This window comes from Pseudomonas sp. 22490, assembly GCF_052044465.1.
GTDB classification, from domain to species: Bacteria; Pseudomonadota; Gammaproteobacteria; order Pseudomonadales; family Pseudomonadaceae; genus Pseudomonas; species Pseudomonas aeruginosa.
Genome location: NZ_JBQENS010000050.1, coordinates 1 through 41,785, shown reverse-complemented (window position 1 = coordinate 41,785; position 41,785 = coordinate 1). Strand labels below are relative to the sequence as shown.

The window sequence follows — 41,785 nt, the reverse complement described above, 5'->3', positions numbered from 1 at the left end:
GGCGCCATCATCGGCGTCAAGTCGCCCGGCCAGGGCACGTACTCCGTCGCCGATCCCCGCGGCCAGAGTTTCGGCAAGTACCCGGTCACCGACTGGGACGGTCCGTCCGGCACCGTGATCGCGGCCAGTACTACCGGCCAGGACGCATTCGCCGTGGCCGACCCGCGCCCAGGCGGCGTCCGGCACAACAACGTGTTTCGCGTCGTCAGCATGGGGAGCCACGCCGGAACCGTCACCGGCGGGCACTCACCCAGCTCCGGCGGCCAGGCTGTTGCCGATCCCAGGTACCACAACTGGCACCCAGGGGCGAGCAGCCGCAAATTGCACGTCGGCGAGTGGGGAAGCGCTACCGGCACGGTCACCGGCTCCCAGCAGGTGGCCAGCGGCGCGCTGTCGATCGCTGATCCGCGCGTGCTCGATCGCACCAAGGGCGACGCCTACCTGACCGGCGGGCACTACGGTGTCGTAGGGTTCGACCAGTCCGCGGGCGCGGTATCGGCCAGTGCTCGGCACGACAATGGCAGGTGGAGCGTCGCCGACCCGCGCATGCCGGCGGCGAACGACCGGCTCACCTGCATCATCCAGTCGCTGGACGGCACCTGGCACCGGCCCTTCACCACCCTGGAGCTGGCCGCGCTGCAGAGCCTGGTGGACCCGGAAGAACAGTTGATCCTCGACGGCCTGAGCGACAGCGACTGGCGCGAGCGCATCGGCAACGCCGTACCGCCGGCCGCAGCCGAGGCCATCGCCGGCGTGATGGGTACCACCCTGCTGCTTGCCAGCATGGGCGAGACATTCATGCTCAGCAGCATGCCGATCTGGGTGCAGCCGGTGGCTATCGCTTTAAGTGTTCAACAGGCAAATTGAAGTAGAGGTCCATTTCAAATTACATATTGCTGAAAAACCTTTACCAACACATAGCAAACAAAACCACTAAAGAAGAAAACATTCCGGGCGCGATAGTAGATATATGTCTTCCGCTGACATTTATCCATTTTCAATCGTGCAATTTTGGATCGCGCCTGGTCTCGCTTTTCCATTGCGTCCAGCATCAAGTGGTTCGCTGAATGCACCTGAACGGTCCACTCGGAGCGCTTGAACGCGAATACACCGGCCGCGCCGAAGACAAGGAGGACATAGAGGAACATCGTTTCAACATTCAGCCCAATCTTTCCGAATGGGATTGTCTGAACCAAATAAGCACAAACGGCGATAATTGCCGCGAAGATCAAGTGGTCAAACTTCTCACTGCTTTCCCTGAAAGACGCATGCGCAATAAGACTTCGTTCTTCCATATCGTCCTTCTCCCTATTTTTTGGCCACCCCTCGAAACGGCTGACCCTAACTCAACCGTCTCCACTTTGCCAGCACACGGCGAGGACACCCCATGCAACCCCCTATCTACGTCGCCGGCCCATACCGGGCGCCGGATCCGGTAGCTATTGCCCGCCACAACGAACACGCCAGGAGACCACCGTACAAGCCAGCACCATTCTGCAGACATCCAGTGGCATTTACGAAGAGCTTCGTGCAGTAGGAGGTGCAACCGTGAACACCGAACAGTTCATCCGGGAGTCCGCCGCGCGCGGGCTTTCCCGCTGCGCCACACGGCTGGCCCTGGGCATCGGGCCCTGGGTATTCCGCGAAATGCTCAGCCTGATGCCGGACATCGAGTGGCCGGCGAAGGGCCAGTCACTGGACCACAAGCGGGCCAACTCGCAGAAACGTGGCTGCTGCACGCCGGCACTCGCCCGCGCACTGGACCAGGCCCGCCAGGCACGCAAGGAAAAGCACACCCACACCGTGCGCGGCCAAACCGGAACCCTCGAAGAGTTGGTCGAGCTGCTGCCGAGCCCTGTCTCGGCCAGCACCGTCCGCAGGCGACTCGCCGGGGGCATGCCCCTCGAGGACGCGCTGCTCATCCCACACCTACCGCCGAAACCAGGCCATCGCCCACTTCAGCAGGTGCAGCCATGAAAGAACGTCCGATCCTGTTCACTGGACCGATGGTCCGCGCCATCCTGGAAGGTAGGAAGACGGTCACCCGCCGAGTGGTGACGCCGCAGCCCGACTTCCACGGTTCAATGGTCGATCCCAATACGCCATTCAAGACGCTTGATGCCGGCCTGCACGCACGCATCACCTGCCCCTACGGCCAGCCCGGCGACCGGTTATGGGTGCGCGAGACGTGGACTGACGTGAACATGTGCGGCGCGCCGGCGCTGGCATATCGGGCGGACGAGGATATTCGCGATCTTATGGAAGAGCCGGGCTTTCTGGATGATCGCGGAGCCTTCAACTACGACGACCCGCGCGTCAAGCCATATCCATTCGCCTGCTGGTACGCCGAACTTGATCAGGCGCGCTGGCGGCCGAGCATCCATATGCCGCGTTGGGCCTCCCGCATCCTGCTGGAGCTCACCGCCGTTCGCGTAGAACGACTGCAGGACATCAGCGAGGAGCAGGCACGGGCCGAGGGATATCCCGCCGAGCGCGAATGCGAAACGGGCGGTAGTGGCTTGGATGCTTGGCTCTGGTTCCGCTCCCTTTGGGGAGAGATCAACGGCCCAGAGGCTTTCACCGCCAATCCCTGGGTCTGGGTCATCGAATTCAAGCGGGTGACACCATGAGCGACCTCTTCTATCTCCAGGACAGCCGCAGCAACGCCGGGAGCCGAGCAACGTTCTGGCGCGCCGGCGGCGGCTACACCACCAACCTCGACGAAGCCGAGACGTTCACCAGCGCCCATGCCGTTCGGCAGTACAAGTGCCGGGAAACCGATCTGCCCTGGCCGGTCGACTACGTGCGCGCCCGGGTCGAGTACGGCGTCGATCACCAGGACCTGGAACTGTCCCGGACGCAGGCACTCGCCACCGCCCCAGCGGACGACCGCATCTACGTCGCCTACGACAGGGACTGGGACGGCAACTGCCTGGTCTGGGTACCCGATGCCGCCGGCCGGACATCCAACCTGGCCGCCGCACGGACCTGGCCGCTCGACCACGCCGGCATACTCACCGCGCGCGGGCTAGCGCCCTGGCCGAAGTCCTACATCGACCAGCATGCCAGGCCTGTTGCGGTGGCGGCCTCCCTCAACCACAAGCAGGCCCTCCGGCTCTTCGGCCTGAAGCTACCCAAGCCGGAGCACCAGGGCCAGCGCCGCCTGAGCTACAGCACCAGGCTGAATTGCAGCGGCTGCGGACGCTTCATCACAGAGCATCAGCGCTTCGACGACTGCCCCAACTGCGGGGCAAGGAATGCACCATGACCAGATCCAATGCGCCGCTGGTGCAGAGCGAGGCCGAAAAAAACCCTCCGAGATGGCGGGGTTTTATCTAATGAGCCTCTCTATTATGCTGTTCAAACCTATGAATTATCTTATTTGCTAATTCTGAAGCATCCTCTTCGAGGAAAATTTCTTTCTCTACCGGAATCTTATTAAGGATACTAACTGCTTTCTCGAAGGCAAAGCTTAAAGAATTTTCTTGCGGCTTACTAATTATCAAATAAACCTTAAAAGATTCCTTCGTGCTTTTAATACTAGTCATTTGACCGAGCCACTTGTGAGCCTTGTCCTTCAAGTAGTCCCCATCAGAAAGATCAAATGACACTGGTTCAATACAATGCCATATCCCATTCTTCCACGCATGCTTAAACTCTAATTCATCATCTAGGACGGAAATCTTTTTTGAGACAAACTCTTCAGACGGAATAAATGGAGCAAGATGGCGTTCAAAATCTCGCCATATATCTAGCTCTGTACGACGTTCCTTACTCGCAGGTGCATCATACTTTGAGATTAAACGACTATATAAGTGCTCTAGTTCATCTGGCAAGCTGCCAATCGCCAAGCCATGACCTAGCTCGCTCCACTGCAGGGAGCTGTCATCATCTGGCAAAACTTTCTTCAATAAAGTCCTAAGAGACTCATCACCAGAAAATTTTAGTTCGCACTGTAGCTTACTATTTAACTCATCAAATCGATCAACTATATGCCGCATCATCTTCCTAAATCCTTCCCTATGAAAGTCAGGAAAAACAGAAGATATTCTAGAAATTGTACTCCTGCACTTTGCTGAAATAAACTCCTCTTCAGCAGAGTACATAGCTACTCCTACGTTTACAAACTCCCCAGTTGTTCTATCGTGAACATACCTAAGAACAGAGTAATCGTAGTTTGTCAGTTTCATGCTAAAACCCTCTGAAGCTCAGAGAACGCATCATCCGCGTTTTGCCGTAAGTCCTTAATATATTGGACCGTGTTCTGCGCTGCTTGGTTCCCAAGTTTCCAGTCATCAGGTAATGCAGCCACATACTCATCCAGACGAGCATCCGTTATGGCCTTTAGGCATTCCCCGAGTCGTGTGAAATCCAATTTTTGTGCTCGAATCTGGTGCCAAAAAATGTGCTTTTCTGGGTCAGCCAAGCTTTCGCCGCCCCCCAACACCCAGGGACTCTTCCAAAACAAGATAGCGTCCATAAGAAAAGCCAAGTCATGATCGATCACGGCAAGATCCTCTCCGCGGACAAGGCAATTAGGGTTTCGGGGGTGCCTGTCACCATTTGCTACGAAGGTGTCGAAGGCGAAAATGTCCGCAGCTCTCTGCAGCATCGGTCCCTTCACAGGCAATGCTGGAGCAACGATCATATAGCCAGCCGGCAAGGCCGCCGAGCCGAACGCGTAACGACTGCTCGTGGCCATCATATGGTCAACCTCAGGAAAGGAAGCCCCTGCGCTGAACCTAGGGGGGACTTCGACCAAAATCGGTTCAGGCACATGCAGGCCAAGATCAGCCGCAAAAAAAGCTGCTAGCGCTTCGCGAATCAGACCCGTAGGGCCACTCTCACAAGCAGTGAACTTAGCGATCACATCAATGCGCACCCCTGCGAGATCCGCGCACTCCAGTAAACACGCCTTGTTCCTGCCGTTCCTAGCTGGCCGATCGAAGCGTACCGCGTAGGCCGTCCTAAACATGCGCCTTCCCTGATGCCATTTTGACTTGAAAAACTCGCGCGATTCTACACGCATCTCAAGCCTTCAGCATCAATATGGCATCAATGCTTAGGCTTTGCCATGCCCACCACTGCGTCAGCAGCGCGGCCGCCCTAGGTAACTGGCACGCCAGCCTTCTCGGCGCCGACACCAACATGCGGCCGGGGCTACCCACGGAATCGCTGCCGATCAGCGCAGGAGGCTCCGACCATGCGTAGAGCGCTGACCGCCCTCGGCATCATCGCCGCCCTCGGCCTGGCCGTGGTGGGGCTGGTGGAGATATTCCCGATCCTCCGCACGCTGGCGGCCTGGCAGACGGGGTGCTTCGGATGAAGCAGAAACCAGGCATCGCACTTCCCCAGCGGAGGCCCACCGGATCAGGGGCACATGCCCGCCAAGGCTGGTCCCGTCACCGGTGAACCGGTGCATCCTACCTGAAATCATCCATGCCCGCGGCCCAACGGAAAGGGTCGCGGAACAGCCCGGCCGGAGAGCTGGGATAGGTAACGCCCAATGAACACCCTGTTTCTGTTGATGGCTCAGTACGATGGCGCCGCCATCATTCCCCTCGAACGCGTCTGCGCCGACTACTTCAGCCACCTGACCCCCGAGAAAATGAAGATGAAGGTAGCGGCCGGCGAAATCGACTTGCCGCTGGTACGCATGGAGAACAGCCAGAAGTCTGCGCGTGGCGTACACCTGACGGACCTGGCGAACTACCTTGACGAACGGCACAGAACGGCGAAGGAGGAGCACGAAAAGCTCATGGGGCGCAGAACCCTGCGCCGTGCATCCTAACCCTCCCGCCTACCGGGCCTCGATCGTGGGGCCCTCTATTATCTGCTCCAACCACGGCCAGTCTTCGTACTTGTCGCCGTTCCCTCTCAGATGCGTGTATCGCCGCATCGAATTCCAGTCCCGGTGGCCCGAGACGCTGGCCACGCGCGGAATATCCCATCCGATCTCGAAAAGCCGACTGATGCCGTCATGTTCTACTAGCATCAAGGTGTTGCTGACAAATATCCTTAAGAATCAGCACACTACCATCATGGTGTTGCTAGAAGGGAAAGGCCTATGCGGGTGTTCTACACGGATGAGAGTTTCGAGCTGAATGGCGTGCCCTTGCCAGGGATTCCGTTCCTGGCCAATGCCGGTGCAGAGCTGATCGAGTCGGCCAATCGTTACCTTTTCCACATCGCGGTCGTGCGAGGGCGCACTCGCTCTCCCGCCACCTGGCGAACCTACGCAGACCACCTCTACGAGTTTTTCTCCTTCCTCGAAGAGAACGCTTTGTTCTGGACTCGGGTGAACCAGGAGCACATTGCGGTCTGGCGCAACTCGATGCTGGATCGTGGCCTGTCCCGCTCCACGATCAACAAGCGCCTTTCGACCACCAGTGCGTTTTACACTTGGTGCGCTCGCCAGGGCTTGGCCGAACAGCTGCCATTCGAAACTCAGGATGTGCTTGTGTCAAAACCCAAGGGGTTCTTGGCCCACGTCGATGCTTCAGGGAATCGCCTGCAGGCCAATGAGTTGACCTTGCGTACTCAGCAGCAACTCCCCAAGTTTCTGAGCATCCCGGAGGCCGTCCAGTTTATCGGGGCGCTGTCGCCTCGCAGGACGCAACTGGTGGCCTACCTGATGTTGCTATGTGGTCTGCGTCGTGAGGAGGCCTGCGCGCTCGATGTTCGGGTTCTGCCGACGCCGGCCGGACATTCCCCAAGTAAGGCCATCAAGATGACGCTCGATCCGAGTCTTACGCCGACTAAGGGCTCCAAGGAGCGCTGGGTGATGGTGCCATACGACTTGGCGGGCCATCTGTTCGACTACATGATGCGGGATCGACCGAAACTAGCCGGCATGTACCACAAGCGCCATGGCGCGGAGACAACCAGGCTCTTCCTGACCCGTGATGGCGCTGAGTTGTCGCTGGATGGCTTGGATGTGACCTTTCAACGAGCCTCGGCCAAGTCTGGGGTGAAGTGCACGCCTCATCGTCTCCGACACACCTTCGGCACCTACGAATTTTTGCGCATGTCCGAGCGGCGCGGCACGGATGGCGCGTTGCACTGGGTACGGGATCGTCTGGGCCATTCGAGCATCACCACCACCGAGGTTTACGTGCATGCGGCGGACCTGCTGAAACATGATGAGGTGGACGGTTACGTTGAAGAGGTCCTGCAGCGCGTAGGGAGTCGTTCATGATTGGCAGGAAGCGGGTCGTTCGGAAAGTCGAGTCCATCACACTGGATGGCACTGTTGTCGATTTGCCGCCGTCATGGTGCTTCACCATCAGCTGTCAGCACCATGGTGAAATCCGCTTCGATTTCGATCCATGGTGCCGGCGTGATCGCGATGACCTGGTGATGCATGTACGGGATGCCGTGTGGTCGCTGCGGCATGAGCTGGTGGGAATCACCCTGCAGGGGATATTTCAGCAACTCGCCACTTACTTCTTGCCATTCTTGGATGACCTTGAGAAGAGTGGCTGCGTTGTCAGCCGCTTGAGCCAGATTGACGAGAAGGTGGTCAGAGATTTCCTGGCGTGGCTCGAGCGACGCATCGCCGGCGGGGGGCGGCGGACCGGTCAACCGCTGTCACTCTCGGCGAAGAAAAACGCCTATTCTGCGCTGAAGACAGTGCTGACCAACCGAATGAAAAAGACGCCGGAGTCGGTCAGCACTCAGTTGAGGTTCCCCAAGTCGCCGTTCCCCAATATCAATCGGTTGGTGCCGAAGCGCGCGTCCTACAGCAAGGGCGAGCAGAACAGGATCATTGCGGCGTGCAACCAAGACTTGAAGCGGATTCACAATGAAAGGGGCGAAGACTCATTGTCTCCGGCCCAGGTTTTGGCGGTGCACCTGATCGTTTTGGCATTGGCCACCGGCCGGAACTTTCAAGGCCTGCTTGAGCTGCGACGAGATAGCCTAAAACCCCATCCGCTCAAGGATCGGGAAGTTCTCATCACTGAAAAACGCCGCGGCGGTTCCACGCAGGCCGCATCATACCGGGCGCAGGCTGCCGACCAGGGGGCTGAGCAAGAGCAGATACTCACGATTCCCACCACCGTGGGCAACCACTTCCGGTGGCTGGCTGAATTCACCCGCTCACTGAGCGACGAAGCGCGCGCCGAGGATCGCGACGTCGTATTCCTGTGGCAGGTGCCCCATACCGGGCGCCACCCAAGATCCACCCGTCAGGGGCGGGTTAACCGCTTCACCCAAGTGGATGCCCGAAACGCCATCGCGGATTTCGTGGCACGACATGAACTGGTGGATGACCGTGGGGAGCGCCTTCTCTTCAGCGTCGCTCGTTGTCGCCCGACCTTCGGCACCAACCTGTATGCCCGAACACGAGATATTCGCAAAGTCCAACTCGCACTGGGCCATGCATCCGCCGAGACCACCGCACGCCACTATGTGTCGTTACCGGCAGTTGCTGAGCGGGATCATGTCTTTGTGGGTCAAGCGATGGTGGGCTGGATCACTTCCGCGGATGAGACAAAAGCCACGGCACTGGCCGCCGATGGCAGGATTCCGCTGCAGAACGTGCACGAACTCCTGAGCGGCGGATACAACACCGTCGTTGCTCGCTGCAAGAATCCCTTTCGCGAGGGAGGAGAGGTTTGCGGCAAGTACATGGTCTGCTTCAGATGCCCGCAGATGGTGGTTTTCGAGGACGATCTCTGGAAGATGTTCAGCTTCTACAACAAGCTGCTTGCCGAAAGAAACAAGATCGCCCCGCATCACTGGGTCAAGACATACGGCTGGGTCATCAAGACCATCGACAACGACATAGCAACGCAATTTCCGGCTGACCTGGTCGAGGCAGCAAAGAGCAAGGCCAGGCTGACACCTCATCCCGCCTGGGCGGTCTCTGGAGCCGCATTATGATCCCGCTGCCGCTTGACGTTACTCGCCTGGCAGATCTGACTTTCCTGCAAAAAGCACGTTTGCCTGTCTCGGCCGCCGTCGATACGGCAGGCTCGCCGGTGGTAATCAGCCGGTACGAAGATGACGTCTGGAATTTCTGGCCGTACATCTCAAGGGAGAATGCCAAGGACGGTGAAAAGCGGATCATCTGGGGTATCGCGCTGCCGGACGGTTCAAGGCTGACCGACGAGGCGCATCGCAGCTTGTTGGCCTCGGCCAAGGATTTCATTTGGTCGCTTCATGTCGATCCCATCGAGGGCGGGAAGCGCCTGGGGCTGAAGACACTGATCTCCCTGATGGGCAACCTAGCGTTTCTGCTGCGTTGGATGGTCAGTCAAGGCATCACCAGGTTTGCCCAGTTGGATGGCAGAACCCTGGAGTACGTAGTGGCAGCCAAGGATGGAAAGTCCGCCAAAAGTACCGTGATGAAGAGGTTGCTCCTGGTCGAGAAGTTGTATGCGCAGGTGGGGAAGATCGATGACTACCTGCCATCTCATCCCTGGCCATTTGAAAGTGCTGCCCTGCTGGCCGGCATGGACCAACGCATGGCCCACCGAGTGCCGAAAACGCCGGTGATTCCCGAGTCGGTGTTCGTACCGCTTGCTCAGAAAGCCATTGAGTACGTTGAGCAGCGTGCGCCGGCGATCTTGGTCGTTCAGGCCGAGGCGGAGCAGGCCATGGCGGCAGCCGAGGCGCGTGGCGTGAAAGGGCATGCCTATCGACAGGTCTTTGGTACGGAAGTGGCCAGGGCACACGGCTATGCAGGGCTCAGAGAACTGCATGCCGAAATGGCGCTACTCAGGACGGCCAGCTACATCTGCATCAACATGTTCTCCGGCCTGCGCAACTCCGAAATGATGTCCTTGGAGTCCGGGTGCATCTCAAGGGAGCCCGGAATCGATGGCAGCTACGAGTGCATCTGGTTGCATGGCACGATCTACAAGACCGGCGAGCGACCACACAAATGGCTAGTGCCGCCGATCGTGGTGCAAGCGGTCGATCTCGCCGAGCGCATGATCGAGCCTTTCCAATCGATGCTCCGGGACGAAGAGCGGAAGCTTCGCAAGCTGGAAACCATCGAGTCGAAGCATGCAAAGCGCTTGGCGGAAATATCCAGGAGCAAGAACAAGCTGTTCTTGGCGACGCACTATAGCCAGCAGGGACCGGTGGCCGTGATGCCGGGCGGCGCCGCCGTCAACAGGTGGCTGAAGGACTTCTGCCGGCATTTCCAGATCCGAGCCGACAACGGCGAAGTGTGGGACCTGGCTTCCCACCAGTTCCGGCGCACGTTCGCCTACAACTATGCTCGTTCGGAGCTGGGGGATCTGCTGTACCTAAAAGAGCACTATGGGCACTGGAGCCTCGACATGACCATGTTGTATGCCGACGGCGGGGCCGACGAGTACCAGATCGATAACGGTCTGCTGGACGACGTGGTGCGCGCTAAACAGGAACGCCAAGCGGAGATACTGGCCGGTTACCTCGACTCCGATACCCCCTTGGCCAAAGGTGAGGATTGGCTGGGCACGTGGCGCCCCATGGTTCGCACCGCCAAGAACAAGGACGAGTTGATTCAGGAGTTGAGCAGCACGATCACCCTCAACGGTACCGGGCATAGTTGGTGCGCCGGTAATGCCAAAGGGGGCAGCTGCGGTGGGCTGTGTCTGTTCGAGGCCGATATGTGCGTCGACTGCAATATGGCGCTGATCGGCCCTGAACACCTTCCTGTTTGGAAAGAAATTGCTGAGCAGCAACTAGTGGTGCTGCAACTACCCGATATGGGCGTACCGGCCAAGAGCCGGGCCAACCGCATTCTGGAGAAAGCGAATCAGGTGATCAGCAAACTCGATGGCAGTAGGTCGGAAGCATGAGCGGCGTGGACGCAGCAGGTAATCCCGAGGCGCTACGGGCGCACAAGGAAGCGTCGCAGCGGCAGACCCGCCAAGAGCTAGAGTTGGCGCTCGCTCGCCTAAGAAATGGCAATCCGCGCCGCGTTAAGCGCGGCGCTGCGATCAGCGCAACGACAGTGGCGAGAGAAGCGGGTATCGATCGCTCCACGCTTTATCGTTTCCACGAGCCCATCCTGACGGCGATCCGCAAGTTCAACGAAACCATGCCGAAGCAGCAACTGGAGGCTAAGCAAGGGGAGCTGGGGGAAGCACAGGCCAAGGCCCGCGAGTATCGGGAGGCACTCGAGGCGGCGCGAGATGAAATTACTGCATGGGCTCGTCAGAACTATTTGCTGACTCACCGCGTACGGGAGCTTGAAGCCACTATCCAGCAGCGCGACAAGCTCATAGCGGACTTGCAGACTAGATTGGCCGTGACTGCGAAGTCGGTTCCGCTGAGGTCGGTCGCCGGGCCCCGCGATCACTCCGAGTGAACCCAGGGCACTGTACTTTAAGACCGCTCTAAGCATTGCTCGCAGCGTTAGGAGTAGGTGTTCCGACTCAACCCTGTGGGTTACTGAGCCCAGATCACTTGCAGAACGCAGGTGGCTCGTCGACTACCAACCTTCTTTGCTTTGCAGGTATTGGATGGAAAACAGCAACGAGCCCGATGGCTCTCCGCTTTGCCGGTGGCGGAGATAGCGTGAGCCGCTCTAGAATGGGTTTTATAGGTCTTTATAGTCGATTATAGAAACCGCTCTGAACGCCTGTTGGCGCTGTCCGCTGGGTAGAGCAACGCGGAGGCCAAAGAGCCCAAGCCCGTCTAACGGCTGTGTAGATGATCGCTCGATCCAGCCGCACCGGCACGGTCACCCGCCTGAATTGGCTGCCCTGGCTTTTGTGGACGGGAATGTCACCGGGGAAGTTCACCAGAACTTGGAGAGTCTCTAGGAAAGCCGGGGCGATTCAGTCCAAGTAACCGTTTTAAGCTCACTTACCACTTTCTGGGCGGCTTTCTAATTGTAAGCTTCACCTGACTAGTCATAGGAAAGCCCAGGCTACTGGATTGAATCAGCTCTAGACGATCCTTTTCCATGTGATTGGTGATGTCCTTCTCCGAATCCTCGCTCCACACAACAAAACCCTCTCCCCGACCGGACAGCCGAGAGTTGAGGAAATTGTCGATGTGGGCAACACGCACAGGATCACGGGTGATGTAGCCAATCGGCACGGTTGCAGCACTATCATCGCTCGGCTGGAAGTGGTACTGCACCACAGCGAGCTGGCCGGGGATCAAGAAGATTTCAAAACGATCCTGAAGATCCGATCCTTCGAACGCGATCCCGTTTGGAATACGGTTATGGTAGGTGCTGCGCAGCTGGCCGAACTCCTTCTTGTCATCGAATGGCAGGATCGCAGTGATCTTGCCTTTGACATGTGGGGCTTCGCTCAGCTTTTCTGCTGTCTTGCGGCAGAAATCGCTCAGCAGCGTTCCATTGGCCGCCCAAAGAGGGACAGAGCTCGACAACCATAGGGCAGAGTGAATCGTACCCTCAGGCCAGTCCTTGGAGAGGTCTTCCAGCATGCGGCCTAGAGTGATTCGGTTGTTGTTGTCATACAAGGGTCCAATCATCGCCCTTGTTTCCTGGTTGCCATACCCGGTTTTGCGATCCTTGTGATCGATCAGCCATGAGTTGATGTCCAACCCTCGATCGTCCAGGTAACGTGCTAGTACCTCGTCTTTGAACTCCTGGCAGTATTCCTGTGGACTCATCCCGTCCTTGGGCATCCTGAGACTGTTGAGGTAGTCGGATATCTTGGCTTCCAGATCCATGCTTAACGGGCGCTGGCGAGTACCCCCGACTTTCTCGGCGACACGTTTGATGATCTCAACATTGCCGGCCTGCGTTGGCAACAAGCCGATTTCCAGATCCACTTGGATATTGACTGGGGCCATCTGGTCACAGGTGCCGACCTTGTAGAGTCGGGTCTTGCGGGTTTCCGACTCGGAGAGTTTCGAGAAATCTAGGAAAGCTCGGTATTGATCGCCGAAGGCATCCGCGACAGCCAGTACAGACCACCCCTTGCTTTCTGGCGGCACAGGGATCTGTGGAAGCCCCCAGCGGGTTCGGTTGTGCTGGCTTGGCGGCATGATCGTCTTGGTGAGCAGCTCGAAGATGGGGCGCTCAATCCTCTCCTCATACTTGGTGAGGCTCGGACTGGCCGATGAACTGCCCTTGGTGCGATCCATAAGCATCGATGACGGCGTCAGATGCCCATCATTGGTGTAGACCGCCAGCTTGTTACGGATGAGCGTCTCGATCAACACGTCACATTCGCGCTTAGACAGGCCGAAATAATCTCGGATCTCGCCAGGCAGCACTTCCTGCAAGGCCAGCAGCAAGCGGCAGGTAAACTCCTCAACCGCAGGAAGGGAAACCTCCTTCGTCCAAGCACAGTTGATCTGGTATTGATACGCCGGCACCAATAGGGAAATGGTGTTGCAGATGCGAAAGCCAGAGGCGTCGGCGGCTTGATATTCATCATTCATTGCGCTGGCCCTCAATCACTGTGGTGCCGTCAACGATTTCGTAATCATCTGGCGAAATGGCGTGCTGCTCGGATACATAGCGAACAACGCTGCCCAACGCGGAAGGTGCGTTCACGCCACTCCACATGCGCTTGGAGCCGATGATCACCAGGCGATCCTTGGCTCGGGACAACGCCACATTGATCCTGGATTGATCTACCAGGAAACCTTGAAGACCCTTGTCATTATTCCTAACTAAGCTGAGGATTAATAAAGCATTCTCGCTGCCCTGATAGGAATCTACAGTATCAATCCTGACGGCATCGCGCAGTGGGGCCGCCCATTCCGCTCGACTCAGTTCCTCTTCGATCAGACGTTTCTGCCCCCGGTACATCGTGATTAAGCCAATCGGCTGTGGGCTCATTGGAGTGCGCTTGGCGTTGAGCTTTTCCATGTGCTCGGGGCGTGCCAGTTGCCGCAGCAGATGCAGGCACACAGCGACCTCATGCTTGTTCACGAACTTGCCTTTCTGAGGCTCGTCTTCATTGACCGCCCGCTCCCCTGTGCCGCTGTCGATCCAGCTGACTGGTTTGTTCAAGGGATAAGGCAATTCCGAGCACCAGGGATCAGCTTTCTTGCGGAAGCTGTACAGCTCGTTGTTATAGAAGCAATGGCTGACGACCTTGCCGATCGGCTCAATCATCCGGTACTGAGTATCCAAGGCAATGCCATTGTTCACGAGAAAGGCGCGCTCAAAATCGGTTTTGAGCACCTCCCGTTCATCAATCTGCAGCTTCCTGGCGACCTCTCGTATATGTTTCTTCTCATACATGGGCGCCAACTGCTTGTGGTCACCCACCAGGAGAACACGGCGACCGCACTGCATAGCGATCATCAATTCCGAAGCTTGTGCTCGCCCTGCTTCATCAACAATGACCCAGTCGAACTCCATCTCCTCAATGTGAATACCGCCCGCCCCGATTCCCACCAGAGTGCCGCACACCAGTTGCGAGGTCTTGACCAGGAACTTGTCATAGTTCGCAGCCCCTGAGCCCAATACGTCAATCCAGTCCTGGCTGATTCCAATCAGATTGTTCAACCGCTGAAGTGCCAGCTGATTGGTGACGCCATGCTGCCGTGCCACCTGAGTGGACAGCTCGCTCCAGAACTCCGGAGCAGCAGGTGATGGTAGATTGAACTCATACTTTCGGCTGTCCATGTGGTGCTGAAGCGACTCCACACAGCTTTTGATCTTGGCGTCATAGCCCATGACCTTGTCGATGCGCGTTTCTTCACTGATTTGGCGCTTGGCGGCAATTTCATCTCTCTGCTTGGTATACGTGCGCACTCGATCAAGAATTGGGCTGATGCTGCGATGCAGTTTGGCCAATTCCTCCACCAGTTCCTGGCTGAGCATCAGGCGGGAGGAAAGCGCATTGATCCGCTTTTCATATTCACGCTGAAACTTGTAGCGAATTTGGCGCTGGATCGAACTGGAATGACACTGGAGCATTTGGTCATCGATAGCCGATTCATGACCCAGGCGAATGACGCTCAAGTCTGTACCAAGCGCTGAACACAGCTCTCGGGCCTTGATCGCCACAGTGTCTACCGAAGCATGCGATTGCCCCACCAGAAGGATATTCCCCGCCAACTCATTTTCGAACAGGTAGTGGATCAGCTTGGTGACAAAAGCGGTCTTGCCAGTGCCTGGCGGGCCCTGGAGGACAGAAATCGGGCCCTCGGAGACGGTTCGCTGGAAGGCCACAATTTGCCGGGGGTTCAGTTGCTCGAATTCAGAGTCGTATCGAGCCCTGATCGCCACTTCTTCTGGAATCTTGCCAATGACTTTCGATTGCTGTGCACCGTCCTGATCAAAATAGGCGGGCAGGTTCGAGATGCGGGATACACCATTCAGCACGCGCTCCATCGCTTTTTTGCGGCGCTCACGTGATGCATTGTTGAGTTTTGACTCAAAAATCAGCTCCGTACCAGGAGTCAGCTTTTGCTTCACGCTGCGAATGCCGGCAGAAAACATGCGCACTGCCAGTCGGGTCGAGCTGCATTCCTCGGCAACCACTTCCCCAAATGGACGACTTTCACCATCTAGGTAGATGCCGATATCACCTGCATCCTCGTTGAAGTCCAGATCCCGGCCATTCTGCGCCACATAGGGGATTAGCAGCGCTCCGGTCTGGCTCTCCTCGAAGGTCGCGTTTTCAATCTCAACCCTCATCAATTGGTCGCCCTCCGTCTCCAGCATGGCCTTCCAAATGGTGAAGGGCCTTACTGTCTGATCGACGAAAGCATCACATTCATCCTCGACAACCTCCTCGCCTTCCACCTCATCAGACTTCTTGAGGAAGCTCTGCACGGGCTCCTGGTTTAACAGGAAGCGGACGAATGCCTCTTCCGTTGCCTTGGTGGAAATACCTTTCTGAATGGCAATAGGTTGGGTGAAGGTAGCCTGAGCTTTATGGCCTGCGGAAATGTAATCGCTGAAGGATACGTCCGACAGCCATGCAGACGACAAGGTCTCTCGCACAGGGTCGAAATTGAAACTAAGTCGCTTATCCTGCGCAGTGATCTTTATGTACAGCTGCTCTGGGTTACGATCAGCACGCTCGACTTGCAGGTAGTACGCCGATTCACCTGCCTGAAGCAGCATTTCTGTAGCAGGCCACTTGAAAACGTCAGCTACGAATTTGAGGGGCTGTATTTCAGGGAGTGAGGGTTTTTTCAGGGCCTCAAGTTCGGCCTTGATGCTTTCATCCAATGGATCGATGGCTACCGGAATGCCGTTAGGCTGCTCCTTGGCCAAGGCAAACTCGATGGCTAGGGCCTTGGGAGCTTCCTCCCCCAGAAGCTCCTCAACGATCTGATAGACCGCATAGCAATCTCGCCCGAAGCTGTCGGTGCTCGCCGGATTGATCGGGCCATACTCAACGTTGTACGGATCTGACGTATCGCCAAAATCCAGGGCGTCAATGAAGATGAGGGACAGTAGCTCATCCGCCTGGCTTGGGCACACCAGAATGTTGCCTGGGTGCAGATCTCCATGTGCGAAATCTCTGCCATGAACATTGATCAGCAGGTTGCACAGCGCCGAGGCCGCCTCTAGCTTTTTTTCAAGAGTGTCCAGACCTGCAATGAAATCTGGCCAGCTTTTGCCCTCCTCAAACCGAGTGACCACAAACAGTCCGTTGCCGCTGGCAAACATGCCATGGCTCAACAGGCTCGGTAATGGTAACTCGTCTTCCAGAGTCTGCTCGATACGCTTACGCATGCGCAGAATTCGGCGATTGATGCCAGGGTTCTTGATGTCTACAACAGCCTTCGGCCAGAATTTGAGAAGTGCCTCTTCGCCTTCAAATACGCACCGATAGACCATCTTCTCAGCTGTCGTCTCAGGGATTACACCCGGTGCTGGAGGGAAGTAACTCATCAGCATGTAAGGGTTCCAGTCGGCCTTGATGAAGTCGCCTTTGGCGATCTCCTGCATGACCTCCTGTGTGTCGTCGTATTGCAGCGGTTTGCCGATTGCCAGGGTGTTTAACTCGGCAAGCATTTCCGAGGCGTTGGCAAAGCGGTTCTCCGGCTCAAGATCCATTGCCTTGGCAAAAAAAGTATTCAACTCGCCATCGAAGGGATCATTGGGTATCGAACGCCAGACGGGAATTCCCTCTTCCAGGACAAACTTGGCGCCATGAAAGCAAATCTTGTGGGCCACAAGGGCCAAGAGGTACACATCCTTCGCAAAAGGGCTGAGGACATCCCCTTCGGCCGCGTAGACATCCTCGGGCAGCAGCGTAGAGCTGCTTTTCAGGCGCTCAGCCAGATCCTTGACTGTGCCCTTGTCAGGAATGAACGCTGCATGAAAGCTTGAGGCCAGCACAATGCGCGAATCCTGTGAGTACCAAAGGTTCTGGGTATCAATATCTCGATGGGCGAAGCCCATGCTGTGCATTTCAGCAAAGGGCGCAAGTAAGGCTTTGGTCAGGTCGAGACGATCATCCACCGACCATTTATGGCCGTGAAGATTGAGATGCTGCTCAAGGCGCAGGGTGTTCTTGCGCAACTCGAACAACTCAACACAGTCGCTTGTGATGTTGTCTTCCACCATGGGAGACAGGGGCCTCAGCAGGAAGTCTTCCAGTGGGCTGTTGGCAGCGCTGGCGGTTCGGAACACAAAGTCCTCGCGGGTAACGATCCGACGCCATGTTTCGTCATCGTGAAACGCCAGGCCCAGTGCTGCCAGATCCCAGCGACGCATCATGGCTTTGCTGATGGGTGGGCCGGCGTTCGTGGCGGGGTACTCACTGAACAGGTGCTGGTCATGCACACGGTCAGGTGCAATGGCTGCCGTGTATTCAAGATATTGAAACTCTGCGAGCTCGACACGACTTCCACGAAAGAAGCTGTCAAAAATGGGCTGGTTCTGGTTCGGACGCGACCTGCCCATCTCATCGAATATGATCATCCTGACTTTCTGAACGTAATCTTCGTAGTGTTTACCGCCGATCTTCAGAAAGTCTTCCAGGGTGTGGACGAACTGACGTTCGTTTTCCGGTAGGTACTCCGGGGTAGCGCTGCCGCAGAGTACGACATGCGCCTCGACATAGGGGCAATACCCCAGCTTGTGTTCAAGTTCAGTCTTTAGGATGGCTGCCAGGCGGTAGCCCTGGTCGCGCTTACGGTGATATGCGCTTTTGCCTCGGTTCTGCTCGCCACGCTTGGTCGTTATGATCCAGTTGCCATCGTAGCTAGTCAGCTTGCCATGCCATTCCTTGAGCTCGACAACCAGCAGCCGGTCATGGGTGACGATAATAAGGTCAAATTCCATCGAGCCTTGCTTGTCGGCCACTAGCACTGAAGCGTAGCCATACCAACTGTCCCGCAGATGCTTCTGCATCTGATCCAGAGCATTTGTCTCGCTTTTGTGCAGCCCATTGCCCCGAACGATGATTTGCATATTGGCTTCCCTACTGCTGACCTGCGAGCGACCTTAAGGCGCTAGAGGCAATAGTGCCTCCATGGCAACCTGCTTGCGTTCGACCACAGCTCCTGCTGGCTTTTGAAACACTCTGTCGGTGTTGGCTTCAGACACTGGCAAAGCCTGTAAGCTTGCCCAGTGCCAAGACTGATACAAATGGAATAGGAAAACAAACGATACAACTGATCAAGTGTCAGCCCAGCCTGCCGAATTGGCGGACAGGCGAGAAAGGCGGCAAGGTTTACCGGGCCTGTCACGCACTCCAACAGGTGATCCGCCGGCTATAAAGCCCGGTAGCTCGCATAGTGGACGGCGCTCGCTGGCTGCCCGAGCTCTGGCCGCGATAGGTGACGTTGAGACTCTGCAAACTATCCTGGGCCAACAACACCTGGATCACAGCAAGCCGTACCTCAGCGTTGATCAAAACACCCTTCGCCGGGCATTCGAGCTGTGCTTGGCGTAGGTTTCGTACCGTTGCGGGCCGGGATTGAGGGTTGAAAACCGCTTGGGTGTGGGAAAATTGCGGCATTGAGTTGGGATTTCGACCAAGTCCGTTATCTTCAGGACATATTTCGTTGTGTGACCTGATGGCGCGAGCAATTAGGGCAGATTATGGCCTTTCGTTTCCGGCGACTCGTGAGACGCTGAACTCATTACGAATACCGAGGAAAGCCCATTGGACTATATCCTTGTCGCCTACGCCTTCCGGGAAGAGCTTGAGAAGCAGAAGGGCTTGGATCAACTCCCGGACCACTTGAAGAAATTTCCATGTGGCTGCTGCGGCGTGGTGTCTGAACTGCTCGGTGACTATTTCAATACGCAGCTTGGGTTGCGGGTTGAGTATGTTTGCGGCGAAAAGGACGGTGGCTCTCATGCCTGGATTGAGTTAGATGGCGTCGTCATTGACATCACCAGCGACCAATTCGAAGGACGCCCGCCGGTGTTCATCGCTGCAAAAGATAGCTGGTACACCTCTTGGGAAGAGGCATCGCGGAATTTTGCAATCCACCATCCAAGTGCCTGGACATATCGCGAAGAGCGCGAAGTGCTTCGAAAGGTGCTCAGTAGTGCCGGGCTTCCCGATCCAGACGTATAAGAAATCCCACCCATAGCAGTTCGCGAAAACCGTAGCGCATGACTTTCCGAATTCAGTGTGCTCCCCTTATGCGCAACGCATGAGGCCGATGCGGTCAGGCTCGCCCCCTACAGGGTAATAGCTGTGTTTTGCGAAACATTTGCAATGTTGGGAGAACTCATGGCGCAGGTCGTGAAAGTGGAGATCATCGATCTCCAAGAAGCTGCAAGCCCTGGTAAACGAAGCGCTGACCGACTTCGCGTTATAGGGGAACACGAACTCCTCGCGCCGGGGCATCGAATGCAAAATTCGCCATGCCTGATCTGGCAGGTGGCACCAGACATCATTCCCGTATTTCTGGCCCGGATTCTTCATGTCGGTGATCAGCACTGCCTGGCGTGCTTCGTCGATGGCGTCCCAGCGGATCCGGGTGATCTCTTCCTGGCGGCGCGTTGAGAAAATCGCAAAGCCGATCATCCGAACCATGTCGATCTGCTGCTTGCGACGCTCCCGCATTTCAACGAAGTAGGCAAGGATGGTGTCAAGCTCCTCCAAAGTTGGGCGCCTGTCCCGCTCGTTGCTCCTGGAAACGCCTCCCATCTTGCGCAGAACGCGCCTGGCGTCGGCCATGGCCACCGGATCCACCTCGTAGCCCCATGCTGGGCGCGCAACCGTCAAGACGGCACCGAGGTGAGAAAGATCGTTGCCTACAGTCTGCGGCTGCACGCCGCCCTTCTCGATGCGATCCATTGCGTACTCGACCAACACCTGGGAAGTCAGGTCCCGGTCGACCACATCCCCCAGCCATGTCGCAGCTATCGCCTGGAGCGTCGCCTCCTTGGTCCTGCCCAACGGTCGCAGTTTCCCGTACTCCTCAAGATACTGCTTGATCATTTCCCGTACAGTGACGCCCTTGCGATTGGCTCGCTCGATCGCGCCTGGCGCTGCCAACTCTGCCTCTCGGCGCTTCAGCCAGTTCTGGGCCGCCGCCTTCCGGTCGAATGTCTGGCTTTCCTGATAAACTGCCTTCCCCTGCCGCATGATGCGGATCTGAGCCGTAAAAGCTGCGGACCCATCCTTGCGCTTCCTTTGAGTAATCGTCCCCATTTGCTACACGCCCGTCTCGCGTTGCTACATTTAAGCAAAGGAGATTAAGCAATAGTGCTAAACGGTAGCAAATCGGAGTGAATCAGCAGCAACCGGAAACCCCATGAAACCCGCAGAACTACTCGCAAGCCCAGCAACTACGGTATCTAGGAGGTTTTCTGTCGCACCGATGATGGACTGGACCGATCGCCACTGCCGCTTCTTCCTGCGCCAGTTGTCCCGTCACACCTTGCTCTACACCGAGATGGTCACTACCGGCGCGTTGCTGCACGGCGATCGCCAGCGCTTCCTCCGCTACGACGAATGCGAGCACCCGCTGGCGCTGCAGCTGGGCGGCAGCGTGCCGGCGGAATTGGCGGCCTGCGCGCGGCTGGCGGAAGAGGCCGGCTACGACGAGGTCAACCTCAACGTCGGCTGCCCCAGCGACCGGGTCCAGCACAACATGATCGGCGCCTGCCTGATGGGGCATCCGGCGCTGGTGGCTGACTGCGTGAAGGCGATGCTGGATGCGGTGGAGATAGCGGTGACGGTGAAGCACCGCATCGGTATCAACGGGCGCGACAGCTACGCCGAACTCTGCGATTTCGTCGGCCAGGTACGCGAGGCCGGCTGCCGGAGCTTCACCGTGCATGCGCGGATCGCCATCCTCGAAGGGCTCTCGCCCAAGGAGAACCGCGAGGTGCCACCGCTGCGCTACGAGGTCGCGGCGCAATTGAAGAAGGACTTCCCGGACCTGGAGATCGTCCTCAACGGCGGCATCAAGACCCTTGAGGCCTGCCGCGAGCATCTGCAGACCTTCGACGGCGTGATGCTCGGTCGCGAGGCCTACCACAACCCCTACCTGCTGGCCGCGGTGGACAGCCAGTTGTTCGGCAGCGAAGCGCCGCCGCTCAGTCGCAGCGAGGCCTTGCTCCGTCTGCGTCCGTACATCGAGCGACACCAGGCCGAAGGCGGCGCGATGCATCACGTGACCCGCCATATCCTCGGCCTGGCCCAGGGCTTCCCCGGCTCCCGGCGATTCCGCCAGTTGCTCTCGGTGGACGTGCACAAGGCCGCCGATCCGCTGCGGGTTTTCGACCAGGCGCTGGAACTTCTGGCGGGGCGATAGCTCCCATTGAGCCGCGCCTGCGGCTCGGGTAAGGTCGGGGAATTCTTCTTCCCAAGAACCCACCTGACAAGACCTCGCCATGACTTCGAAGCTGGAACAACTCAAGCAATACACCACGGTGGTCGCCGACACCGGCGACTTCGATGCCATTGCCCGCCTGAAGCCGGTGGACGCCACCACCAACCCGTCGCTGCTGCTCAAGGCCGCCGCCCTGCCGCGCTACGCCGAGCACCTTCGACAGGCTACCGCGGGTAGCGGCGGCGACGCCGGACTGGCTTGCGACCGCTTCGCCGTGGCAGTCGGCAAGGACATCCTCGGAGTCATTCCCGGACGTATTTCCACCGAAGTCGACGCGCGCCTGTCGTTCGACAGCGAGGCCACCCTCGCCCGCGCCCACCGCCTGATCGAGCTGTACGACGAACAGGGCATCGACCGCGAGCGGGTTCTGATCAAGATCGCCTCCACCTGGGAAGGAATCCGCGCCGCCGAGATTCTGGAACGGGAGGGCATCCAGACCAACCTGACCCTGCTGTTCTCCTTCGCCCAGGCGGTGGCCTGCGCCGACGCCGGGGTGTTCCTCATCTCGCCGTTCGTCGGGCGCATCTACGACTGGTACAAGAAGAGCGAGAACCGCGACTACGCCGGCGCCGAGGATCCCGGCGTGCAGTCGGTCTCGCGCATCTATCGCTACTACAAGGCCAACGGCTACAAGACGGTGGTGATGGGCGCCAGCTTCCGCAATCTCGGCCAGATCGAGCAACTGGCCGGCTGCGACCGCCTGACCATCAGTCCCGACCTGCTGCAACAACTGGCTGACGCCCAGGGCGAGCTGCCGCGCCTGCTGCTGCCAGGCGAAGGCGAGCCGCGCCAGGTGCTCGACGAGAGCGCTTTCCGTTGGCAGATGAACGAGGACGCCATGGCCACCGAAAAGCTCGCCGAAGGCATCCGCCTGTTCGCACGCGACCAGGAAAAGCTCGAATACCAGTTGGCGACCCGCCACTGATCGCCGCTGCCGGCGGGACGCGCATGCAGGGCGTCCCGTTCCGGCGCAGCGGAGGATTCAGCAGGAATTCGGGAAGGGATCGACCGGTTAATGGCGCTCCAGGGCGCTGACCAGGTCGTGGAAGGCTTCGCGGTTGGATTCGTTGAGGCCCATCAGGATGCGGTGCGCCTCCAGGACCTTGTCGCGCACCACATCTTCCGACTGGTCCTGCGGCGGCAGGTCGGACAGGCATTCCGGGCACGGAATCGGACGATCGACGATATTGAACACCTGATCGAAGCCCATCGACTGCAACAGACGGGTAATGTCCGGATTGGTGGTCACCAGCGTGGGCAACAGGCCGATTTTCTGCCGCGACAGGATGGACAGCTTGGCCAGCAGGCCGAGCGTGGTGCTATCGATGCTCTGGGTTTCCGTAAGATCGATGATGATCGCCGAAAAATTCAGCGCAGCGAAGATCTTTTCGATGGTGGAATCCAGGGCCGAGCACAGGGTGAGGCGGACCTCACCGACGAATTTCAGAACGAAGGAGCCGTTCTGTTCGGCAAACTGGATTTTACCGGTACTCATGCAAGGTTCCTGCTCAACACCAGCAAGGCGATATCATCCGGCATCTCCGCCAGGTTGGCCAGCCCGAAGACCTGGCGCAGCCCGTCGAGGGTGCCTCCGGCGGCTGCCACCTGTTCCGGTAGCGAAGCCTCTTTCTCCTTCAGCGTAGCTCCTGGCAGCACATCGAGGATGCCATCGGAAAACAGCGACAGGCTGAAGGAAGGCGGCAACTCCATGACCCGGTCGTCATAGGTCGCATCGTCGAACAGGCCCACCGGCAGGCCACGGCCCTCCAGGTAGCTCGCCTGCCCTTCGACGAACAACACAGGAAGCGGCAGGTGGCCGCCGATGCTGTAGGTCAGGCTGTTCTTCTCCAGGTCGATGACCCCGCCGAGCATGGTCACGTGCTTGCCCAACTTGGTGTTGATCAGGCCGCGGTTGATGTGCGCCAGCACCTCGGACGGCTTGAACTCCGGGAGCGTGCCGTTGCGCCTCGACTCATAGAGCAGGCGCGTGGTCATGAACTTCAGCAGCACCGTGACGAAGGCCGAGGAAGCGCCATGGCCGGAAACGTCGGCCAGGTAGAACGCCACGCGTCGCTCGTCGACCCGGAAGTAGTCGACGAAGTCGCCGGAGAGATACAGCGACGGAATGATCCGGTGGGAAAACTCCAGCCCCTCGATGCTCCACGGCGTCACCGGAAGCATGTTCATCTGCACCTGGCGGCCGGCGTTCTGGTCTTCCTGGAGCAGGTTCAGGCTGGCCTGCAATTCGCGGTTGGCGGCTTCCAGCTTGTCGCGGTAGCGCTGGTTCTCGACCCGCAGGTAGGCGCGATCCAGGGCCCGGCGCACCGAATGCTCGAGCACCGCGAGGTCTTCCAGGGGCTTGATCAGGTAGTCGGCGGCGCCCAGGCGCAAGGCTTCCACCGCATCGCTCATCACGCCGGCTCCGGAAAGTACGATGATCGGCGTTTCCGAAGCGGTCTGGCGGATGCGGCGGATCAGTTCGAGGCCGTCGATCTGCGGCATGCGCAAATCGCAAATGACCAGGTCCGGCTGTTCGCTTTCGAAGATCTGCAGGCCCTGCAGACCGTTGAGGGCCTGCAACACCTTGAAGTTGCTGTCTTCCAAGTAGGCGGCGAGGCTTTCGCGCACCACCTCGTCGTCATCGATGATCAGCAGCGTGGCACTGACTTTATGCATGGGTCATCCAGGCAAACGGCGCCGGAAACAGTGGGTCCTAGGCGCTTATTGTAAGTGACAACAGCGCGGCTACGGGGTTCGACAAGGCGCAGACGGTACTCCCATCCGTTGAGCAGTTCAAGCCGTTGACCTTTGCCGGAAAATCCGCCTTTGTCCGTCCGATCCCGTCCGCACGGTATAAACTTTGACGATAATCGCCAGGATTGCCAGTCGCCCTCCCATCGCCCCGACCATGAGGATCAGCCCATGCAGCCCATCGAGCACAACTACAGCGAGAAGCGCGACTTCATCCGCATGAAGCTCGACACCCCGGTCACCATCCGCTGCGAAGGCCGCGAGTCGGTGGCCCTGTGCCGGGACCTGTCCGCCAGCGGGCTGCTGCTGGAAGCGCAAAGCGAGCTGGCTCCGGGCGACCACCTGCGGGTGAGCATCCCGTCCACCCACGAGACCCTCACCGGCCTGGAACTGGAAGCCCGCGTGGTGCGCTGCGAACGGCTCGGCCCGGGGCGGCATAGCCTGGGGCTGAGCATCGTCGCGATCCACTGAAACGACGAAAGGCGACCCAAGGGCCGCCTTTCCAGGTGTCGCACGAAGCGGGTCGACTTAGAAGTCGTCCTCCACCTCGCCGTCCTTGACCTTGAACTCGCGGTTCTGCAGGTAGGCGTTGCGGATGAAGATGTACTTGTCGCCGCTGATCAGTTTTTCCGACTTCAGCAGGTTGGCACGGGTGTCGACGGTGTTGATGCCGAACATCACGTTGCGCGCGCGTACGTCGTCCATGTAGTGGTAGGGACCGACATAGATGTCCGGGATCTTCGCCGGGGCATCGCGCAGCGTGCTCGGGCCGAGGAACGGCAGCATCACGTACGGGCCGCTGCCGACGCCCCAATAACCCAGTGTCTGGCCGAAGTCCTCGTCGTTGCGCTGCAGGCCCATCGGGGTCGCCACGTCGATCAAGCCGGCCAGACCGAAGGTGCTGTTGAACAGCAGGCGGCTGGTGTCCACACCGGCATTGTGGAACTTGGCCTGCAACAGGTTGTTGGCCAGGTTCTTCACGTCGCCGAGGTTGTTGAAGAAGTTGTGCACGCCGTCCTGAACGAAGTTCGGGGTGACCTTCTGGTAACCCTGGGCCAGCGGTTTCAGCGCATAGGTGTCCAGGGTGTCGTTGAAGGTGAAGATGGGACGGTTGATGCTTTCCCAAGGGTCTTCTTCACTGGCCGCCAGGGACAGCGTGGGTGCCAATGCGAGGCTGGCGCAAGCCAGGATTCGGGCACTACGTTCGATCCAGTTCACGCCGCGGGCGCGCATTGCTGTATCTCCTTTGCATGACTAGTCTTGGCCGCCAGCGCGGCTTCAGCGTGCGCGCAGTATATAGGCTCGCATCGATTTTGAGACTAGAAGAGTTACGAGATGGCTGACAGACAATTGCTACACACGGCCCATATCCCGGTGCGCTGGGGCGACATGGACAGCTACGGGCACGTCAACAACACCCTCTATTTCCAGTACCTGGAAGAGGCCCGGGTGGCCTGGTTCGAAACCCTCGGCATCGACCTGGAAGGCGCTGCCGAGGGGCCGGTCGTGCTGCAAAGCCTGCACACCTACCTGAAGCCGGTGGTGCATCCGGCCACCGTGGTGGTGGAACTGTACGCCGGCAAGCTGGGCACCAGCAGCCTGGTACTGGAACATCGCCTGCGCACCCTGGAAGATCCGCAAGGCACCTATGGCGAAGGCCACTGCAAGCTGGTCTGGGTGCGCCACGCGGAAAACCGTTCGACGCCCGTGCCGGACAGCATACGCGCCGCGATCGCCTGACTCAGGCGCCCGGATAGGCCGCGTCGAGCACGATCTCCAGAGCGTCCGGGCGCCAGAACTCCTGGTCGAACTCGACCACCCTCTGCCCCTCCGCGTAACTCAGTCGCTCCAGGTACAGCGCCGGCGAACCCGGCGCCAGTTGCAGCGGCTCGGCCTGGGCCGCGTTCAGCGCGGTCGGGTGCATCGCCAGTTGGCAGCGCGTCGGCTGCAGGCCGAAACGCTCGCGCAGCAGGCTCATCAGCGAAGTATCGAGGTCGTGGTTCAGCAGGCCCGGGCACCACCCGGCATCCAGGGCGATCAGTTCGATCAGCACCGGACGCTCGTCCACCCAGCGGCGCCGTTGCAGGAAATACACCGGCGCGCTGTCCTCCAGCCCCATCCGCTTGGCCAGCCAGGCGCCGGCTGCTCGCCGCTCGGCGTGCAGCGTCTCGGTACGCGGCTGGCGTCCCTGGGCGCTGACGTATTCCATGAAGCCGGTGGTACGGGTCGGGTTGTAGCGGATCCGCGGCGGCGCGACGAACCAGCCGCGGCGGTTCTCGCGATAGACCAGGCCTTCGGTTTCCAGTTGCTGCAGGGCTTCGCGAAGGGTGATGCGGGTACACAGGAAGCGCTCGGCCAACTCCCGCTCGGAGGGAAGTTTCACCTGCAGCACGCCCTGGGCGATATCCGCGGCGAGCTGGTCGCGGATGCGCAGGTACTGACGAGATTGATCGACCGGCATGACGGCCTCGCTGATTCAGACCGGCCGATTATAACGGCAGCCCGTCGGCCTATCGCCACTGCCACGAAAACGTCACGGCAGCGTCACAAAACCCCTCTAGGCTGGCCTAGACCATTTGCCAGACGCCTTTCGCATGCCCAGCTCCGACCAACTCCCGCGCTTCACCGCCCTGCTCTTCGGACTCTCCGGCGGCCTGGTGGATTTCGGCGCCCGGACCCTGTCCCTGGCGCTGCTGCGCAGCCATCCGCATAGCCCTGCCGAACACCTCCGCGACGCCAGTCTGCTGCCCTTCGCCGAGGCACAAAGCTTCCTGTTGCGGCGCAAACCGAACAAGAGCGAGCGCCAGCGCCTGGAGCAAGCCCTCGACGAAGCCGCCGGGGAACAGGCCGAAGCCATCGCCGGTGCCGTGGCCCTGTTGGAGAGCCTGGACGAACAACGGATTCCCTACGCCTGGCAGGACGAGCTACCGGAATCGGTCTGCCAGCGCCTTGCCGCGCCGCTCGGCCGAGCGGACGCCCTGATTCCCCTCGCCGGCGCGCGCCCCTGGCCGGCCCCCGATGGCTGCTGGCAGGCCCTCGCCCGGCTGGGCATCGAGCGCCTCGACGGCTGCGTGCTGGTCAGCGCCCAACCGCGTCAACTCCAGGCCGGACTCAATGCCGGGCTATGGACCATCGGCCTGGCCGCCAGCGGGCCGTCGTGCGGCCTCTCGCCGGCCGACTGGGACGCTCTCGGACACACCGAGCGCGACCGCTTGCGCGCCGACGCCACCCTGGAACTGTACCGCCTGGGCGTGCATTCCGTGATCGATCACCTGGGCGAGCTGCAACCCTGCCTGCACGACCTCGCCGTCCGCCGCCTGAAAGGAGAAAAACCATGAGCCGCGCCCGTCACCGCTTTCTCGACGAACTGGCCGAACGCTTCGCCAGCCATGGCGCCGAGCCCTATGGCGAGGCAGTCAGCCAGGCCGAGCACGCGCTGCAGTGTGCGACCCTGGCCGAGCGCGCCGGCTGCTCGGACAGCCTTGTAGTCGCCGCCCTGCTGCACGATATCGGCCACCTCTATGAAGACCCGGCGCAGATCGACGAGGAGGACCTGCGCCACGAGGAATTCGGCGCACGCCTGCTACGCGAGCTGTTCCCCGAGTCGGTCTGGCAGCCGGTGCGCCTGCACGTATCGGCCAAGCGCTTCCTCTGCGCGGTGGACCCGAGCTACCACGCCAGCCTGTCGCCGGCCTCCCGGCACAGCCTGGTGCTGCAAGGCGGGCCGTTCGACGAGCGTGCCGCCGCGGCCTACATCAAGGCGCCCTATGCCCAGGACGGCCTGACCCTGCGCCGCCTCGACGACCTGGCCAAGGACCCGGCCATGCGCACCCCCGAACTGACGCACTTCTTCCCGCTGCTGGAACGCCTGCTGCGGATTGATCCGGATCGCGCACATCTGCGCCCGACAGGTTAATCTGTTCGGCATGGACGGACCTTTCGGCGCCCGCCGGAGGTCCACCGAAGACTTGTACGTCGAGGGAAATACCATGCCGAAAGAGAGTCTGCTGCGCGAACTGTCCGCCCTGCGCGAGCAACTGGAGCAACAACCGCCGCTGAACGAAGAGCAGCGCGCCGAACTGGAACTCCTGATCAGGGACATCGAACTGAAACTGGCCAACGAGGACGCCCTCAACGAAGGCAGCCTGGTCGATGGGGTCAACCTCGCCGTCGAGCGCTTCGAGGTCAGCCACCCGACCCTCGCCGGCACGCTCCGCTCCATCGTGCAGAGCCTGGCCAACATGGGTATCTGAACGACTTGCCGAAATGAAAAGCCCCGGCATGGCCGGGGCTTTTTCGTATCCGCGTGTTGCGAGGCGTTACTGGCGCACCAGGCGTCGGTTGTCCGGTGCGACCTCCGCCAGGCTGCGGTAGGGATTGATATCCAGGCCGCCACGGCGTACGTAGCGCGCGTAGACGCTGAGCGCCTGCGGCTGCAACAGGCGCTGCAGGTCGAGGAAGATGCGTTCGACGCACTGTTCGTGGAAGTCCTGGTGCTGGCGGAAGGAAACCAGGTAGGCCAGCAGGCTGGCCGGGTCCAGCGCCGGGCCCCGGTAGTCGACCACCAGGGTGCCCCAGTCGGGCTGGCCGGTGACCGGGCAGTTGGACTTGAGCAGGTGGCTGTAGAGCTGCTCCTCGACGATCCGCCCGGCGTCGCAGCGCAGCAGTTCCGGGCGCGGCTGCTCGTAGCCGTCGACGGCGATGTCCAGCTCGTCGATGCAGCGCCCCGGCAGACGCCCGATGCCCTCCTCGGCAACTTCGTCGAGGCTGCGCAGGCGCACGCCCACGGGCGCCCCGGCAGCGGCCGAGAGGTCTTTCTGCAATACCGCGCGAAGCGCCTCGCGACTATCGAAGGCGGACTGGTTGAGGGAATTGAGGTAAAGCTTGAACGACTTCGACTCGATGATGTTCGGCGAGTCCGCCGGGATCGAGAACTCGCCGATCGCTACCACCGGCTTGCCGGCCGGGGTCAGCCAGGACAGCTCGTAGCAGTTCCAGATATCCACGCCGCGATAAGGCAGGGTCTCGGCGCTCAGGCCAAGCTCGGCCCATTTCGCCGTGCGTGAAATGGGAAACAGCAGCGACGGCGTGTAGCTGGAGACGTATTCGCTGGTCTTGCCCAGCGGCGAATGTTCGGCGGGATGCTGCATGAGGGAAACCTGCTGGATGAATCGCGCAGGGCCCTTCCCCGCGCGCCGCGCCGCACTGGCGGGCGGCGGCAAGTGTATACGGATCGGCCGGCATCTTCACGCCGGCCGTCCGCCGGCTCAGGGCTGCACGGTCAGTTGACCGACCATCCCGGCCTGGTAGTGGCCGGGGATGTTGCAGGCGAACTCCAGCCGGGTGGCTTTGGTGAAGGTCCAGGTCAGCTCGGCGCTCTTGCCCGGCTCGACCAGCACGCTGTTGGGGTCGTCGTGCTTCATCATCCGGCCATGGTCCATGCCGGCCATGCCGTGGCCCATCTGACTATGGTCCATCGACGCCATGCCGGTCGGGGTGAGCATCCCGGACTGCTGCATCTCCAGCATCTCCTTCTGGTGCTCGGCATGCATCGCCGCGTCTCCCAGGTTGAACTCGTGCAACAGCTTGCCTTCGTTCTTCAGCACGAAGCGGACCGTCTCGCCGGCCTTGACCTCGATCGCCCGCGGCTTGAAGTACATGTCGCCGAGCACCACCTCGATGCTGCGGCTGGCCTGCGCGGCCTGGGCCGGCTTGCCGAAGGCCTGGCCGTGGGCCGGTGAAGCCTGGGCGCTGGCACCGAAAAGCACGCCGAGGACGATCAGGGAAGCGGGAAGCAGGCGGCGCGGAAACATACGGGGAATCTCCATCGGGTTGATGTCGCCTATCCTGTGTCGCTGCGCCTGCCGGCTGGCTGTCGGGAGCATTACATCTTTGTCAGCTTGCCGCCGTTGCGGACCGCGAAGGCTAAGATCGCCCAGCGCCACCGACGGGCATAAAAAACCCGCCGACCGGAAACCAGGGAACCGGTGGCGGGTGAAGACGGGATCGGAGCCCTCCGTCATCCCGTGTGGAGCCGGGGGTGGAAGAACTGGCGATCAGCAGTTTTCCTTGTCCTTCTTCGTCGCTTCGGCCTGCTTCGCCAGTTTCTCCTGGTGCGCGGCACGAGCCTTGGCGGCCTGGGCCTGCATGCGCTCGAAGACGATGTCGCCGCCGCTGTCGGCCATGGCCGGAACGGTCGGGGCGAGGACCAGCAGGAAAGCGAGGGTGGAGGCAGTGAAGGTACGCATGGGAAGTCTCCTCGAATGAGTTCCCCTGTAGTCTGCGCGGGGGCCACTGTCGCCCCCGTTACCCACTGATTACGATGCTGTCAGAAACAGGTCGGCATGGCCGGCAAATGTAACGAGGGATGAACATGAAACTGCTGATCGTCGAAGACGAACCGCGCATCGGCCAGTACCTGCGCCAGGGGCTCGCCGAGGCAGGTTTCGCCGTCGACCTGAGCGACGATGGCAACGAGGGCGAGCAACTGGCCCTGGGCGGCGACTACGACCTGCTGATCCTCGACGTCATGCTGCCCGGCCGTGACGGCTGGCAGATCCTGCGCAGCGTGCGCGACGCCGGGATGACCGTACCGGTGCTGTTCCTGACCGCCCGCGGTGCCGTAGAGGACCGCGTGCGCGGCCTCGAACAAGGCGCCGACGATTACCTGGTGAAGCCGTTCGCCTTCGTCGAACTGCTCGCCCGGGTGCGCACCCTGCTGCGCCGGGGCAGCCAGCAGTTGCAGGAGACCACCCTGCAACTGGCCGACCTCGAACTCGATTTGCTGCGCCGCCGGGTGCAACGCCAGGGCAAGCGGATCGACCTCACCGCCAAGGAGTTCGCCCTGCTCGAACTGCTGCTGCGGCGCAGCGGCGAGGTGCTGCCCAAGTCGCTGATCGCCTCGCAGGTCTGGGACATGAACTTCGACAGCGATACCAACGTCATCGAGGTGGCCATCCGCCGCCTGCGCGCCAAGGTCGACGACGACTACCCGCAGCGCCTGATCCATACCGTGCGCGGCATGGGCTACGTTCTCGAAGAGCGCGACGAATGAGCGCCGGGTTCGGCTCGCGGATGTCCCTCGGCGTCCGCCTGAGCCTGCTGTTCGCCGCCTGCACGGCGGCGGTCTCGCTGATCGCCGGATTGATCTTCAGCAGGGCCATCGACGAGCATTTCGTCGAGCTCGACCATATGGCGATGTCCGCCAAGCTCGCGGTGTTTCGCGATGAGCTGCGCGGCCTCGGCTCGGAACAACAGATGCGCCGCCGCGAAGCGGAACTGCTGCGCGAACTGGCACGCCATCCCGACCTCGGCCTGCGCCTGAACGGCCCGGATGGCAACCTCTGGTTCGAGCGCCTGCCGCAGCCTGCGCATCCCGGCCTGCCCGCCAACCGCGAACTCGGCGCCCCGCTGGAGCCCGGCAACGACGCTTCGCCGCGACTCACAGTGATCCTCGACATCAGTCATCACCAGCACTTCCTGCAACGCATGCGCCAGTTGATCTGGCTGACCATGAGCCTGTCGGCGCTGGCCACGGCGCTGCTCGGCGCCTGGGCCACCGGCGCCAGCCTGGCGCCGCTGCGACGGATGCGCGAAGTCGCCGCGCGGGTTTCCGCCAACTCCCTCACCACCCGCCTCGACGCCAGCCGGATGCCAGAGGAGCTGCGCGGACTGGCCGGCGAGCTGAACGCCATGCTGGCGCGCCTGGAAGAAGCCTTCCAGCGCCTCTCGGCGTTCTCCGCCGACATCGCCCACGAGTTGCGCACCCCGCTCACCAGCCTGCTGACCCAGACCCAGGTGGTACTGTCCCGCCCACGCTCGCGGGAGGATTATCGCGAGGCCCTGCACGGCAACCTCGAGGAGCTGGAACGGCTCACCGCGATGGTCAACGACATGCTGTTGCTGGCCAAGGCCGACCACGGCCTGCTGGCGCCCAGCCGCCAGGCCCTGGACCTGGGCGCGGAAGTCGACTCGCTGCTGGAGTTCTACCAGCCGCTGGCGGAAGACCGCGACATCCGCCTGCTACGCGAAGGCAGCCTGAGCCTGCCCGGCGACCGCGGCATGCTGCGGCGGGTGCTGGCCAACCTGCTGGACAACGCCCTGCGCTTCACCGCCGATGGCGGCGAGATACGTATCCGTCTCGGCGACCGACGCCTGAGCGTGGAGAACCAGGGTCCGGCGATTCCTCCCGAGCGCTTGCCGCGCCTGTTCGACCGGTTCTATCGTGCCGATCCGGCGCGCCGCGAAGGCCAGGGTGAACACGCCGGGCTCGGCCTGGCGATCTGCCGCTCCATCGTCCAGGCCCACGGCGGCGAGATCCGCTGCGAGTCTGCCGACGGCTGGACCCGTTTCGTCATCGATTTCGCTCGCCCGCGCCGATGAAACGCGAAGCCCCCATGACGGGGGCTTCTGTTTCATGCCTTCGAGCGCTTCATTGGCGCATGCCGCGCCCGCTCACCAGCAGCCTTACGCAGCCGAGATAGAGCACCGCGGTGGCCAGCAGCATGAAGCCGATGGCCACGCCGATGCGAATGTCGGAGACGCCGAGGATGCCGTAGCGGAAGGCGTTGACCATGTGCAGGATCGGGTTGGCCAGCGACACTGTCTGCCAGAACGGCGGCAGCAGGTTGATCGAGTAGAACACCCCGCCCAGGTAGGTCAGCGGCGTCAGCACGAAGGTCGGGATGATCGAGATGTCGTCGAAGTTGCGCGCGAACACCGCGTTGATGAAACCGCCCAGGGAGAAAATGGTCGCGGTAAGCACCACCACCAGCACCGTGATGCCCAGGTGGTGCACCTGCAGCTTGGTGAAGAACAGCGACAGCATGGTCACGATCACCCCCACCGCCAGGCCGCGCAGTACGCCGCCGATGGTGTAGCCGAGGAGGATGGTGTGCGGCGATACCGGCGACACCAGCAGCTCCTCCACCGAGCGCTGGAACTTGCTGCCGAAGAAGCTCGACACCACGTTGCCGTAGGCGTTGGTGATCACCGACATCATGATCAGGCCGGGCACGATGTATTCCATGTAGGTGAAGCCGCCCATGTCGCCGATCTGCCGGCCGATCAAATTGCCGAAGATCACGAAGTACAGGACCATGGTGATCGCCGGCGGCAGCAGGGTCTGCGGCCAGATCCGGGTGAAGCGGCGCACCTCGCGGTAGACGATAGTGTTCAGGGCGACCAGGTTGGCGCTCAGCTCGCTGCTCATCGGGCGATCCTCGTCAGGTTCTTCTCCACCAGCGACACGAACAGCTCCTCCAGGCGATTGGTCTTGTTGCGCAGGCTCAGTACCTCGATGCCTTGTGCGCCCAACTGGGCGAACAGATCGTTGATGCCCTGGCTTTTCTCCACCTGCACTTCGAGGGTGTGATCGTCCACCAGCCGCGTCGGGTAGCCGTCGAGAGTCGGCGGCAGGGCCTGGACGTTCTTCAGGTCGAGCAGGAAGGTTTCCGAATGCAGGGTCATCAGCAGGTCACGCATGCTGGTGTTCTGCACGATCTCGCCGTGGTCGATGATGGCGATGTTGCGGCAGAGCTGCTCCGCCTCTTCCAGGTAGTGGGTGGTGAGGATGATGCTGATGCCTTCCTGGTTGAGTTCGGTGAGGAAGCTCCACATCGAACGACGCAGCTCGATGTCGACCCCGGCGGTGGGCTCGTCGAGGATCAGCAGGCGCGGCTGGTGGACCAGTGCGCGGGCGATCATCAGGCGCCGCTTCATGCCGCCGGAGAGCATCCGCGAGGCTTCGTTGCGCTTGTCCCACAGGCCCAGTTGGGTCAGGTAGCGCTCGGCGCGCTCCTTGGCGATCTTCGCCGGGATGCCGTAGTAGCCGGCCTGGGTCACGACGATGTCGAAGACCTTCTCGAACTGGTTGAAGTTGAACTCCTGCGGCACCACGCCAAGGCAACGCTTGAGGCCGGCCGGGTCCTTGTCGAGGTCGTGGCCGAACACCGAGACCGAACCGCTGGTCTTGTTCACCAGGGTCGAGAGAATCCCGATGGTGGTGGACTTGCCCGCGCCGTTGGGGCCGAGCAAGGCGAAGAAATCACCTTCGGCGACGTCCAGGTCGATGCCCTTGAGGGCCTGGAAACCGTTGCCGTAGGTTTTCGTCAATTGACGGATGGACAGGGCGGAACTCATTAGGCTTCCCGTGTCGGAAGGTGAAGAGGAAGAGCTAGATAAGGCTACGGGTAACAAAATGCAACAGTAGCCGGCTCAGGTCAGTTCGGTCATTACCGCGGTGCGGAACGCCGGGCGCTCGCGCAAGCGCAGGTACCAGGCCTCGAGGTGGGGCAGCGGCGGGCGCTCGATGGGCATCTCGAACCAGGCGTAGATGAAACAGCCCAGGGGAATGTCACCCATGCCGAAGCGTTCGCCGGACAGCCAGGGTTGGCCGGCCAGGGTCTGGTCCGGCACCCGCAGCAACTCGCCGCAGGTCTGCAACGCCTTTGCGATCAGGGCCTCGTCGCGTTGCTCCGGCGGCGTACGCAGCGTTCCCCAGAACAGGTCGCGGAACGGCCCGGCGAGAGTCGAGGTGGTCCAGTCCATCCACTTGTCGGCGTCGGCGCGGCGCACCGGGTCCTGCGGATAGAGGTCGCCCGGCGCATAGCGGGCGGCCAGGTAGCGGACGATGGCGTTGGACTCCCAGAGGACGAAGCCGTCGTCCTCGATCACCGGCACCCGACCGTTCGGGTTCATCGCGCGGAACGCCGGCTCATCCACCAGGCCGAACGCCCCGCCGGCATCCACCGTCCGGTACTCCAGGCCAGCCTCCTCGGCGCACCACAACGCCTTGCGCACATTGCTCGAGTTCTTCCGGCCCCAGATGGTCAACATACTCTGCGTTCCCTCTTCGGTTGATGCGGCGGATGGGTCGCCGGAGCGCCCGGACGACATGCCGCACCCTACCGAGGATGGACCGAAGAAGGAAGACGCGCCGGCTGATGGTGACTATCGACGCCCTTCATCTTGCCCGGCCTCGGCCTGGAAATCGCCGTCCAGGGCCAGCGGGCGGCCGGAGAACAGGTGCGGATAGTGCTGCTGCAAGTGGGAGAAGAACAGTTCCTCCGGCAGGTCGGCGAACTGGCCGTGATCGGCCAGGTATTCCATGTAGCGCTCGCCCTGGCGGTTGAACGGATGGAAGACGCTGTCGGCGACGCCGTCGAACTCCAGCGGAGCGACGTCGAAGGCGCAGCACAAGGCACGGTTGAACGCCGGGGTGGCCTTCACCCAGCGGCCCTCGAGGTACAGCTCGGTATAGCCGTGCATGGCGAACACCTCGCTGCGCAGCGCCTCCAGCAGGCGCGGCGTGGCCAGGTGGTTGCGCACGTCGGCCAGGCCGATCCGCGCCGGAATCCGGCAATGCCGGGCACAGGCGGCGAGCAGGATGGCCTTGGGCACGCAATAGGACTCGCCCTGCTGCAGCGCGTGGCTGGCCTTCAGGGTCTGCGGATCGCGGCTGAACACGTAGGGGTTGTAGCGCACCCCGTCGCGTACCGCGTAGTACAGCGCGACCGCCTGGTCACGCGGTTTCGCCGAATTCCCCCGGGATTTTTCCGCGAACTCCACCACCACCGGGTGGTCACTATCCACGAAGCGGCCGGATTGTAGGTAGGACTGCATGGCGGGCTCCCGGCGGGCAATTTGTCCCAGTCTAAACGGGAAGTTTTCGCCTATAACGTGACAAACCGGCCAAGCTGACCGGCCCTGCCGCCAAACGGCGGCAAACGGGCTAAGCTCGAGACGCCGCCTGGCGTCTTCATGGAGGATTCCGCATGTTGTTGCTCTGGTTAGTCGTACTGGTACTCGGTGTCGCTTACCTCGCCCATCGGCGTACCCCACCCGCTCCCGCGCTCGGCATCAGCGCCGCCTACCTGATCCTGATGGGCGTGTTCAGCCACGCGCCCGGCTGGCTGCTGCTGGTCTTCTGGCTGCTCTGGCTGGCGGTGGCGCTTCCCCTCGCCCTGCCCGACCTGCGCCGGCGCGTGCTCAGCGGTCCGCTGTTCGCCTGGTTCCAGAAAGTCCTGCCGCCGATGTCCGACACCGAGCGCGAGGCCATCGAGGCGGGCACCGTGTGGTGGGATGGCGAATTGTTCAGCGGCCGCCCGGACTGGCAGAAACTGCTCGACTACCCCAAGGCGCAACTCACCGAAGAAGAGCAGGCCTTCGTCGACGGCCCGACCGAAGAACTCTGCGCCATGGTCAGCGACTGGGACATCGGCCAGCGCATGGACCTGCCGGAAGAAGCCTGGGCCTTCATCAAGCAGCACGGCTTCTTCGGCCTGATCATTCCCAAGGAGTACGGCGGCAAGGGCTTCTCCGCCTTCGCCCACTCGCAGGTAGTGATGAAGCTCGCCACCCGTAGCGGCGACCTGGCCTCGACGGTGATGGTGCCGAACTCCCTCGGCCCGGCCGAGCTGCTGCTCCACTACGGCACCGACGAGCAGCGCCAGCGCTACCTGCCGAGCCTGGCCAAGGGCGACGACATCCCCTGCTTCGCCCTCACCGGCCCCTACGCGGGCTCCGATGCCGGCGGCATGACCGACGTCGGCATCGTCTGCAAGGGCGAATGGGAAGGTCGCGAGGTGCTCGGCCTGCGCCTGACCTGGGAAAAGCGCTACATCACCCTCGGCCCGGTGGCCACCCTCCTCGGCCTGGCCTTCAAGTGCCACGACCCGGACCATCTGCTGGGCGACGAGGAGGACCTGGGCATCACCCTGGCGCTGATCCCCACCGACACCCCCGGGGTCGAGATCGGCCGCCGCCACGTGCCGCTGGGCGCCGCCTTCATGAACGGTCCGAACTCCGGCAAGGACGTGTTCGTGCCGCTGGAGTACATCATCGGCGGGCAGGAAATGATCGGCAAAGGCTGGATGATGCTGATGAACTGCCTGTCGGTCGGACGCTCAATCTCGCTGCCGGCGGTGGGCACCAGCGCCGGCAAGGCCAGCAGCTACGTCAGCGGTCGCTACGCCCAGGTCCGCGAGCAGTTCAACGTGCCGATCGCCGCCTTCGAAGGCATCCAGGAGGCGCTCGCCCGCATCGGCGGCAACGCCTGGCTGATGGACAGCGCGCGAATCCTCACCGCCAACGCGGTGGACCTCGGCGAGAAGCCCTCGGTGCTTTCGGCGATCCTCAAGTACCACCTCACCGAGCGCGGCCGCGAGTGCATCGCCCATGCCATGGACATCCATGGCGGCAAGGGCATCATCATGGGCCCGAACAACTACCTGGGTCGTTCCTGGCAGGGCGCGCCGATCTTCATCACGGTGGAAGGCGCGAACATCCTCTCGCGCAACCTGATGATCTTCGGCCAGGGCGCGATCCGTTGCCATCCGTACGTGCTCAAGGAAATGGAACTGGCCCAGCGCGAGGACAAGGACCAGGCCGCCCGCGAGTTCGACGCGCTGCTGGTGAAGCACATCGGCTTCGCCGTCGGCAACGCCGCCAGCAGCTTCCTCCTCAGTCTCAGCTGCGGCCACCTCGGCAACGCGCCCGGCGACCGCATCAGCCGTCCCTACTTCCGCGCGCTGAACCGCCTGGCGGCGTCCTTCGCCCTGCTCGCCGACTTCAGCATGATGCTGCTGGGCGGCGAACTGAAGCGCAAGGAACGCCTCTCCGCGCGTCTCGGCGATGTCCTCAGCTATCTCTACCTGGGCTCGGCGGCGCTCAAGCGCTACCACGACCTGGGCAACCCGGACTACCTGCATCCGCTGCTGCGCTGGGCCATGGAGGAAAACCTCGGCAAGGCCGAGGCGGCGCTGGAGGACCTGCTGAACAACTTCCCCAGCCGCTTCTTCGGCTGCGCGCTGAAGGTCCTGGTACTGCCGTTCGGCCGCCGGCACAAAGGGCCGGGCGACGAACTGGACGCCGAGATCGCGGAAATCCTCGGCCGTCCGGACGACGACCCGGCGTTGCAGGCGATCCTCGCCGGCGCGTTCCTGCCGAAAGACCCGCAGGACCCGGTCGGTGCCCTCGCCCACGCCTTCGACGCGGTACGCGAAAGCGCCGCGCTGGAGAAAACCCTGCACAAGGCGATCAAGGAAGGCAGGGTCCAGCCGCAAGCGGGGCAGAACCCGATCGATGCCGGCGCCGCCGCCGGCGTGCTGAGCGCCGAGCAGGCGCAGGCCCTGCACCAGGCCGAAGCGGCACGGCGCAAGGTGATCGACGTCGACGACTTCGCCAAGGAGGAACTGCAACTGGCCGACGGCAGGATCCGCTGACACTCCGCGGCAAAGCGACAGTCGCAACCGACAAAGGCGCCTTCCGGCGCCTTTGTCGTCTTCACCCACCCAAACCCGGGCGATTGGCTAGAATCGACGGGCACATCCCTGACGTACGGGAGGCCATCATGCTCAAGCTACTTGCCACCGGCCTGGCAGCCTCGTTTCTCCTCCTGCCCCCGGCGCAGGCCGCACCGCCTGCGCCCTATGGCGTGCAGCCGCACCAGCAGGCGGTGCAGCGCGCCGGCGAACAGCGCCAACGCCAGCTCCAGGAACAGCGCCAGCGCTTCGACGAACAACGCCTGCAATTGCAGCAGGATCAACTGCAACGCCAGCAGCAGAACCTGCAGCGGCAACGGCAGCAGCGACAGATGCAGGACAACCTGATCCGCCAGCAGCAACTGGACCAGCAGCGCTGGCGCCTGGAGCAGGACCAGCGGCGCCTCGACAGCGAACGCCGGCAACTGGAAAACCGCCGGCGCCAGAGCCAGTCCCCGGCGATCCGCTGAAACTGGCCGGCGCCGCGAAACCCTTTATACTGCCCAGCTTTTTTCCAGAGGACCCGTCATGGCCAACTCCTACCTCGAGCACCACCTCGCCCTGCTCCAGCACCTGCGCAACATCCTCGGCGCCCTGGGCGAGGCCGAGCAGGTGCCGGAAGAAAACCACGGGCTGTTCCTCGAGCGTTTCGACGAGCTGATGGACGAACTGCCGCGCGACCCGGAAGGCGCCCAATACCTCGGCCAGGACCTGATTTCCCAGGTCTTCCACCGCTATCCGCAGATCGCCCACCTGGTACCTCGCGACCTGCTGTGGTTCTTCGGCGGCGATTGCCTGCACTTCATGCCGGACGAAGAGATCGACCTGTTCCAGCGCCTCGACGAGCGCCGCTACGAAGCCGAAGAGCGCGGCGAAACGTTCGACTGGAACCGCGAAAAGCAGTTGCTCGCGCTGCCCGAGGACAGCCCGCGGCACTGAATCGCCTCGCGCCGTACGCACGCCGGCGCGACTCTTTGCGCTTCCGCCGCACGCTCATCTGCCCCTCTAGTTCGCCGCTACGCGCGCCTCGCGCTCTGCGCCGCGCCGGCTGTTGCGCCACGCCCAGAGCTCGGCCGCCTTCAGCGGCGGGGAAAACAGGTAGCCCTGCCCCCACTGGATGCTGTGCCCGCACAAGTACTGTTCCTGCTCCCGGGTCTCGATGCCTTCGGCGGTCATGGCCAGGTCCAGGCGCTGCGCCAGCGCGATGATCGTCTCCAGCACCACGGCATTCACCGATCCGCTGCCGACGCTGCTGACGAACGAGCGATCGATCTTGAGAAAGTCCGCATGCAGCTTCTGCAGGTGGGACAACGAGCTTTGCCCCGTGCCGAAATCGTCCAGCGCCCATTGCACGCCAAGCTCGCGCAGTTGCTGGATGTTGTGCTGCAACTGCGCATCGTGCGGCAGCGCCTCGCGCTCGGTGACTTCCAGGACCAGTTGCGGGCCTTCGCTGCCGATGGCGCCGAGCAAACGCCGCACGTCGTCGACGAACCCATGGCTCGCCAAGTGCGAGCCACTGACATTGACACCGAGATGATCGCCCGCCCCCAGGCCCAGTTGCGCCAGGTCGGCGGCGACCAGGCCGAAGATGTGCCGGGTCAGATCGCCGATCATGCCGTTGTCTTCGGCCAGGGGGATGAAGATGTCCGGCCGCACCTGACTCCTGTCCGGCCGCTGCCAGCGCACCAACGCCTCGACGCCCCGGCACTCTCCGGTATCGAGGTGGATGATCGGCTGGTAGACCATGTGGAACTCACGGGCGCGCATGGCCCGATACATGTCGCCGACCAGCGACAGCCGGCGACGGCAGAACAGGTGCGCCAGATATCCCGCCAGCAACGCGGCCAGGAGGATGAAGGGGGCGTAATGCCGCCAGGCATCGGCACGATAGGCGCTGGCCAGCGCGGGAGCGACCGCCACCCGCACCTCGACCGGAAACCTTGCCGAAGCCGCTACGGCGACGCCATCGCCGGTGGCGGGCGCGCCGCCGGGTAGCTGTCGCTGCGACTGTCTCAGGACCATCTGCACCTGGAACCGTTCGTCGTAGGAAGCAGCCTGTTGGATATCCAGCAGGTACTGACCGTCGATTATCGCCAGCACGCCGGATCCGTTTTCATCGCCACGCGACATGATGACCGAAGCCCGCTCCGGTACCTGCGGCGTCGCGTTGCTGGGGGTGATGCGCTGCCCGGCCGGCAGGCTGCCCAAAGCCTTGAAGGCCACCTGCAACGGCAGATCGTGCAACTCGCCCCGCAGGGAGGAGCAATAGACGTTCTCGCGTTCCACTAGGACCAGCGAGCGGAAATACGGGCTCAGCATGGTCATCCGGGTCAATCGGCCCAGGACCTCCCGGCACGGCTTGCCCACCGCCTCCTGGCTCTTGTCCAGGCTGTCCGAGACAACGCCGAGCAGGGTGTCCAACTGGCGAAGAATGGCGACAGAGGTTACCGCGGCCTCGCCTTCGGCACGCATCCTGGCCTGCTGGTACACCAGCGGCGCCATGAGCAACGGGACGGCCGCGAGCGCGGCGATCACGATACCGAAATGAAAGAGACTGTCCCGCCGCGGCCTGCCGATCTGCATAGGTGCCACGCTCCCGCGCAAGTTGCACGAAGCCCGCCCGGGATTGCCGGGATCAGGGTCATGTCCGTATGAGATTGAAAATACAAGCACGAATCCGACAACGTCCGGCGACGGGAACACCCCGACAGAGCCGGCTCGCTCGCGCCAGCCTGCACCTATTTGCGGCGCAACGCAGCCGGCGCCCGGAACGAATCTTACCCCAGAAGCCTGGCGAGCGACCGCGCCCGCCTCCGCCGCCGAACGCGACGGAAAAGGCGTCCAGCGCGCGGGACCCGGGACGTCCTCGCTACCGCGAGACAGCGGGGCTTGAACGGCAGAACGAGGCAAGTAAAGGAGACCAGGACGAGCAGCCTGGGGCGCAGAAACGAAAAAAGGGCCCGAAGGCCCTTTTCTCTTCGACCCAGGCCGAAACCTGGATCATGCTTGGAGCGGGAAACGAGACTCGAACTCGCGACCCCGACCTTGGCAAGGTCGTGCTCTACCAA

The 41,785-nt window shown here is 61.4% G+C and carries 40 protein-coding genes and 2 pseudogenes; 23 read left to right on the top strand and 19 right to left on the bottom strand.

Annotated features, from left to right (window positions below; genetic code table 11):
* Positions 1-867 (top strand): annotated as a pseudogene (locus ACTJJX_RS32790) (DNA cytosine methyltransferase); the annotation flags it as partial.
* A gap of 14 nt (positions 868-881) precedes the next feature.
* On the opposite strand, the gene ACTJJX_RS32785 reads toward ACTJJX_RS32790, so the two are convergent.
* Entirely contained in the window at positions 882-1,295 is a 414-nt protein-coding gene (locus tag ACTJJX_RS32785) for a hypothetical protein (RefSeq protein ID WP_021263571.1), read from the bottom strand.
* Positions 1,296-1,548: 253 nt separating this feature from the next.
* Between ACTJJX_RS32785 and ACTJJX_RS32780 the strand changes: the two genes are divergently transcribed.
* The 3 genes from ACTJJX_RS32780 to ACTJJX_RS32770 are packed head-to-tail and all read left to right on the top strand — an operon-like array spanning position 1,549 to position 3,268.
* On the top strand, positions 1,549-1,977 hold the full coding sequence (locus tag ACTJJX_RS32780; RefSeq protein ID WP_021263570.1) for a hypothetical protein: 429 nt from the start codon (positions 1,549-1,551) through the stop codon (positions 1,975-1,977).
* A complete protein-coding gene (locus ACTJJX_RS32775) occupies positions 1,974-2,630 on the top strand; it encodes a hypothetical protein (protein ID WP_023082356.1) in 657 nt (218 codons plus the stop codon). The genes ACTJJX_RS32780 and ACTJJX_RS32775 overlap by 4 nt, the downstream gene beginning before the upstream one ends.
* Positions 2,627-3,268 (top strand): hypothetical protein, encoded by a 642-nt coding sequence (locus tag ACTJJX_RS32770; protein WP_023082355.1) that lies wholly within the window; start codon positions 2,627-2,629, stop codon positions 3,266-3,268. Before ACTJJX_RS32775 ends, ACTJJX_RS32770 begins: the two co-directional genes overlap by 4 nt.
* A gap of 67 nt (positions 3,269-3,335) precedes the next feature.
* Here ACTJJX_RS32770 and ACTJJX_RS32765 read toward each other — a convergent pair whose 3' ends face one another.
* Together ACTJJX_RS32765 and ACTJJX_RS32760 are read right to left on the bottom strand one after the other, a co-directional pair.
* Positions 3,336-4,190: a DUF3037 domain-containing protein gene (locus ACTJJX_RS32765; RefSeq protein WP_071536973.1), complete on the bottom strand. Its 855-nt coding sequence runs from the start codon at positions 4,188-4,190 to the stop codon at positions 3,336-3,338.
* Complete coding sequence (locus ACTJJX_RS32760) at positions 4,187-5,029, bottom strand: HipA family kinase (RefSeq protein WP_023082353.1); 843 nt, start codon at positions 5,027-5,029, stop codon at positions 4,187-4,189. The genes ACTJJX_RS32765 and ACTJJX_RS32760 overlap by 4 nt, the downstream gene beginning before the upstream one ends.
* A gap of 174 nt (positions 5,030-5,203) precedes the next feature.
* Here ACTJJX_RS32760 and ACTJJX_RS32755 point away from each other — a divergent pair, with 174 nt between their 5' ends.
* Both ACTJJX_RS32755 and ACTJJX_RS32750 read left to right on the top strand, forming a co-directional pair.
* Positions 5,204-5,326 (top strand): hypothetical protein, encoded by a 123-nt coding sequence (locus tag ACTJJX_RS32755; protein ID WP_021263566.1) that lies wholly within the window; start codon positions 5,204-5,206, stop codon positions 5,324-5,326.
* Positions 5,327-5,506: 180 nt separating this feature from the next.
* A complete protein-coding gene (locus ACTJJX_RS32750) occupies positions 5,507-5,791 on the top strand; it encodes a pyocin activator PrtN family protein (protein ID WP_003160559.1) in 285 nt (94 codons plus the stop codon).
* Between the two features lie 9 nt (positions 5,792-5,800).
* Here the strand turns inward: ACTJJX_RS32750 and ACTJJX_RS32745 are convergent.
* A pseudogene (locus tag ACTJJX_RS32745) lies at positions 5,801-5,989 on the bottom strand (site-specific integrase); the annotation flags it as partial.
* Between the two features lie 78 nt (positions 5,990-6,067).
* Here ACTJJX_RS32745 and ACTJJX_RS32740 point away from each other — a divergent pair.
* Genes ACTJJX_RS32740 through ACTJJX_RS32725 form a run of 4 tightly spaced genes read left to right on the top strand, consistent with a single transcriptional unit; the run spans position 6,068 to position 11,308 of the window.
* Positions 6,068-7,198 carry a tyrosine-type recombinase/integrase gene (locus ACTJJX_RS32740; RefSeq protein ID WP_009681710.1) on the top strand — a complete coding sequence of 377 codons (1,131 nt, stop codon included), beginning with the start codon at positions 6,068-6,070 and terminating at the stop codon, positions 7,196-7,198.
* Positions 7,195-8,886 (top strand): tyrosine-type recombinase/integrase, encoded by a 1,692-nt coding sequence (locus ACTJJX_RS32735; RefSeq protein ID WP_009681709.1) that lies wholly within the window; start codon positions 7,195-7,197, stop codon positions 8,884-8,886. Before ACTJJX_RS32740 ends, ACTJJX_RS32735 begins: the two co-directional genes overlap by 4 nt.
* Entirely contained in the window at positions 8,883-10,796 is a 1,914-nt protein-coding gene (locus ACTJJX_RS32730; RefSeq protein ID WP_009681708.1) for a tyrosine-type recombinase/integrase, read from the top strand. Before ACTJJX_RS32735 ends, ACTJJX_RS32730 begins: the two co-directional genes overlap by 4 nt.
* Positions 10,793-11,308, top strand: a complete 516-nt coding sequence (locus ACTJJX_RS32725) for a hypothetical protein (RefSeq protein ID WP_009681707.1) — start codon at positions 10,793-10,795, stop codon at positions 11,306-11,308. Before ACTJJX_RS32730 ends, ACTJJX_RS32725 begins: the two co-directional genes overlap by 4 nt.
* A gap of 500 nt (positions 11,309-11,808) precedes the next feature.
* Here ACTJJX_RS32725 and ACTJJX_RS32720 read toward each other — a convergent pair whose 3' ends face one another.
* Complete coding sequence (locus ACTJJX_RS32720; protein WP_009681706.1) at positions 11,809-13,365, bottom strand: hypothetical protein; 1,557 nt, start codon at positions 13,363-13,365, stop codon at positions 11,809-11,811.
* Positions 13,358-18,316 (bottom strand): AAA domain-containing protein, encoded by a 4,959-nt coding sequence (locus ACTJJX_RS32715; protein WP_009681705.1) that lies wholly within the window; start codon positions 18,314-18,316, stop codon positions 13,358-13,360. Before ACTJJX_RS32715 ends, ACTJJX_RS32720 begins: the two co-directional genes overlap by 8 nt.
* Positions 18,317-19,013: 697 nt before the next feature.
* Here ACTJJX_RS32715 and ACTJJX_RS32710 point away from each other — a divergent pair.
* A complete protein-coding gene (locus ACTJJX_RS32710) occupies positions 19,014-19,433 on the top strand; it encodes a hypothetical protein (protein WP_009681704.1) in 420 nt (139 codons plus the stop codon).
* A gap of 66 nt (positions 19,434-19,499) precedes the next feature.
* Here ACTJJX_RS32710 and ACTJJX_RS32705 read toward each other — a convergent pair whose 3' ends face one another.
* Positions 19,500-20,519: a tyrosine-type recombinase/integrase gene (locus ACTJJX_RS32705; RefSeq protein WP_223684048.1), complete on the bottom strand. Its 1,020-nt coding sequence runs from the start codon at positions 20,517-20,519 to the stop codon at positions 19,500-19,502.
* 103 nt (positions 20,520-20,622) lie between these two features.
* On the opposite strand from ACTJJX_RS32705, the gene dusA reads away from it, so the two are divergent.
* Both dusA and tal read left to right on the top strand, forming a co-directional pair.
* On the top strand, positions 20,623-21,627 hold the full coding sequence (dusA, locus tag ACTJJX_RS32700) for a tRNA dihydrouridine(20/20a) synthase DusA (protein WP_031629035.1): 1,005 nt from the start codon (positions 20,623-20,625) through the stop codon (positions 21,625-21,627).
* Between the two features lie 79 nt (positions 21,628-21,706).
* Positions 21,707-22,630, top strand: a complete 924-nt coding sequence (tal, locus tag ACTJJX_RS32695; protein WP_003090868.1) for a transaldolase — start codon at positions 21,707-21,709, stop codon at positions 22,628-22,630.
* 87 nt (positions 22,631-22,717) lie between these two features.
* Here the strand turns inward: tal and rssC are convergent, their stop codons facing one another.
* Complete coding sequence (gene rssC, locus ACTJJX_RS32690; RefSeq protein ID WP_003104052.1) at positions 22,718-23,200, bottom strand: anti-sigma factor antagonist RssC; 483 nt, start codon at positions 23,198-23,200, stop codon at positions 22,718-22,720.
* Positions 23,197-24,381, bottom strand: coding sequence for a two-component system response regulator RssB (gene rssB, locus ACTJJX_RS32685; protein WP_003119890.1), 1,185 nt, complete (start codon positions 24,379-24,381; stop codon positions 23,197-23,199). Before rssB ends, rssC begins: the two co-directional genes overlap by 4 nt.
* Before the next feature lie 246 nt (positions 24,382-24,627).
* Here rssB and pilZ point away from each other — a divergent pair, with 246 nt between their 5' ends.
* A complete protein-coding gene (pilZ, locus tag ACTJJX_RS32680; protein ID WP_003104055.1) occupies positions 24,628-24,927 on the top strand; it encodes a cyclic di-GMP-binding protein PilZ in 300 nt (99 codons plus the stop codon).
* Between the two features lie 57 nt (positions 24,928-24,984).
* On the opposite strand, the gene ACTJJX_RS32675 is transcribed toward pilZ, so the two are convergent.
* The gene (locus ACTJJX_RS32675; RefSeq protein WP_003090872.1) at positions 24,985-25,689 is read right to left on the bottom strand and encodes an MlaA family lipoprotein; all 705 of its coding nucleotides are present in this window, start codon (positions 25,687-25,689) and stop codon (positions 24,985-24,987) included.
* Between the two features lie 102 nt (positions 25,690-25,791).
* Between ACTJJX_RS32675 and ACTJJX_RS32670 the strand changes: the two genes are divergently transcribed.
* A complete protein-coding gene (locus ACTJJX_RS32670; protein WP_003119889.1) occupies positions 25,792-26,196 on the top strand; it encodes an acyl-CoA thioesterase in 405 nt (134 codons plus the stop codon).
* 1 nt (position 26,197) lies between these two features.
* On the opposite strand, the gene ACTJJX_RS32665 is transcribed toward ACTJJX_RS32670, so the two are convergent.
* On the bottom strand, positions 26,198-26,917 hold the full coding sequence (locus ACTJJX_RS32665; protein ID WP_016852702.1) for a UTRA domain-containing protein: 720 nt from the start codon (positions 26,915-26,917) through the stop codon (positions 26,198-26,200).
* Between the two features lie 133 nt (positions 26,918-27,050).
* Here ACTJJX_RS32665 and ACTJJX_RS32660 point away from each other — a divergent pair, with 133 nt between their 5' ends.
* The 3 genes from ACTJJX_RS32660 (at position 27,051) to ACTJJX_RS32650 (ending at position 28,709) form a co-directional block, all read left to right on the top strand.
* A complete protein-coding gene (locus ACTJJX_RS32660) occupies positions 27,051-27,794 on the top strand; it encodes an HAD family hydrolase (protein WP_003108944.1) in 744 nt (247 codons plus the stop codon).
* On the top strand, positions 27,791-28,372 hold the full coding sequence (locus ACTJJX_RS32655; RefSeq protein WP_003090877.1) for a phosphonate degradation HD-domain oxygenase: 582 nt from the start codon (positions 27,791-27,793) through the stop codon (positions 28,370-28,372). Before ACTJJX_RS32660 ends, ACTJJX_RS32655 begins: the two co-directional genes overlap by 4 nt.
* Before the next feature lie 73 nt (positions 28,373-28,445).
* Entirely contained in the window at positions 28,446-28,709 is a 264-nt protein-coding gene (locus tag ACTJJX_RS32650) for a DUF4404 family protein (RefSeq protein ID WP_003090878.1), read from the top strand.
* Between the two features lie 66 nt (positions 28,710-28,775).
* Here the strand turns inward: ACTJJX_RS32650 and queF are convergent, their stop codons facing one another.
* The 3 genes from queF to ptrA form a co-directional block, all read right to left on the bottom strand.
* Complete coding sequence (queF, locus tag ACTJJX_RS32645) at positions 28,776-29,606, bottom strand: NADPH-dependent 7-cyano-7-deazaguanine reductase QueF (protein WP_003098780.1); 831 nt, start codon at positions 29,604-29,606, stop codon at positions 28,776-28,778.
* Between the two features lie 117 nt (positions 29,607-29,723).
* Complete coding sequence (copI, locus tag ACTJJX_RS32640) at positions 29,724-30,341, bottom strand: copper-resistant cuproprotein CopI (RefSeq protein ID WP_004344471.1); 618 nt, start codon at positions 30,339-30,341, stop codon at positions 29,724-29,726.
* Positions 30,342-30,512: 171 nt separating this feature from the next.
* On the bottom strand, positions 30,513-30,704 hold the full coding sequence (ptrA, locus tag ACTJJX_RS32635; protein WP_003090881.1) for a T3SS anti-activator PtrA: 192 nt from the start codon (positions 30,702-30,704) through the stop codon (positions 30,513-30,515).
* 125 nt (positions 30,705-30,829) lie between these two features.
* Here ptrA and ACTJJX_RS32630 point away from each other — a divergent pair, with 125 nt between their 5' ends.
* Together ACTJJX_RS32630 and ACTJJX_RS32625 are read left to right on the top strand one after the other, a co-directional pair.
* The gene (locus ACTJJX_RS32630) at positions 30,830-31,510 is read left to right on the top strand and encodes a heavy metal response regulator transcription factor (protein ID WP_440782050.1); all 681 of its coding nucleotides are present in this window, start codon (positions 30,830-30,832) and stop codon (positions 31,508-31,510) included.
* Positions 31,507-32,838, top strand: coding sequence for a sensor histidine kinase (locus tag ACTJJX_RS32625; RefSeq protein WP_016852701.1), 1,332 nt, complete (start codon positions 31,507-31,509; stop codon positions 32,836-32,838). Before ACTJJX_RS32630 ends, ACTJJX_RS32625 begins: the two co-directional genes overlap by 4 nt.
* Positions 32,839-32,887: 49 nt before the next feature.
* On the opposite strand, the gene ACTJJX_RS32620 is transcribed toward ACTJJX_RS32625, so the two are convergent.
* The 4 genes from ACTJJX_RS32620 to ACTJJX_RS32605 form a co-directional block, all read right to left on the bottom strand.
* Positions 32,888-33,667: an ABC transporter permease gene (locus tag ACTJJX_RS32620; RefSeq protein WP_003090884.1), complete on the bottom strand. Its 780-nt coding sequence runs from the start codon at positions 33,665-33,667 to the stop codon at positions 32,888-32,890.
* Positions 33,664-34,596 carry an ABC transporter ATP-binding protein gene (locus ACTJJX_RS32615; protein ID WP_003090885.1) on the bottom strand — a complete coding sequence of 311 codons (933 nt, stop codon included), beginning with the start codon at positions 34,594-34,596 and terminating at the stop codon, positions 33,664-33,666. The genes ACTJJX_RS32620 and ACTJJX_RS32615 overlap by 4 nt, the downstream gene beginning before the upstream one ends.
* Positions 34,597-34,671: 75 nt before the next feature.
* Positions 34,672-35,292: a glutathione S-transferase family protein gene (locus ACTJJX_RS32610; protein ID WP_003108953.1), complete on the bottom strand. Its 621-nt coding sequence runs from the start codon at positions 35,290-35,292 to the stop codon at positions 34,672-34,674.
* A 114-nt stretch (positions 35,293-35,406) separates the two neighbouring features.
* Positions 35,407-36,078, bottom strand: a complete 672-nt coding sequence (locus tag ACTJJX_RS32605) for a transglutaminase-like domain-containing protein (RefSeq protein WP_016852700.1) — start codon at positions 36,076-36,078, stop codon at positions 35,407-35,409.
* 152 nt (positions 36,079-36,230) lie between these two features.
* Here ACTJJX_RS32605 and ACTJJX_RS32600 point away from each other — a divergent pair, with 152 nt between their 5' ends.
* From ACTJJX_RS32600 to ACTJJX_RS32590, 3 genes are all read left to right on the top strand, one after another.
* Positions 36,231-38,678, top strand: a complete 2,448-nt coding sequence (locus tag ACTJJX_RS32600) for an acyl-CoA dehydrogenase (RefSeq protein WP_003108955.1) — start codon at positions 36,231-36,233, stop codon at positions 38,676-38,678.
* A gap of 128 nt (positions 38,679-38,806) precedes the next feature.
* Positions 38,807-39,187, top strand: coding sequence for a PA2816 family glutamine-rich protein (locus ACTJJX_RS32595; protein WP_003119883.1), 381 nt, complete (start codon positions 38,807-38,809; stop codon positions 39,185-39,187).
* A gap of 58 nt (positions 39,188-39,245) precedes the next feature.
* The gene (locus ACTJJX_RS32590; RefSeq protein WP_003090890.1) at positions 39,246-39,656 is read left to right on the top strand and encodes a PA2817 family protein; all 411 of its coding nucleotides are present in this window, start codon (positions 39,246-39,248) and stop codon (positions 39,654-39,656) included.
* Positions 39,657-39,722: 66 nt separating this feature from the next.
* Here ACTJJX_RS32590 and arr read toward each other — a convergent pair whose 3' ends face one another.
* Entirely contained in the window at positions 39,723-41,300 is a 1,578-nt protein-coding gene (gene arr / locus ACTJJX_RS32585; protein ID WP_003098796.1) for an aminoglycoside response regulator cyclic di-GMP phosphodiesterase Arr, read from the bottom strand.
* Positions 41,301-41,785: the final 485 nt, after the last annotated feature.

What these genes read in the sequence shown, in the direction of transcription:
- ACTJJX_RS32675 (WP_003090872.1), bottom strand. Translation starts at nt 25,689, where the DNA reads ATGCGCGCCCGCGGCGTGAACTGGATCGAACGTAGTGCCCGAATCCTG.
- ACTJJX_RS32610 (WP_003108953.1), bottom strand. Translation starts at nt 35,292, where the DNA reads ATGTTGACCATCTGGGGCCGGAAGAACTCGAGCAATGTGCGCAAGGCG.
- ACTJJX_RS32720 (WP_009681706.1), bottom strand. Translation starts at nt 13,365, where the DNA reads ATGAATGATGAATATCAAGCCGCCGACGCCTCTGGCTTTCGCATCTGC.
- arr (WP_003098796.1), bottom strand. Translation starts at nt 41,300, where the DNA reads ATGCAGATCGGCAGGCCGCGGCGGGACAGTCTCTTTCATTTCGGTATC.
- ACTJJX_RS32705 (WP_223684048.1), bottom strand. Translation starts at nt 20,519, where the DNA reads ATGGGGACGATTACTCAAAGGAAGCGCAAGGATGGGTCCGCAGCTTTT.
- ACTJJX_RS32625 (WP_016852701.1), top strand. Translation starts at nt 31,507, where the DNA reads ATGAGCGCCGGGTTCGGCTCGCGGATGTCCCTCGGCGTCCGCCTGAGC.
- queF (WP_003098780.1), bottom strand. Translation starts at nt 29,606, where the DNA reads ATGCAGCATCCCGCCGAACATTCGCCGCTGGGCAAGACCAGCGAATAC.
- ACTJJX_RS32605 (WP_016852700.1), bottom strand. Translation starts at nt 36,078, where the DNA reads ATGCAGTCCTACCTACAATCCGGCCGCTTCGTGGATAGTGACCACCCG.
- ACTJJX_RS32665 (WP_016852702.1), bottom strand. Translation starts at nt 26,917, where the DNA reads ATGCCGGTCGATCAATCTCGTCAGTACCTGCGCATCCGCGACCAGCTC.
- ACTJJX_RS32660 (WP_003108944.1), top strand. Translation starts at nt 27,051, where the DNA reads ATGCCCAGCTCCGACCAACTCCCGCGCTTCACCGCCCTGCTCTTCGGA.
- ACTJJX_RS32755 (WP_021263566.1), top strand. Translation starts at nt 5,204, where the DNA reads ATGCGTAGAGCGCTGACCGCCCTCGGCATCATCGCCGCCCTCGGCCTG.
- dusA (WP_031629035.1), top strand. Translation starts at nt 20,623, where the DNA reads ATGAAACCCGCAGAACTACTCGCAAGCCCAGCAACTACGGTATCTAGG.
- ACTJJX_RS32595 (WP_003119883.1), top strand. Translation starts at nt 38,807, where the DNA reads ATGCTCAAGCTACTTGCCACCGGCCTGGCAGCCTCGTTTCTCCTCCTG.
- pilZ (WP_003104055.1), top strand. Translation starts at nt 24,628, where the DNA reads ATGCAGCCCATCGAGCACAACTACAGCGAGAAGCGCGACTTCATCCGC.
- ACTJJX_RS32590 (WP_003090890.1), top strand. Translation starts at nt 39,246, where the DNA reads ATGGCCAACTCCTACCTCGAGCACCACCTCGCCCTGCTCCAGCACCTG.
- ptrA (WP_003090881.1), bottom strand. Translation starts at nt 30,704, where the DNA reads ATGCGTACCTTCACTGCCTCCACCCTCGCTTTCCTGCTGGTCCTCGCC.
- ACTJJX_RS32620 (WP_003090884.1), bottom strand. Translation starts at nt 33,667, where the DNA reads ATGAGCAGCGAGCTGAGCGCCAACCTGGTCGCCCTGAACACTATCGTC.
- rssC (WP_003104052.1), bottom strand. Translation starts at nt 23,200, where the DNA reads ATGAGTACCGGTAAAATCCAGTTTGCCGAACAGAACGGCTCCTTCGTT.
- ACTJJX_RS32735 (WP_009681709.1), top strand. Translation starts at nt 7,195, where the DNA reads ATGATTGGCAGGAAGCGGGTCGTTCGGAAAGTCGAGTCCATCACACTG.
- ACTJJX_RS32760 (WP_023082353.1), bottom strand. Translation starts at nt 5,029, where the DNA reads ATGCGTGTAGAATCGCGCGAGTTTTTCAAGTCAAAATGGCATCAGGGA.
- ACTJJX_RS32775 (WP_023082356.1), top strand. Translation starts at nt 1,974, where the DNA reads ATGAAAGAACGTCCGATCCTGTTCACTGGACCGATGGTCCGCGCCATC.
- ACTJJX_RS32670 (WP_003119889.1), top strand. Translation starts at nt 25,792, where the DNA reads ATGGCTGACAGACAATTGCTACACACGGCCCATATCCCGGTGCGCTGG.
- ACTJJX_RS32765 (WP_071536973.1), bottom strand. Translation starts at nt 4,190, where the DNA reads ATGAAACTGACAAACTACGATTACTCTGTTCTTAGGTATGTTCACGAT.
- ACTJJX_RS32785 (WP_021263571.1), bottom strand. Translation starts at nt 1,295, where the DNA reads ATGGAAGAACGAAGTCTTATTGCGCATGCGTCTTTCAGGGAAAGCAGT.
- ACTJJX_RS32615 (WP_003090885.1), bottom strand. Translation starts at nt 34,596, where the DNA reads ATGAGTTCCGCCCTGTCCATCCGTCAATTGACGAAAACCTACGGCAAC.
- copI (WP_004344471.1), bottom strand. Translation starts at nt 30,341, where the DNA reads ATGCTCCCGACAGCCAGCCGGCAGGCGCAGCGACACAGGATAGGCGAC.
- ACTJJX_RS32730 (WP_009681708.1), top strand. Translation starts at nt 8,883, where the DNA reads ATGATCCCGCTGCCGCTTGACGTTACTCGCCTGGCAGATCTGACTTTC.
- ACTJJX_RS32630 (WP_440782050.1), top strand. Translation starts at nt 30,830, where the DNA reads ATGAAACTGCTGATCGTCGAAGACGAACCGCGCATCGGCCAGTACCTG.
- ACTJJX_RS32725 (WP_009681707.1), top strand. Translation starts at nt 10,793, where the DNA reads ATGAGCGGCGTGGACGCAGCAGGTAATCCCGAGGCGCTACGGGCGCAC.
- tal (WP_003090868.1), top strand. Translation starts at nt 21,707, where the DNA reads ATGACTTCGAAGCTGGAACAACTCAAGCAATACACCACGGTGGTCGCC.
- ACTJJX_RS32600 (WP_003108955.1), top strand. Translation starts at nt 36,231, where the DNA reads ATGTTGTTGCTCTGGTTAGTCGTACTGGTACTCGGTGTCGCTTACCTC.
- ACTJJX_RS32715 (WP_009681705.1), bottom strand. Translation starts at nt 18,316, where the DNA reads ATGCAAATCATCGTTCGGGGCAATGGGCTGCACAAAAGCGAGACAAAT.
- rssB (WP_003119890.1), bottom strand. Translation starts at nt 24,381, where the DNA reads ATGCATAAAGTCAGTGCCACGCTGCTGATCATCGATGACGACGAGGTG.
- ACTJJX_RS32770 (WP_023082355.1), top strand. Translation starts at nt 2,627, where the DNA reads ATGAGCGACCTCTTCTATCTCCAGGACAGCCGCAGCAACGCCGGGAGC.
- ACTJJX_RS32655 (WP_003090877.1), top strand. Translation starts at nt 27,791, where the DNA reads ATGAGCCGCGCCCGTCACCGCTTTCTCGACGAACTGGCCGAACGCTTC.
- ACTJJX_RS32650 (WP_003090878.1), top strand. Translation starts at nt 28,446, where the DNA reads ATGCCGAAAGAGAGTCTGCTGCGCGAACTGTCCGCCCTGCGCGAGCAA.
- ACTJJX_RS32740 (WP_009681710.1), top strand. Translation starts at nt 6,068, where the DNA reads ATGCGGGTGTTCTACACGGATGAGAGTTTCGAGCTGAATGGCGTGCCC.
- ACTJJX_RS32750 (WP_003160559.1), top strand. Translation starts at nt 5,507, where the DNA reads ATGAACACCCTGTTTCTGTTGATGGCTCAGTACGATGGCGCCGCCATC.